The 57,527-nt window shown below is 68.7% G+C and carries 47 protein-coding genes and 2 pseudogenes (1 of these 49 running past the window's edge); 25 read left to right on the forward strand and 24 right to left on the reverse strand.

The features are described 5' to 3' along the window. Nucleotides 1-106 precede the first annotated feature (106 nt). The 8 genes and pseudogenes from ACFV4P_RS14150 to ACFV4P_RS14185 all read right to left on the reverse strand — a co-directional run bounded on the left by ACFV4P_RS14150 (nt 107) and on the right by ACFV4P_RS14185 (nt 8,598). Entirely contained in the window at nt 107-1,438 is a 1,332-nt protein-coding gene (locus ACFV4P_RS14150) for a tyrosine-type recombinase/integrase (protein WP_380470789.1), read from the reverse strand. Next, entirely contained in the window at nt 1,438-1,638 is a 201-nt protein-coding gene (locus ACFV4P_RS14155) for a helix-turn-helix domain-containing protein (RefSeq protein ID WP_380470791.1), read from the reverse strand. Before ACFV4P_RS14155 ends, ACFV4P_RS14150 begins: the two co-directional genes overlap by 1 nt. Continuing rightward, the gene (locus tag ACFV4P_RS14160; protein WP_380470793.1) at nt 1,638-3,083 is read right to left on the reverse strand and encodes a replication initiator; all 1,446 of its coding nucleotides are present in this window, start codon (nt 3,081-3,083) and stop codon (nt 1,638-1,640) included. The genes ACFV4P_RS14155 and ACFV4P_RS14160 overlap by 1 nt, the downstream gene beginning before the upstream one ends. 140 nt (nt 3,084-3,223) lie before the next feature. After that, nucleotides 3,224-3,970: a DUF2637 domain-containing protein gene (locus ACFV4P_RS14165; protein WP_380470795.1), complete on the reverse strand. Its 747-nt coding sequence runs from the start codon at nt 3,968-3,970 to the stop codon at nt 3,224-3,226. A 29-nt stretch (nt 3,971-3,999) separates the two neighbouring features. Beyond that, the gene (locus ACFV4P_RS14170; protein WP_380470797.1) at nt 4,000-4,347 is read right to left on the reverse strand and encodes a hypothetical protein; all 348 of its coding nucleotides are present in this window, start codon (nt 4,345-4,347) and stop codon (nt 4,000-4,002) included. Nucleotides 4,348-5,546: 1,199 nt separating this feature from the next. After that, nucleotides 5,547-6,797 (reverse strand): tyrosine recombinase XerC, encoded by a 1,251-nt coding sequence (gene xerC, locus ACFV4P_RS14175; RefSeq protein ID WP_380470799.1) that lies wholly within the window; start codon nt 6,795-6,797, stop codon nt 5,547-5,549. A gap of 540 nt (nt 6,798-7,337) precedes the next feature. Beyond that, a pseudogene (locus ACFV4P_RS14180) lies at nt 7,338-7,874 on the reverse strand (hypothetical protein); the annotation flags it as partial. Nucleotides 7,875-8,301: 427 nt separating this feature from the next. After that, nucleotides 8,302-8,598: an N-terminal phage integrase SAM-like domain-containing protein gene (locus ACFV4P_RS14185; RefSeq protein ID WP_380471422.1), complete on the reverse strand. Its 297-nt coding sequence runs from the start codon at nt 8,596-8,598 to the stop codon at nt 8,302-8,304. A 386-nt stretch (nt 8,599-8,984) separates the two neighbouring features. Between ACFV4P_RS14185 and ACFV4P_RS14190 the strand changes: the two genes are divergently transcribed. Beyond that, nucleotides 8,985-10,172 carry an erythromycin esterase family protein gene (locus tag ACFV4P_RS14190; protein WP_380470801.1) on the forward strand — a complete coding sequence of 396 codons (1,188 nt, stop codon included), beginning with the start codon at nt 8,985-8,987 and terminating at the stop codon, nt 10,170-10,172. A gap of 908 nt (nt 10,173-11,080) precedes the next feature. Here the strand turns inward: ACFV4P_RS14190 and ACFV4P_RS14195 are convergent. The 4 genes from ACFV4P_RS14195 to ACFV4P_RS14210 all read right to left on the reverse strand — a co-directional run bounded on the left by ACFV4P_RS14195 (nt 11,081) and on the right by ACFV4P_RS14210 (nt 16,359). Continuing rightward, complete coding sequence (locus tag ACFV4P_RS14195) at nt 11,081-12,091, reverse strand: hypothetical protein (protein WP_380470803.1); 1,011 nt, start codon at nt 12,089-12,091, stop codon at nt 11,081-11,083. Between the two features lie 43 nt (nt 12,092-12,134). Beyond that, nucleotides 12,135-13,262 (reverse strand): hypothetical protein, encoded by a 1,128-nt coding sequence (locus ACFV4P_RS14200; protein ID WP_380470805.1) that lies wholly within the window; start codon nt 13,260-13,262, stop codon nt 12,135-12,137. Nucleotides 13,263-13,422: 160 nt separating this feature from the next. Further along, nucleotides 13,423-13,743: a chaplin family protein gene (locus tag ACFV4P_RS14205; protein WP_380470807.1), complete on the reverse strand. Its 321-nt coding sequence runs from the start codon at nt 13,741-13,743 to the stop codon at nt 13,423-13,425. Between the two features lie 276 nt (nt 13,744-14,019). Further along, complete coding sequence (locus ACFV4P_RS14210) at nt 14,020-16,359, reverse strand: collagenase (RefSeq protein WP_380470809.1); 2,340 nt, start codon at nt 16,357-16,359, stop codon at nt 14,020-14,022. Nucleotides 16,360-17,264: 905 nt separating this feature from the next. On the opposite strand from ACFV4P_RS14210, the gene ACFV4P_RS14215 reads away from it, so the two are divergent. Then, the gene (locus ACFV4P_RS14215; protein WP_380470811.1) at nt 17,265-17,495 is read left to right on the forward strand and encodes a hypothetical protein; all 231 of its coding nucleotides are present in this window, start codon (nt 17,265-17,267) and stop codon (nt 17,493-17,495) included. Between the two features lie 257 nt (nt 17,496-17,752). After that, nucleotides 17,753-19,063: a hypothetical protein gene (locus tag ACFV4P_RS14220; protein WP_380470813.1), complete on the forward strand. Its 1,311-nt coding sequence runs from the start codon at nt 17,753-17,755 to the stop codon at nt 19,061-19,063. 70 nt (nt 19,064-19,133) lie between these two features. On the opposite strand, the gene ACFV4P_RS14225 is transcribed toward ACFV4P_RS14220, so the two are convergent. Then, a complete protein-coding gene (locus tag ACFV4P_RS14225; protein WP_380470815.1) occupies nt 19,134-19,961 on the reverse strand; it encodes a lipase family protein in 828 nt (275 codons plus the stop codon). Nucleotides 19,962-20,354: 393 nt separating this feature from the next. Continuing rightward, nucleotides 20,355-21,473 (reverse strand): hypothetical protein, encoded by a 1,119-nt coding sequence (locus tag ACFV4P_RS14230; RefSeq protein WP_380470817.1) that lies wholly within the window; start codon nt 21,471-21,473, stop codon nt 20,355-20,357. A gap of 234 nt (nt 21,474-21,707) precedes the next feature. Between ACFV4P_RS14230 and ACFV4P_RS14235 the strand changes: the two genes are divergently transcribed. Genes ACFV4P_RS14235 through ACFV4P_RS14245 form a run of 3 tightly spaced genes read left to right on the forward strand, consistent with a single transcriptional unit; the run spans nt 21,708 to nt 23,425 of the window. Beyond that, nucleotides 21,708-22,826: an RICIN domain-containing protein gene (locus ACFV4P_RS14235; protein ID WP_380470819.1), complete on the forward strand. Its 1,119-nt coding sequence runs from the start codon at nt 21,708-21,710 to the stop codon at nt 22,824-22,826. A 57-nt stretch (nt 22,827-22,883) separates the two neighbouring features. Next, nucleotides 22,884-23,162, forward strand: coding sequence for a hypothetical protein (locus tag ACFV4P_RS14240; RefSeq protein WP_380470821.1), 279 nt, complete (start codon nt 22,884-22,886; stop codon nt 23,160-23,162). Next, complete coding sequence (locus ACFV4P_RS14245; protein ID WP_380470823.1) at nt 23,114-23,425, forward strand: hypothetical protein; 312 nt, start codon at nt 23,114-23,116, stop codon at nt 23,423-23,425. Before ACFV4P_RS14240 ends, ACFV4P_RS14245 begins: the two co-directional genes overlap by 49 nt. A 92-nt stretch (nt 23,426-23,517) precedes the next feature. On the opposite strand, the gene ACFV4P_RS14250 is transcribed toward ACFV4P_RS14245, so the two are convergent. Both ACFV4P_RS14250 and ACFV4P_RS14255 read right to left on the reverse strand, forming a co-directional pair. After that, complete coding sequence (locus ACFV4P_RS14250) at nt 23,518-23,949, reverse strand: hypothetical protein (protein ID WP_380470825.1); 432 nt, start codon at nt 23,947-23,949, stop codon at nt 23,518-23,520. Further along, on the reverse strand, nt 23,939-24,433 hold the full coding sequence (locus tag ACFV4P_RS14255) for a copper-binding protein (RefSeq protein ID WP_380470827.1): 495 nt from the start codon (nt 24,431-24,433) through the stop codon (nt 23,939-23,941). The genes ACFV4P_RS14250 and ACFV4P_RS14255 overlap by 11 nt, the downstream gene beginning before the upstream one ends. A gap of 248 nt (nt 24,434-24,681) precedes the next feature. On the opposite strand from ACFV4P_RS14255, the gene ACFV4P_RS14260 reads away from it, so the two are divergent. Next, on the forward strand, nt 24,682-25,449 hold the full coding sequence (locus ACFV4P_RS14260; protein WP_380470829.1) for a sirohydrochlorin chelatase: 768 nt from the start codon (nt 24,682-24,684) through the stop codon (nt 25,447-25,449). Between the two features lie 209 nt (nt 25,450-25,658). Continuing rightward, nucleotides 25,659-26,189 (forward strand): hypothetical protein, encoded by a 531-nt coding sequence (locus tag ACFV4P_RS14265; protein WP_380470830.1) that lies wholly within the window; start codon nt 25,659-25,661, stop codon nt 26,187-26,189. A gap of 160 nt (nt 26,190-26,349) precedes the next feature. On the opposite strand, the gene ACFV4P_RS14270 is transcribed toward ACFV4P_RS14265, so the two are convergent. Next, nucleotides 26,350-26,811 carry a cytochrome P450 gene (locus ACFV4P_RS14270; protein ID WP_380470832.1) on the reverse strand — a complete coding sequence of 154 codons (462 nt, stop codon included), beginning with the start codon at nt 26,809-26,811 and terminating at the stop codon, nt 26,350-26,352. A gap of 737 nt (nt 26,812-27,548) precedes the next feature. Between ACFV4P_RS14270 and ACFV4P_RS14275 the strand changes: the two genes are divergently transcribed. Further along, complete coding sequence (locus tag ACFV4P_RS14275) at nt 27,549-28,559, forward strand: IS630 family transposase (RefSeq protein WP_380471424.1); 1,011 nt, start codon at nt 27,549-27,551, stop codon at nt 28,557-28,559. Here the strand turns inward: ACFV4P_RS14275 and ACFV4P_RS14280 are convergent, their stop codons facing one another. After that, nucleotides 28,560-28,799 carry a hypothetical protein gene (locus ACFV4P_RS14280; RefSeq protein WP_380470834.1) on the reverse strand — a complete coding sequence of 80 codons (240 nt, stop codon included), beginning with the start codon at nt 28,797-28,799 and terminating at the stop codon, nt 28,560-28,562. A gap of 44 nt (nt 28,800-28,843) precedes the next feature. Further along, nucleotides 28,844-29,135, reverse strand: a pseudogene (locus ACFV4P_RS14285) (transposase); the annotation flags it as partial. A 651-nt stretch (nt 29,136-29,786) separates the two neighbouring features. Between ACFV4P_RS14285 and ACFV4P_RS14290 the strand changes: the two are divergent. The 3 genes from ACFV4P_RS14290 to ACFV4P_RS14300 all read left to right on the forward strand — a co-directional run bounded on the left by ACFV4P_RS14290 (nt 29,787) and on the right by ACFV4P_RS14300 (nt 33,539). After that, nucleotides 29,787-30,017 carry a hypothetical protein gene (locus tag ACFV4P_RS14290; RefSeq protein ID WP_380470836.1) on the forward strand — a complete coding sequence of 77 codons (231 nt, stop codon included), beginning with the start codon at nt 29,787-29,789 and terminating at the stop codon, nt 30,015-30,017. 320 nt (nt 30,018-30,337) lie between these two features. Then, complete coding sequence (locus ACFV4P_RS14295; RefSeq protein ID WP_380470838.1) at nt 30,338-32,053, forward strand: DUF262 domain-containing protein; 1,716 nt, start codon at nt 30,338-30,340, stop codon at nt 32,051-32,053. A gap of 22 nt (nt 32,054-32,075) precedes the next feature. Next, a complete protein-coding gene (locus tag ACFV4P_RS14300; protein ID WP_380470840.1) occupies nt 32,076-33,539 on the forward strand; it encodes a DNA phosphorothioation-associated putative methyltransferase in 1,464 nt (487 codons plus the stop codon). Between the two features lie 18 nt (nt 33,540-33,557). Here the strand turns inward: ACFV4P_RS14300 and dndA are convergent, their stop codons facing one another. Continuing rightward, nucleotides 33,558-34,712, reverse strand: coding sequence for a cysteine desulfurase DndA (dndA, locus tag ACFV4P_RS14305; protein WP_380470841.1), 1,155 nt, complete (start codon nt 34,710-34,712; stop codon nt 33,558-33,560). A gap of 271 nt (nt 34,713-34,983) precedes the next feature. Here dndA and dndB point away from each other — a divergent pair, with 271 nt between their 5' ends. The 9 genes from dndB (at nt 34,984) to ACFV4P_RS14350 (ending at nt 46,947) form a co-directional block, all read left to right on the forward strand. Further along, on the forward strand, nt 34,984-36,123 hold the full coding sequence (gene dndB, locus ACFV4P_RS14310) for a DNA sulfur modification protein DndB (protein ID WP_380470843.1): 1,140 nt from the start codon (nt 34,984-34,986) through the stop codon (nt 36,121-36,123). Continuing rightward, a complete protein-coding gene (gene dndC / locus ACFV4P_RS14315; RefSeq protein WP_380470845.1) occupies nt 36,120-37,682 on the forward strand; it encodes a DNA phosphorothioation system sulfurtransferase DndC in 1,563 nt (520 codons plus the stop codon). The genes dndB and dndC overlap by 4 nt, the downstream gene beginning before the upstream one ends. A gap of 4 nt (nt 37,683-37,686) precedes the next feature. Continuing rightward, entirely contained in the window at nt 37,687-39,714 is a 2,028-nt protein-coding gene (gene dndD, locus ACFV4P_RS14320) for a DNA sulfur modification protein DndD (protein WP_380470847.1), read from the forward strand. Then, nucleotides 39,704-40,084 carry a DNA sulfur modification protein DndE gene (dndE, locus tag ACFV4P_RS14325; RefSeq protein WP_380470849.1) on the forward strand — a complete coding sequence of 127 codons (381 nt, stop codon included), beginning with the start codon at nt 39,704-39,706 and terminating at the stop codon, nt 40,082-40,084. Before dndD ends, dndE begins: the two co-directional genes overlap by 11 nt. Before the next feature lie 334 nt (nt 40,085-40,418). Continuing rightward, nucleotides 40,419-42,059, forward strand: a complete 1,641-nt coding sequence (locus ACFV4P_RS14330; RefSeq protein WP_380470851.1) for a hypothetical protein — start codon at nt 40,419-40,421, stop codon at nt 42,057-42,059. Next, entirely contained in the window at nt 42,059-44,206 is a 2,148-nt protein-coding gene (locus tag ACFV4P_RS14335; protein ID WP_380470853.1) for a DEAD/DEAH box helicase family protein, read from the forward strand. Before ACFV4P_RS14330 ends, ACFV4P_RS14335 begins: the two co-directional genes overlap by 1 nt. Nucleotides 44,207-44,252: 46 nt before the next feature. Next, on the forward strand, nt 44,253-44,429 hold the full coding sequence (locus ACFV4P_RS14340) for a hypothetical protein (RefSeq protein WP_380470855.1): 177 nt from the start codon (nt 44,253-44,255) through the stop codon (nt 44,427-44,429). Beyond that, nucleotides 44,426-46,483, forward strand: a complete 2,058-nt coding sequence (locus tag ACFV4P_RS14345; protein ID WP_380470857.1) for an AAA family ATPase — start codon at nt 44,426-44,428, stop codon at nt 46,481-46,483. The genes ACFV4P_RS14340 and ACFV4P_RS14345 overlap by 4 nt, the downstream gene beginning before the upstream one ends. Further along, entirely contained in the window at nt 46,483-46,947 is a 465-nt protein-coding gene (locus ACFV4P_RS14350; protein WP_380470858.1) for a DNA phosphorothioation-associated protein 4, read from the forward strand. The genes ACFV4P_RS14345 and ACFV4P_RS14350 overlap by 1 nt, the downstream gene beginning before the upstream one ends. Before the next feature lie 781 nt (nt 46,948-47,728). On the opposite strand, the gene ACFV4P_RS14355 is transcribed toward ACFV4P_RS14350, so the two are convergent. Beyond that, nucleotides 47,729-49,243 (reverse strand): tyrosinase family protein, encoded by a 1,515-nt coding sequence (locus ACFV4P_RS14355; RefSeq protein ID WP_380470860.1) that lies wholly within the window; start codon nt 49,241-49,243, stop codon nt 47,729-47,731. A gap of 419 nt (nt 49,244-49,662) precedes the next feature. Between ACFV4P_RS14355 and ACFV4P_RS14360 the strand changes: the two genes are divergently transcribed. Further along, nucleotides 49,663-50,865, forward strand: a complete 1,203-nt coding sequence (locus tag ACFV4P_RS14360; RefSeq protein ID WP_380470862.1) for a sensor histidine kinase — start codon at nt 49,663-49,665, stop codon at nt 50,863-50,865. Continuing rightward, nucleotides 50,862-51,641 carry a response regulator gene (locus tag ACFV4P_RS14365; protein WP_380470864.1) on the forward strand — a complete coding sequence of 260 codons (780 nt, stop codon included), beginning with the start codon at nt 50,862-50,864 and terminating at the stop codon, nt 51,639-51,641. The genes ACFV4P_RS14360 and ACFV4P_RS14365 overlap by 4 nt, the downstream gene beginning before the upstream one ends. Before the next feature lie 31 nt (nt 51,642-51,672). Here ACFV4P_RS14365 and ACFV4P_RS14370 read toward each other — a convergent pair whose 3' ends face one another. Beyond that, nucleotides 51,673-52,845: an alpha/beta hydrolase family protein gene (locus ACFV4P_RS14370; protein ID WP_380470865.1), complete on the reverse strand. Its 1,173-nt coding sequence runs from the start codon at nt 52,843-52,845 to the stop codon at nt 51,673-51,675. A 304-nt stretch (nt 52,846-53,149) separates the two neighbouring features. Between ACFV4P_RS14370 and ACFV4P_RS14375 the strand changes: the two genes are divergently transcribed. Beyond that, nucleotides 53,150-54,280 carry a hypothetical protein gene (locus ACFV4P_RS14375; protein WP_380470867.1) on the forward strand — a complete coding sequence of 377 codons (1,131 nt, stop codon included), beginning with the start codon at nt 53,150-53,152 and terminating at the stop codon, nt 54,278-54,280. Nucleotides 54,281-54,352: 72 nt separating this feature from the next. After that, the gene (locus ACFV4P_RS14380; RefSeq protein WP_380470869.1) at nt 54,353-55,357 is read left to right on the forward strand and encodes a TauD/TfdA family dioxygenase; all 1,005 of its coding nucleotides are present in this window, start codon (nt 54,353-54,355) and stop codon (nt 55,355-55,357) included. A gap of 39 nt (nt 55,358-55,396) precedes the next feature. Here ACFV4P_RS14380 and ACFV4P_RS14385 read toward each other — a convergent pair whose 3' ends face one another. Next, entirely contained in the window at nt 55,397-57,205 is a 1,809-nt protein-coding gene (locus tag ACFV4P_RS14385; protein ID WP_380470871.1) for an amidohydrolase, read from the reverse strand. Between the two features lie 72 nt (nt 57,206-57,277). After that, nucleotides 57,278-57,527, reverse strand: partial view of an APC family permease gene (locus ACFV4P_RS14390; RefSeq protein WP_380471426.1) — the final stretch only. 1,601 nt of this gene lie beyond the right edge of the window; only the last 250 of its 1,851 coding nucleotides appear in the window; the start codon falls outside the window, past its right edge; its stop codon occupies nt 57,278-57,280.

Raw genomic sequence — 57,527 nt, forward strand, 5'->3', positions numbered from 1 at the left:
CGCCGCCCTGCGCGTATCTCACAGTTCAGGGCTACCGGAACGGACCGCCCACCATCAGGCGAACGGTCCGACATCACCCAATCAAGTTCAGTAGCTGACGGCAACGTCAACGGACGGGTGCTGCACAAAGCGGTGGGTCGTCGCCGTCATCGGGCTGGCTGACGGACTCCGAGCGCTCGCCGAGAGTGCGGCCGAGGAGGTCGATGGCGTCGCGCTGGAGGCGGAGGCGGACGTGGGCGTACACCGTCGCGGTGACGCCGATGTGGGCGTGACCCAACAGCTCCTTGATGACGACGAGTTCGACGCCCTGTTCCAGGAGCAGGGTCGCGGTCGAGTGCCTCAGGTCGTGGAACCGGATCGCCCGCAGGCGGGAGCGGCGGAGGAGTGCCTTGAAGTGCCGCGTGAGGGTGGCGGGTTCGATGGGGTGGCCGTCCGGGCGAGAGAAGACGAGGCCGTTGTCCACCCACTGTGCGCCGGCCTGCTGCTTCTCGCGGGCCTGCCGGGCGCGGTGCTCTCGCAGCGAGGTGACGCAGGCAGCCGGGAGGGCGATGCGGCGTTCCGAGCTGATGGTCTTGGTCGGCAAGGTAGTGAGGCCGCCGGTGCGGGTGCGTTGGAGAGTGCGGCGGATGCTGGCGGTGCTGGCATCGAGGTCGAGGTCTTCCCAGCGCAGGCCGAGGAGTTCTCCCTTGCGGAGCCCGGTGCGAAGGGCGAGCTCAAACAGGGCGTGCAGGCGGTGGCCCTTGGCGGCGGTGAGGAAGGTGCGGGCCTCGTCGGCGGTGAGCGGTTCGAAGCGGCGGGGGCGGGGTGTGCCGGTGCGGACGTTGCGGGCGACGTTGCGCGGGATCTCCTCCTCACGGACGGCATGCTCCAGGGCCGACTTGAGCACGGAGTGGATGTAGGCGAGCGTCAGCGGCGAGAGGAGCTTGCGGCAGCACTTGCCGATGGCACAGCAGCGCGGTTGGCGGCCGGCCTGGGCGTCAGGCTTGCGGCGGGCGTCGAGGCCGCGTGCGCAGCACTGGCAGACGGTCCGCAGCCCGTTCAGCCAGCTCCGGATGTCCTTGGCGGCGAGCTTGGCGAGCTTCCTCTTGCCCAGGCCGGGGATGAGGTACTGGGTCACGCAGGTGGTGTAGCGGGTGTGAGTGGTCTCGCGGAGCTGGTGGACGGCAACGTTCTCCAGCCAGTACGTCAGGAACGCCCCGAGGCTGCCCTGGGCGGAGACCACGGGGACGCCGCGGTTGCTGGCGGCGATCTTCTCGGTGAGCTTCGCGAGGGCTTCCTTGCGGGTGATGCCGTAGACGCGGACGCGCTTGCGCGTGTCGCCGGGGGCGAGGACGTAGCCGGCGGCTTCCCAGCGGCCGTCCTTGCGCTGGTAGACGGTGCCGTCGCCGTTGGCGCGGCTACGGCGTGAGGGAGCGGGGGTGTCGTGGGATGCGGTCATCAGGCGGCGTCCTGTTCGAGTCGGGTGCGGATGAAGTCGGTGAGCGCGTGGGTGGGGATGCGGCGGGCGCGGCCGAGGGTGATGGAGGCGAGCTGCTGGGTGCGGAGCAGGTCGTAGACGGCGGAGCGGCCGAGTTGGAGGCGGGCCATGACCTGGGGGACCGTCAACAGATCCCCGCCCGGCCCCGGGAGTGGGGCCATCAGCAGCCGCCCTCGGCGGTGAACTGCCGTTCCACTTCTCTGCGGTGCCAGACGGCGGCGGCGAGGAGTTCCGCGCCGGGGCTGTAGCCCGAGCCGTGGTAGGCCCAGTGGCCGATGACGAGGGTCGTGCTCGGGTCGAGGTCGGGCAGGCCGGTGTGTGCGCGGGCCTGTTCGGTGCGCCAGGCTCGGCGGTTGTCGCGCAGCGCGCCGAGGGTGACCGAGTAGCAGCGGGACTTGGTGGAGAAGTGGCCCCGGAAGCCGAGCATGTGCGCCCACTTCCAGAGCTTGAGCTCGGCGAACTCCGGGCGCGTGCCCAGCTCCCAGCAGGTGCGGATCATCTGCCGCACGTGGCGTTCGACGGCGAGGCGGGCCAGCGGTCGGGCCTGTCCGGTGCCGGTGCAGGCGGTGCACTGGAGTGGGGTTCCGTGGCGGGTCAGGGTCATGCCGCGTCCCTGGCAGGGGCGGCAGAACAGGGCGCGGTCGAGGGCGCCGGATGAGTCGGCGGACTTGGTGGCGTACTTGGCTACGTAGGCGGCGACCGCGTGATCGGTCAGTTCGGCTTCGGTGCCGAAGGCGGCGATCTCGCGAACGTCGAGCTGTTGGCCCCAGAGGAGTTCGCGTTCCCCGATCGCGTCCGAGACGACGGTGACCGAGACGCGGGCGGCGGCGGCCCGGATGGCGTCGGCGAGCATGGTCACGGTGGCGGACGGTGGTGGGAGCTGGGTGCTGCCGTCCGGGCCGTCAAGGCGGATCACGGCGTGGAAGTGGACCAGGCCGCGCTTCTGGTACTCGGCGACCTTGGCGAAGGAGACGCGCAGCACCGCGCGGGCCGCTTTCTGGGTCAGGCCGAGCCGGGCGGCGATCTCGCGGCGCAGGTAGATGGTGAAGCGTGCCCACAGGGCTCCGGCGTGGGCGTTGAACAGCACCGCGCCCGGGTAGTCGTAGGTCTTCGGGTCCAGCGGCGTGCCGAGCAGCGCATCTGCGGCTTCGTGGCGCTTGCCGCAGCGGCAGGGCCGGAGAACACCGCTCGCGTCGGTGGGGCGGTTGTGGACGGGGCCGAAGGACGGCGCGGTGAGCGTGGCGAACACGCGGGGGTGGGTGCGGACGGTGTTCGGCACGCTCTTGCCGCCGGTCAGGCCAGCCCGGATCAGTTGGAACGTGTCGGCGGCGTAGACGCGGGAGCAGGCCGGGCAGCGCGAGGCGCGGCGGTTGCCGCAGGACGTCAGCAGGCTGCCCGTCGGCTCGTCGGCGGTGTTGTAGGAGCGCAGTACCTCACCGGTTGCCGTGTCGATGGTGGTGGTCTGGCCGAGCAGGCGCACGGGTTCGGTGCAGCCGCCGAGGTGGTCGATTTGCTGGTGTGCGCGGTCGAAGTCGGGCAGGTTGACCAGGTGGATCAGGTCCCGCACGGCGGGGCTTGCCACGTGGCGCAGGTTCAGGGTGTCCATCCGGGGCGTGTCCCTTCTGTCGGGTGGGGTGGCCCCGAGCAGCAACCAGCCAGGCAGGAAGGCATGCTGGTGCTGCTCGGGGCATGGCGAACCGAGCCGGTCGGGCGGGGCCGGTCAGGTTGGGATGGGGCCGGCGGGGCTCAGGCGAGGAGCTGAGCGTGTGCGGCGGTGGCCAGCGGCAGTGTGATGCGCAGGCGGGCCTTGAGCTGACCGGGCGTGATGTGCTCGCCCTGTTCGGCGTGATGCGTTTCGGCGATGCGCCGGGCAGCGGTCAGCGGGGCCTCGGGGACGGCCGGGAGAGCTGCGGACGCGGTCCTCTTGGCCGGCGCGGGAGCAGGCTCAGCGGTGACGACCACAGCCGGGGCAGGCGCCGGCTCGGAGGGCGGTGTGAGGGCCGGTTCCGGTGCGGCGCCGAGGGACACGATCGGGTCCGGCAGGTGCTCCGCAGCCGGAGCCGGGGCGGGAGCCTCCGCCAGCTTCGAGGCGCTCAGGATGTGGAAGTGGCGGAGGAACTGCGGGTCGACCTGGCCCCAGCCGAGCAGCAGCAGCGGCGCGACCGCATCGACGGCGGCACGGCCGTAGTGTCCGGCCGCCAGAGGTTCGGCGACGTTCAGAGCCAGGGTCAGCAGGCCGCACAGGTGCATCAACCGGGTGGCCACCGTCAGCTCCTTGTGCGTGACACCGCGCAGAGACAGCAAGCGCAGGCCGATGAGAAGCCCGACCACGGACAGGTCAACCATGGGGGCGATCAGTGGCGCGACCGGGTGGGGCACCCCCAGGCGCAGGGCCAGGGCCCAGACGTTGCCGAAGGAGAAGACGAACGCCAGCAGGGCGATGACCGCCATGACCACGGTCACGGTGCGCTGTGTGAGGCGATCCTCGGCCATCAGGCCAACTATCCTTTCTTGATAGCGAGTTACATAGGTGGTCGAGCAGCTTCGGTCATCAGGGTGTCGGCGTCGTCGTCCATGAAGGCGGGTTTCCAGTCGACGGGGCCCGGGTAGACGTCGAGATACGCGGTCGGGTCTTCGGTCAGATGGGCGGTGTCGTCGGCGACCCGGGTGGCGTCGGCGTCGGACACGTACGGGGTGCGCACGCGGGTGAAGCCCGGACGGCCCTGCACTCCCATGGAGGCCACCCCGACGTAGGCGGGGTCCTGGAGGTTGACTGGGTTCGCGTCCGGCCAGTTGCGGATGTCGTCCCCGAGCGCGGCCACGGCGGCTTCCGCCGTCTTCTGCGCGAAGGACAGTTCCAGCGGGCACACGTCCCGTGTCCGGTCGGGGTCCAGATGACGGTGTCACTCGTTCAAAGGATCTTCCGTCAACGGATGCCTCGCGGCGCTGGCAACGTCAAATCCCTTACGTATAAGCCGACTTTCGCTGTCGGCGTCGACGAGTTCCGGGGTGGGAGCCGGCCGGGTCGGGGTTGCAGGGCTGGGTCGGGGCCGTGAAGGGTGCCCGTCAGGACCCAAGGTTGTCCCGCGACATGCTGCCCGGTGTGTCCGCACCGGGGCCCTCGTGCTGCCGGTTGGTGAGTTCGGCCGCGCCCCAGGGGACCGGGGGTGGCGGCGAATATCCAGGACGGGCCGGTGAGCCGCCGGCAGGCGGTGGGCGGCGGCCGCGGTCGGTGCCCCGGCGCTTCCCGACGGCTGGGGCGGCTTCACCCTGAGCGGCGCGCAACTGGAGCGGGATGGTACGTCCTGGTTCGTCTGGGCCAGTCTCACGCGCACCGCCCAGGAGGCGGACGCCACCACGACGTTCTTCGCGGCCGGGGCCCCGCTGTCGAGCGGCGCCCCCGAGGGCGCAGCGGACATGCTGTACGTGATCGGGGTGGCGCTGGGCGGCCTCGACATCGGGCTGAAGGACGTGCTCGTGCTCGGGGAGGTCGCACCGTCGACGGGCGTGAAGCTGGTCCACAGGCCTGCGTACCCACCCGCTGATCGTGTTCCACGCCCGGTTCCGCCGTCGGCGGCCCGCAGCATCGCCGAATGGTGCCGACACCGGGAAAGCGGCGTTGAGGAGTGGCACTTTAAGATCGACGAGTGCCTGTGGACAGATGGGCCGCCTCGATGTGGACGGCCGCGCGGTCGGCGTGGGTGCAGGCGGGGCGTGCTCCCCACGGCGCCCGTCATCGGCATCGGCGGGGCGCGCAGCGCCGCGTTCTACCGCCCCGTGCGGTGCTGTCGTGCCCACGACCTCACCCCGCCCGTACCCACCGCATCGTCAAGATCTGCATCCGGCTCCGCAGTCGGGATCCCTCCTGCGCGAAGCCAGGATGCCCCCACCGTCGATGACCCTCCCGGACTGAGCAGTCCACGACCTTCTCGACATCCTCCGCCCTGATCTTGAGGAGGACGAGACCTCTGCTGCCGACGCGAGGCTCGGGCATCTCTGGCCGGCGCTCCGGCCAGAGATGCCCCACTCCCGATGCCACGCCGTAGTACCGAAGTCGTTCGACGCGTGGCTACGCCGCCAACGGCAGGTCGTCGTCGCCACGGGGGACGGCGCGGAGCCGGCTTTCCTGGGCGCGGTCGAGCGCGGAGGCGAGCGCCGTGACGGCTTGGTCGGCGGAGTCTTTGAAGAGGTGGCCGTAGAGGTTGATGGTGGTGGCGAGGGTGGAGTGGCGCAGTGTCTTGGAGACGATGGCGAGGGGGATGCCTTCGGCGATCATGATGCTGGCTGCGGTGTGGCGCAGGTCGTGCAGGCCGATCCGGGGCACGCCGGCTTCGGTCGTGCGCCTGCGTAGCTGAGTGAGGACCCACTGGGGCCGCAGGGGAGCGCCGGTTGGCTTCGAGAAGACGAGTCCTTCGAGCGTGCCGTCGGGGTGGGCGTTCATCTGGAGGGCGGCTTGGCGGTGGAGGGCGGCGGTGACTCTGGGGGAGAGGCTGATCCAGGCGCGGCTGGCCTCGGTCTTGGGCTCACCGAACGTCAACTCGCCGTTGTTGACGGCGGCGAGGGTCCAGCGGACGTAGAGCTTTCGGTCCATGAGGTGGACGTCGGACCAGTGGAGGGCGAGTGCTTCGCCGCGGCGCATGCCGGTGCCGAGCATGACCTCGAACAGATCGGTGAGCTGGTCGGCGTACTGCTCGGTTCCATGGTGCAGGAAGGTGGCTGCTTGTTCGGGGGTCCAGCAGGTGCGTTCGGCGGCGCGGGGCTTCGGCGGGACGGAATGCTTGGCGGGGTTGTAGCGCAGGCGCCAGGACCGTACGGCGGCGTTCAGCGCGTTGCGCAGGGTGGAGGCGGCCCGGTAGACCGTGGCTTTGCCCCGCCCGGCGGCGAGTTGGGTGGTGATCCATTCGTCGATGTGCTTGGGCCGCAAATCGAGGAGCCGGTGGTGGCCGAAGGCCGGGATCAGGTCGCGCTCCAGGCACGCCCGGTAGCCCGCGTATGTGTTCGGCGCCAGCCGCACTTTCTGCAGGACCAGCCACTCCCTCAGGAAGCTCGCGACCGTGGTACGGCGATTCTCGTAGACCCCGCGCAGCTCACCGTCGAGGACCGCGGCCATCTCCCGTGCGGCCTCGGCTCGGGTGGCGAATCCGCCCCGTCGGCGGGTGCGGCGCTGTCCCTCGTCAGGGGCGAGGTCGACCCAGTACGTCCACTTCCCGTGCTTCATGTCCGCGGCCAGCTGCGGACACCACGGACCCAGCTGCTTGCCGTTGCCGTCCGAGCAGCCGCACCGCCGGTACACCCTGCCCCGCTGTGGACGTTGCCCCACGAACCCCTCCTCGCAGTCGATGCTCTCTGGCAACCAAGGTTCGCCACCTCGTTCGGAGTGTCGGTAGAGCGTGCGAAGCAGGGCGCGAAGCGAGCCCTGGTCGGCCGACGGCGACACGCGCAGGACGACACGCCGAACGGAAGGTCACGGCACGTAGTCGGCGGGTAGGCGGCTCTGATCCGCCACGGATGCCCTGCAGCAAGCGACCCTGCAGGCTGCTGTTTCGAGCTGCGTCATCGGTATGCGGCGAGTAGTGGTTGGAGCGCTGTTACTCGGCGTGTCGACGGCCATTGCTGGGCCCTGGGACCACTTTGGGACCAGCCACATTGGACGCTGATGGACACATATGGACGGAGTTGGACATCTCTGGCCGAGGTAACGCCTGGGCCTCCGTCAGGTCACGCGAGTCGCGCGAGCACCCCTCTGGGATCAACTCCTATGCACAGGATGCGAGTTGGCCGCCTGATCGGGACCCGTCGAGCAGGCGGCCAACCAGCAATGTAGTAGGCGCAGTTGACTGGGGGTCAAGGGGTCGCAGGTTCAAATCCTGTCGTCCCGACTGTGAAGTCGGTTGTGAGAGCCGGTACTTGGGAAACCAGGTGCCGGCTCTTTCTGTTGCCGGGGCAGCTGGTGGTCGCATGGTGGTCGCCCGGCCACATGGGCCAGTCCTCGGTGGGGTCGTCGGTGCGCGGGGTTCGGTTGGCGGGTTGCGGCCGGTGGGGGCGCGGGTGCTGGCGTGCGTAGCGGCTGGCGCGGCAGGCAGGTGTGCCGGATTCTGCGTGGTCGGCGTTGTCGAGTATCCGGGGGATGCCGTTGACGCCTGCGCGGGCGGCGGGGGGGGGTGAGTTCGGCGTAGATGTTGGCGCTGGTGGACAGGGTCCGGTGGCGCAGGGTCTTGGACATGATCGGCAGTGGGACGTTGGCGGCGAGGCCGAAGCTCATGGCCAGGTGGCGCAGGTCGTGGAGGGCGATGCGGGGGACGCCGGCTTTGTCGCAGAGCAGGTGGAAGCGGTCGAGGACGGCCTTGGGGTGCAGGGGGCGGCCGTGGCGGTGGAAGACGTAGCCGGTGGGGTCGGTGGTGCCGAAGGGGCCGGTGTCGGCGAGGTCGTCGAGGGCGGTGGCCGCGCGGTGGGAGAGGGCGAATCAGGTCCTGCTGTGCAGGGTCTTCGGGGTGAGGAGGAGTTGGTTGTTGTCGACGGCGGAGAGGGGGTGTGGCGGACGAAGAGGACGCCCTCGCTGTGGTGTACGTCGTCCCAGTGGAGGGCGAGTGCTTCGCCTTTGCGCAGGCCGGTGCAGATGATCAGTTCGATCAGGTCGGCGAAGTCGGGATCGGCCGTCCGGCAGTGGTGGAGGAAGCAGACGGTCTGGGTGGTGGTCCAGATGGGCGTTCGTCGGCGGCGGGGCGGGGGATGACGGCGGGGTGGGCGACGTTCGCGGGGAGTCGGTGGGTGCGGACGCCGTCGTCCAGTGTGGAGAGGGTGGGGTGGCCGCGGTGGTTGGCGAGTTAGGTCTGGACGAAGGCGAGGATGTGTTCGTGGGCGAGGTCGTCGAGGCGGATGGCGCCGAGGTGGGGGATGAGGTCGTGGTGGACGTAGTCGCGGTAGCGGACCCAGGTGGTGGGCTTGAGCCGGAGCTTCTTGGCCGCGAGCCACGAGGCGAGGTATTCGGCGACGGTCTGGTTGGGACAGGTGTTGATGCCGAAGGTGCGGCCGGTGAGGTAGCGGTGCAGGGCGGTGCGGGCTTCGTCCTTGGTGGGGAAGCCGGGAGTGATCTCCTTCGGTTTGTTCGCGTGGAGCGGCAGCTGCGCAGGCTATGCGCCATGCGATCCATCAAGGTCACGCACTCGTGCCTACGCCTGGAGCACAATCGCAGCGGGGCTCTTGTCGTTGATCCCGGAACCTGGAGCGAGTCACGGGGCTTGGCCGGATTCTGTGGCGTCATGGCTGCGTACGTGCCCTGGTCGAGGAGCGTGGAGGCGATCGACTTCGCCCAGGTGGCGGCTCCGGAGGGCGCATTCTGTCTCCAAGGCGCGCAGACCAGTGCGCACGGTTCGGTCGGCGATGACGGGCGGTCCGGGGAGGAGTCGGGAGACACGGGTCACCGACCGGCGCCCGGTGCCGAAGGCTGATGGGTCGGGACGCCGCGTCGGCCGAGCTGACAGGCTGGCTGGCCCGAAATGCTCTGCCCTTGAACGGCCTTGTCGCGGGAGCACCAGCGGATGATCTTCAGCCGCTGAAGGAGATCCTTGCTGAAGTGCGGATCGTGGGGTTGGGGGAGGCCACGCACGGCACGCGTGAGTTCTTCCAGCTCAAACACCGCCTGCTGGAGTTTCTGGTGACAGAGCTGGGCTTTCGAACTCTGGCCATGGAGGCGAGCGCGTCGGCGGGTCCGGCAGTTGACGCCTATGTGCGCCATGGCGTCGGGGAGGCCGGCAAGGTGCTTGCCGGGTTGGGGTTCTGGATCTGGCGGACCCGTGAGGCGCTCACGGTGATCGAGTGGATGCGCGCCTACAACCGTGGCCGACCCGACGACGAGAAGGTGCGCTTCGCAGGCATCGATCCGCAGCGGTGCGGGGGCTCGCTCACCGCACTGGACTCATTCCTTCGCGACGTGGCACCGGAGCGCCTGACCGCCCTCCACTCCGCCCTGGGTGTGCTCTCCACAGCGGATCCGGGATCGCTCCCGGGCGCTCGGCAACTGGTGCGTGATGCGCACGAACTCCTCCAGGCCCTGGACGAGTTCGGCCCTGAGGCGGCCGATGCGATCGAGCATGCCCGAATTCTGGTGCGGGCCGCAGACGTGGCGACACACCCTCGTCGGCACACGGATCCGTTGCAGACCGCCTTTGCCGTACGCGATCGCCACATGGCCGATGCCATGGGGGAACTGCTTGAGGACCCGTCCGCCAAGGTGGTGCTGTGGGCCCACAACGGCCATGTCATGAAGGGTCACTGGGGTGGTGCGGTGCCGGTGCTGGGGTGGCACCTGAACGCACGGTTCGGCGCGGCCTACTACGCGCTCGGCCTGCTGTTCGGCAGTGGCGCCTTTCGCGCGCGGCGGGTGTGGCCCGGACGCCGGCGATGGACGGGCGTCCCGCCCGCCGTTGGCAACCGGATCGGCCCACCCCGCCCTGCCGCGGTGGAGTCACGACTCGCGGCCGCCTGCCCCGGTGACCATCTGGTGGATCTACGGGCCGGCGTCGACGCCCCGGCGGGTGTACGGCACTGGCTGCATGAGAGCCAGGTCGCGCGAAGCTTTGGTGCGCTGGTGCCGCGTTGGACCTACAGGTTGAGCTTGACGCCGACCGTGCCGGCCGAGGAGTACGACGGACTGGCCTATGTCGCGGTGTCGTCCAGCTCCCGCCTTCTGCCGTGAATCGCCCCCTGAGGCACGATCGGCGGGGGGCAGGACGGTGCGGACAGCCGATCCGTCCTGCCCCCATCCCCCTGTCCATGCGCGGGATCCTTCAGGACATCCCGTTCGGGTGAGGGATGCTCATGAACTCCTGATCCAGCTGCTGTTGATTCATCCTCAGCCGCCTGTGGGCCAGCCGGTGCACCACATCGTGCGGGAGTCCGAGGTTGGGAGTGGCCACCGAAGGTTTCGCGGCAGCCTGAAGTGCCCAGGCGAATCCGACGAGCGGGTTGATCCGGTTCCACCGGTCGGCATCGATCCCCGTCTCGTGTCAGGCGGCTCGGATTCCAGCCATGTTCGTGTGCGCCCTGGTAAGCGCCCCATCGGCGCGGCCTACGGTGCGGCATCTGCTCGGTGGAACTGGAGAGTTGGGGGGATGCACGTGGAGGAAGACATCTCGAAGAACGTGACCGAGGTCCTTCGGCAGTTGGCGTAGCCGTCGAACGTCGCGGTCCACTCCGGTCCAAGGTTGCTCAGAGACGTGGAAGCGTGTGCGGCCAAGGACGACCAGAAGCGGAAGGAGAAGGAACTCGAGCCCCTTCCGTATGAGGAACACGGTGACGGCATCCAGCTGACGCCGTGGAACGTACTGCACACCCTCGGACGTGCGACCGCGCTCGCCCGGCGCGGTGCCGGGCGGGGCCTGGCGGAGCACTGGGGCTGCCTCAGGTACAGCCAGGCGCTGGAGGGCACACTGGGCACCTTCATGGCGCTGTCGGCTGAGGGCCGTGACACCGCCAACTACTACAAGGCACTCCTGGCCGACCGACCCCTGGGACGACGAGGAATGGGGCGGCCCGGTTTCCATCCACGGGCGCAGGCCACAGCGGCGCGGTCGGGTGCCCGCCGGTCGCAGGCAGGGCGCGGGTTCACCGGGATGCGGGGCGTGAGTTCGTCGGGGCGTCGGTGCGTCGGGAGTTGATGGTGTGAGCGGCTTCGTCGGGGTGGGGAGGCAGGAGGTCGCTGTGGTGCTGGTGGAGGAGGCGTTCGTGCTCCGGGCTGAAGTGCGTGCGCCAGACGCCGGGCGGGAGTTGGTCGCTCTTGGGGTTGGGCAGGGCGGCGAGAGCCGCGGCCGGGTCGGGGTGGCCGGTGATGGCCAGGAGCCGGTGCAGGGCGCGGTCGCGGGTTTCGGCGGTGCCGCCGTCGGCGGGGTCGGCGAGTTCTTCGTGGGTGAGCACGCAGACGGCGGGGTGGCGCAGCAGCCACTGGCAGCGGCGGGCTTCGCGCATGCCGGGGAAGCCGGGGTCGGTCAGGGCGAGGGTGATCTTGGCGTCCATGGTGGGCAGGGCGCTGACGATGTCGCGGTAGACCAGGTGTTCGGGCATCGAGCCGACGTGGCCGGCGGGCTGGGAGAGCAGGTGGATCTGTTCGATGATGCGGTCGCGTACGTCGCGGTGGTGGTAGACGATCGGCGGTCGTGCGGTGCTGTGCCAGGCGCGCAGGAAGCCGGCGTCGGCTCGTTCCAGGTCCAGGCTGTTGACGTACCAGCAGCCGCGGCCCGGCAGGAGTCGGGGCAGGTCGGTGTCGGGGACGCGGGTCAGACGGTCTTCGAGGACGGGGTCGACGGGTGAGGCGGCGGTGACGGGCTGGCCCAGGCGTGTCCACCACACCCGCCACAGGGCAGTGACTGCCTGCTGGAAGGCGGCTTCCAGCTCTTCCCGGTTGTCGCGCTGCCCGCGCAGCAGGCGTGCGGCTTCGTCCTGCCCGTAGGCGGCCCGGAGCAGGGGGGCGACCTCGCCGGGGCCGGGCTGCTCACCGTGTTCGCGTTGGGTGCCGCTCATCGTGCCGTACGGGGTGTAGCCGAGTGCGGTGGTGATGCGGGCCAGCAGTGGTGTGCCGCTGCCGCGCAGCGAGACGACGATCAGCTGGGGCACGGGCATGGGAGGTCTCCCGGAGAAGAGGAGGCGACGGGGTGGTGGAGGGTCAGCGGGCCGGTGTCGCGTGCGGGGTGAGGACGAGGTCCTCGTAGGTGTGGTGGCGGCGGGCGGTGACGCGCTCGTGCAGGAGGGCGGCCGCGCGCGTGTGTTCGCCGATGTCGACGAGGGCGCGGGCCAGCGTGTCCTGGACGATCTCGCGTTCCACCCGTACGCCGCCGATGCGGTCGATCTGCCCGCGCAGGCGGGTCAGGAGATCGACGGCGGCCCGGGGGCGGCCCGCGGTCACGTGGGCGAGGGCCCGGACCACGGGGGCGAGGACTTCGCTGTAGTCGGGGCGCGTGTCACCGGCCGCCCGGCGGGCCAGGGCCTCAAGGTCGCCGGTGGCCGACTCGACGGCCAGGGCCAGGGCCAGGTTGAAGGTGTGGAAGACCTCCGCCATCCCGCCCGGCCCGGCCAGCAGGCCGCGCACGTGGTCGAGGTCGCAGCGGCCGGCGGGTTCCTGCCCGGCCAGCAGCAGACGCCAGTTCGTCGCCGACCGCATCCCCACGTCCGCGCGGCCCAGGACCTCGTCGGCCCGGCGGCGCGCGTCTGCGAAGTCCCCGCAGGCCAGCGACTGCAGGGCGGCATGCCAGTTCAGGTGCTTGAACTGCGCCGCCTGCGGATCCTCGGCCAGCCACCGGTCGAGGAACCCGGTGGAGGCGGGGCCGGCTCCCCGTTCGTGCTCGGCGTGCGCGCGAGCGTGCGCGGCGAGTCCGGCGCGCGGAAACCGGGCCAGGGTGTGCCCGGCCAGTTCGAGGGCCTCCTCGGCGCGGCCCTGCTCCGCCCGCGTCCAGGCCAGCCTGCCCGTCCACGGCCAGCTGTCCGCACCGGCCAGGGCGTACTGCCGCTCGACCAGCGCATCACCGTCCGCGCGGTAGCCGGCGTCCCCGCAGGCGTGGAAGGCGTCCAGCATCAGCGAGGCCACTTCGTCCCCGGGCCAGCGCTCGAAGTGCGTCACCAGGTGATCGGCCGTGAGCCGGAACTGTCGGTGGGTGTAGAGGAAGATCCCGTACACCAGGCTCGCCGACCGCGCATCGGCCTCCTGCGCGTCCCGGTGGGCGACCACCAACTCCTCCCGCAGCACCTCATCGCTCAGGCCCCCGCCGGTCGCCAGCATCAGGAGGGCCCGCGCCACGCCCAGCCGTGGACACTCGCCGACCCATTCCCGCAACAACGGCACCGCTCGCCCACTCAGGGCAGCCAACTCCCGTACAGCGGCGTCCTCCAGCGACACACCCGTCACCCCGACACCGGCCACGAGCCCACCCGTCCCGCACAACGTCGGTCCCACCGGATCAGACGCTGGACATGAAGATGGCCGTGCAGACGATCCCGCTGCTCCCGCAGTGGTTGCGGGGCAGGTCCAGGGGCAGGCCGAGGTGGTTGCCGCTTGCCGTCCCGCTGTCGGAGACGGTGGTCCCGGTGGCCTGCGCGGCACCGTGGTTCGTGCAGGAGTTGCCGAACACGGCGTTGCCCACTCCCACGATGTTGGCCTGGGCCGCGCCGGCCGGGACCACTGCCGCCCCCATGGCCGTACCCAGCACCGCCATCCGCTTGCCCACGGTGCGTGCACTGCTGCCCGCGGCCTGGCGCCCCGCACCCGTCAGCATGTTCATCGTGTTCCTTCCTCGTACGGGCCCCGCCGAAAGCCGGTGCCTGCGCAGACCGTGCCCCGGGCAACTGCTCGGAGCCACGGCCTGGTCAACGACGGAAGCGCGCTCCGGATACGCACCGTCGAGGCGGCGCAAACGGCTCAGGCAGAATCGGCTGGGGGAAGCGATTGCACACCGGTTTGCGCATGACGGCCGAAGGCACCCGGTGACCCCGTCGCGAGGGTCACCGGGCGCCTTCGGCAGCGGCGGACGGGGCTCGGCCGTCGCCGTGGTGCGGTGTCAGCGGCGGAGCGGGCCCTCGCAGGAGTAGTCCGCGGTGCCGGCCTGGCCGGAGGGCCAGACGTCGACCTTGCCGAACCAGCAGTTCATGTCGGCCATGTTGTTGTTGGCGGCGCCGCCCCGGTCGAGGAGGAAGTGGTCGACGGTGGTGGCCATGTCCTTGCGGTTCTGGCCGGGGTTGTTGGAGTTGGTGAGGTTGGCGGTGATGCGTCCGGTGCAGGTGAAGCGCATCTTGTTGTTCCAGTCGCCGTTGTCCTTGCAGTCGGGGGTGTTCTGCGTGGCGGAGGCGAAGGCGTTGCGGATCTCGGATGCCCAGGCGTAGTTCAGTTGGCCGTTGGGCGTGTAGTCGGTGGAGGGGACGTAGAGGTCGTCCGCGTGCGGGATCTCGGCGTCCAGGTAGGCGGTGTACTCCTGCTGGAGGCCGGCGTCGCGGCCCAGGCGGTCGCGCCAGGCGTCGTAGCCGGCGCGGTCGTCGGCGCGCAGCAGGCGGTACATCTCGGAGAGCTGTTCGGGGTGCTTCTCGCCGAGCAGGTTGAAGAAGGTCGCGGAGTAGGGGTAGGCGCGGAAGCCCAGTCCGTTCCAGGTGGCGTGCAGGATCTGGTCGACGGTCAGACGGGGGGTGCGGGCCTCGTCGTCCCAACCGATCTGGCGGACCATGTACTTGCGGGCCTTGACCCCGCTGTCACGGGTGGCGCCGGCGAAGTACTCGGCGGTGCCCTCGTTCATGGCGAAGGTGGCGTCGCTGGGCCAGCGGGTGGTGTAGCCCTCGCCGGGGATCGCCCAGCGGGCGTTGAGGTAGTGGGTGTACTCGTGCCGGAACAGCTCCTCCAGGCTGAAGTACGACTCCTGGGAGGTGCGTTGGTAGGTGTAGAAGGTGGAGTTCTCCTCGATGAACATCCCGCCGTTCTGGACGTCCCCGATGCCGAACAGCACACGCTGGAGGGCCTGGTAGTTGCTCTTGGTGTCGTACAGCTGGACGGTCAGCGCCGGGTGGTTGTCGTCGGCCAGCGGCTGGTCGGTGCCCAGGGTCCGGAAGAACTGGGCCTTGACCTGCTTGGTGGCGTAGTAGAGCTGGTCGGCGGTGGCCTTGTCGAGCGCGGTGCGCACGATCAGGGTGTCGTTGTCGTAGCTGTAGGTGTGGGGGAAGATCTGGCGTTCCAGGTCGGTGCGGCAGACCCCGTACTGGCCGCAGAGCCCGAGGTCGTTGACCGGGCCGACCAGGTTGGCCCAGGGCACGCTCATCCGGCCGAAGGTCGCGGCGGCGAGCTCCAGTTGCGAGCCGATCCGCTGCTTCACCTCGGACTTGAGGGCGTCGATCCGGGCGAAGCGTCCGTACTCCAGCATGGCGTCGCCGGCGGCCCACTCGCTGTTCGTGCCCTTGAGGTGGGTGTAGCCGGCGTAGGCGCGGAACGTCTCGCGGTAGTCGGCGTCGGCGGCGACGGCGGCCCGGAACAGGCCCTCGGGGTCCTCGCCGACGTTCTCGATGCCCTGGAAGTTGATCTGGAGAGCGCCCTGGACGGCCCAGTTCCAGCCGCGGTCGCCGATCACGGGCGAGCCGGGGGCGAACGTCCGCATGACCTGCTTCACCAGGGGCAGCCGGGCCAGCCGGAGCTTGGGGGCGCTGCTGGTCTGCAGCAACTCGCCCATGGTGTCGCCGTTGGTGGTGGTGGGGTCGAACACCCGGGGGTTGGCGGCGTAGTCGCGGATGGCGCGGTCGAGGGCGGCGACGGTGGTGTCGTCGCCGAGGTCGATTTCGTCGTGGTAGAAGTCGAAGAAGACGGCGATGTGCAGGTAGTACCAGAGTTCCTGCTGGTTCAGGTTGTTGGCGCTGTCGAAGGACGGCGCGAGGGAGCTCACCTTGGCGGCGACGGCCCGTACGTGATCGGGCGTCATCACCTTCGCGGTCCGCGGGTCCCAGTTGACCAGCAGCGGGCGCAGACAGTCCTGGTAGGTGTGGCCGCGGTCGGTGAGGAAGTCGACCAGCGCGGCGGGGGAGAGCGAGGTGAACGCCTCCGGGGTACAGGCGGCGCTCTTCGCGACGCCGGCCGCCGGGAGCGACTCGGCGGTGTCGGCCGGATCGCCGGACTGCAGGCCGCTGGTCGGCTGGCGCGCGGCGGTGCCGGGCCAGCCCTGCGGGACGGCCGAGGTGCCGCCACCCGGGGCGCCCTGGTGGGCGACGTGGTCGCCGGCCTGCTGCGGGGCGGGCGCAGGGCGGTCCGCCGCCGAGACGGCAGGCGCGGGCGAGGCGGCGGCCTGGACGCTGTGCAGCAGCGGGACCGCGAGGGCGGCGGCGAGCGCGGCCGAGAGCAGGGTGTTGCGCACGGTGACTGATGAACGCACCGGGGTCTCCTCGTTGGTGTGGGGGTGGTCAGGTGGTGCTGTGCGGGGCGCACCGGGGGAGGAGCGAGGCGGCGAATGCCGCCGGAACCGGTGCGGGAGCGTGAGGGAACGGGCAGCCCGGGAACGGGTGACCGCGCCGGCGGTACGGAGCTCGACGCCCGTACGGAGGTGCGGCGGAAGCGGTGGAGCGGCGCCTTCGTACGGGCGTCGGGGCTCCGGCCAGGCCCTCTCTTCCGGACCCTGTCGGATCGGTGCGCGGCTCCCCGGCCCTTGGGGTCGGAAGCAGCCCGGATGCCGCGCCCGGCTCGGAGTGTCGGCGAACTGTCCTCGTACTGGGGGTACTTGGACGGTTTGCTGGTTGCTTCCGTGGGGGCGCCTCCCGGCCCGTCGGGGCGGGGGGAATGGCGATCCGGAATTGCGCGGTCGGCAGGACCCGAAAGACAGGGCCTAGGTGCTCGGCGGGCGCGTGCGGGTGTGGTCCGTCGTCGGGACGGGCGTGACTCGGCGCGTGGCGCGAGGAATTGACACCGATTCTCCTGTGGGGGGAGGTGGGGCGGAGTCGATGGCCCAAAGGGGCCGCGGCCTCCAGGTGGGGGGAGGCCGGTTGGCGCAGGGCATGAAATGTAACATGGCAATGTGAAATTGCACTAGTGTTTACCTGCCCATGGGGGAGGTTTCGACGGCCGGGCAGAACGGCCGACCCACCGGCGCCCCACCGGCCCGGGGCCGGCAGCCGCACGGCGTCGACCGGAACGGTGGGAAGTGGGGGGGCGGGCCCGATCGGGCAGGGGGTGCGGACCGGGCGCTCGACGGGACTGCCCGACCAAGGGTGTCGTCACTCGCCCCGAAATCCCCTTTCGCAGTGGGTCGTCATCGTCAACTCCCTGCGCACGGCGGCCGACCTGGTGCGCCTGCTGGAACGCGCCAACCTCGCCCGCGAACCCCAGCTCTACAACTCGCAGGCCGCGTCCGGCCGCTATCGTGATCTCGACCTCGGCTGCCCCGGCGTCGTCATCGTCCACCGCGCCGGCGCCAAGGGCCTCGGCTTCGACACCGTCGTCGTTGCCGACGCGCGGAATCCGACTCCGCCACCGATCCGACGGCGGCGACCCTTCGCATGGCCTACTACGTCATGATTACCCGTGCCCGGGAGCGGCTGGTGCTGGGCCGGCAGGGGAGTCGGATGCCACAACATCCGGAGGAGCTGGACGGGTTGGTGGAGTCGCGGTGACGGGATCGCCCGGTCTGCGGACATACGACGGAGCCGACCCGGTTCCGGAGCGGTCCGATGTGCGGCGGGCGACGCAGGGGCGCGGTGATCCGCGGAGGACGACCACGAGCCGTTCGCGTTCGAGGTCGGACGTAGGTTGCTTTTGGGGAACAAGGGGAGACGATGAGTGACGACCGCAGAACAACGGTACCCGTGTGGACGCTTGCGACCGGTGACGTCCGAGTGCCCGGGTTGGCCGCGGGCGAGTCGATGACGGCTGGGCGCCTGGCGGAACTGCGCGGAGTGCTGGCCGTCCTGGCCGACGAGCCGATCGTCACGCTTGAGGTTCATCCGCTGCCCGACACGGTCGACCGCGGCCGCGGCATCCCGCTCGATGCCGCGAGTCCCCTGGCGCAGCAGCTGTCACAGTTCATCACGCAATCGGCGCGGAGTTCTCTGACAGCGGCCAGGGCGACCGCTTCCGGCGAGAACCTCTACCGCATGGTGGTCCCGGCGAAGGTTGCCGCCCAGCTCGGGCAGGGCATCGTTCGCCCGATGGCGTCGAAGGGGGCGGCCGGTGGAATCTACGGTGAACTCGTGAACTCGACGGGCAGGATCGCTTCCAAAGCGACGTTCGTGCCGGTCGGAGGAGCGGCAGCGGCGGGCACGGTCGGCGGGGCCGGTGCGACTGCTGGTGCCGTGGCCGCCGGCGGCACGGCGCTCACCGTGGCCGCTCCACTCGTGCTCATGGCCGTGGCGGTGGGTGTGAGCGCGCACGCCGACCACAAGCGCCGGCAGGCCATCGAGCACATCACGGAACTGCTGGAGCAACTTCAGGAGGAGAAGCTCGACGACGAGCACAGCGAACTCGACGGCTGCCGCGACGCCATCGACAAAGCCACAGCCGTTCTGCTCGACCAGGGCAAGATCGGTGTCTCGCTGGGACTCGACTCGGCGGTGCATGCCATCAACACGGCGTTGGGCAAAGCCGACCGCCGCCTTGCCCGGTGGCAGAGCGCGCTCGACAGACTGCCTGCGGGCAAGGCCGTCGAACTCGGCACGTTGACCAAGGCGTTCCCCGGCGTCGACGACCATGGCGGCACGTTCCGCACCCACCTCGAACTCGCCTCCCTGGCCATCGCGCTGAAGCGGCGGCTGGTCGTCCTCCAGGCCGTCGAGCAGGCCCAGAGCGACCCCGGTAATCCGTTCGAGAACTTCACCCGCGCACTCAAGCGCGATCAGCAGCGCCTCGACGAACTGGAGTCGAGCATCGCCGGTGTCCTCGTACGCCTGTCGGTGGTGGAGCTGGCCCGCCCGAACGGTCTGCGGCCCGTCTTCACGGCCGGTGAAGTCGATCGGCTCATGAGCGCGGCACACCGGATCCACAAGCTGGGCGACGGCGTCACGGTAAACAGCCGTACGACAGACGTGGCGATCGAGATTGCCCGCGACAAGGACGGCTCGGTGGTCGTGTTCCCTGCGCTGCCCGCGTAGGCGCAGGCGCGCTCGGATGTCCGCATGCTGCGGTTCCCCCAACCGTCAACTCGCCGAGGCCCGGGCCTGGTCAGCCGGTCCTGGCGAGGTTCTTCTCGAACGCGGCGAGGTAGTGGGGCAGGTGGTGGTCCCTGATGCCGTCGGTCTCGGGGGCGAACATGTCCTGGCGGAAGCCCTTGCCCCGGTCCTTCAGTCCGGCGATGAGCGGCATGGCCTCGTGGAGCTTTCCGTCCGCGTCGAAGTAGCGGAGCGCGTCGACGTGGGTGAAGATCGGCTCGGGCGGGAGCTGGGGGACGATGTCGTTGTTGTTGACGAAGCGGTAGCAGCGGTTCCTGAAGGCCGCGTTGTGGGCGTCGGCGAGGAGGCGTTCGCAGGTGCGGGGCTGGCCGAAGGTGTAGACGCCGTCGGGGAGTTGGTGGGGCTCCTCGAAGTACCAGCTGGCGCCGGCCAGCATGGCGAGGGCGCCGCCGAGGCTGTGCCCGGTGAACCAGACGCTCTGCCCGTCGGTGCGCAGTTCCTGGACGGTGTCGCGGATTTGGGGGTAGACGGACAGCAGGGCCTGCCGGAAGCCGTAGTGGACGAAGCCCTTGTTGGCCGGTCCGGGGACGGGCGGGGTGTTGACGTCGGTGAGCCAGTCGTAGATCTTCAGGACCTCGGTGCCGCGGAAGCCGGTGACGATCATGCGGTCGCTGGCCATGATGTAGGCCTGGGTGTCCTCGATCGGGAACGGCATTTGGTGCGTCGACTCGAAGTGGCGTACCTCGTCGAAGCCCCAGGCGTGGGCCTTCTCCTCGATGCCGGCCGGGTCCAGTACGGCCAGTCCGGCGGCCTGCGCCATCCAGTAGGCGTGGGGGAGGGAGTAGCTGGTCGTCGAGTGGTCCAGGGCGGGGATGGTCATCGGTGTCCTCCGGGGAGCGGGCCAGTGGGTCGCTCAGCAACCCATTCCCGTATGCGAACGAGGAGGAGTCGGCGGCGCTGGAGGCCATCCGGACGGACGCAACCAGCGCGGGGTCGCGGTCCACGCCGACTGCGAAGGAGCCGTCTCGGCACCCGGAAACCCTGGCTCGCGACACCGACCCCGGGCTCGGCCGCCCGTCCTCTGCTGCCTGTCGCCTTGCGGAGAGGTTCCAGGCAGCGGTTCGGGTCGCTGCCGTGGCAGCGAGGGCCGGGAGGCGCGCGGTGAGGTCGAGTGCCTTCGGGACTGCGTGTTGGCATCCACAGGACTGGTTCGCTCCGGCGCAACCACGGTGCGGCTGCCGGCACGTCGGTGTCGCGGCGTGGGGCGCTCGTGTCAGACCGCGACGGCCTCGTCCTCCTGCAACTGGTCCTCGGTGAGCTCGTCGGGCCCGGCCTCCGCCGTCGGGCCGGTCGTGGCAGCCGCTGCGGCCGTCCGCTGCCGTCGCTCGTGGACGCCGGCGGCGACCAGCAGCGCCAGTCCGGCCACGAGCCACAGGACGAGCGAGAGCACCCGCCCGCCGAGGCCCGCGCCGCCGTCGAAGTACAGGATGCTGCGCGCGCCTTCGACGAATCCGGCGCCGTTCCAGAATCCGTGCAGCGCGCCGAAGAAGCCGTTCTGCAGCTCGGGACGGTAAATGCCGCCGGAGGTGGTGAAGTTGAGCATCACGAACAGCGCCATCATGGTCAGCGTGGTCCACCGCTTGAGGAAGGCGTGCAGGCCGGTGCCGATGGCGATGATGCCCGCCGAGTAGAGCCAGGCGAGCGCCCAGACGGCGACCTGGTGGTGGTCGACGACGTGGAACACGGGTCCTGCGGTGGCGATCCCGATCGCGCTGACGACGAGCGAGGTCGCCAGCCCGGCCAGTGCCCGCACGCGCATGCCGAGGGCCGCGCCTGCCGTGCCGAGCACCGCCACGCTGGCGTAGGAGCCGATGCTGATGGTGACCAGCAGGAAGAAGATCCCCTGCCCCGTTGGGTCGCCGGCCGCGAGCGGGGCCACGTCGGTGACGGTCAGCGGCACGCCCTGGTGCCCGGCGACGGTCTGGAACACCGCCTCCGCGGCCATCGCGGAGGTGTCGGAGTTGGCCTTGGCGATGAGCAGTTCCGGATGTTCGGCGTCGGGGACGTACGCGCCGACGAGGTCCCGGCTGTGCAGTTGCTGCTCGGCGCTCTGCCTGTCGGGCAAGGTGGTGACGTCGAGCGCGTCGCCCGCCCGGTCCTTGAGGGTCTGCGCCAGTACCTGGTCCGGTGTCGTGGTGCCCACCACGGCGACTTTCAGGTGGTGGGGCTCCGGCTGGTGGAAGGCGCCCTGGTAGGCGAGCGCCATGCCCAGGCACATCAGCAGTGGCGTGAGCAGGTGTACGGCGAGGTGTCCGACCCCGTGCCAGCGGCTGGGCGGGGTGTGGTGGGTGGCGGTGGGCCGGGCCGGTTCGGCCCGGTGCGATGTCTTCATGCCCGTGTGCGGTTCTTCCTGTGGTGGCTGTGGAGCAGGTCTGGCGCCCAAATATGCAAGGTTGATGAATACAACTATTAAGATGCACTATACAACCATTGGCCGGATGGCCCGTGGCTCAGAGCTGCGGCAGGCATGGCTCGGCGGCGCCGGCGGGCCTGGTGCGATCGCGCCCGTATGGGTGATCATGATGTGACGCAACGTCATATTCCTTTTGTCGAGAGGGTGTTCACCATGCTGGTCGACTGGCCCGCCGAGGCGTTCGTGCTGCGTCTGCACCGCATTCCCGGCCTGGTGGCGGGTGTCGCGGTGGGGAGCCCGGAGGGCGCTGCGGTGGTGCTCGCGCCGGAGACCGGTGGCGAGGGCGAGCGGTGGGTGGCCGAGCGGTTCCGGGTGGTCAACCACCGGATCCGGCACGCCGCCACCGGCCTCTACCTGACCGCCGAGGAGACGACCCGGGGCGCCGCGGTCACTCTGCGGCCCAAGTTCTCCGACACCGGCAGTGATTCCTCGTACTGGCGGCAGGCGTGGCGGGCTTTCGTCCAGCGCGACACCGGTCGGCTGATGGCGATCAACGACTCCTCCAACTGCCTGCTCGGCCTGGCCGACCCGGCTGCCGAGCGGCCGGGCGGGCCGCTGATCCTGGAGAAGGGCGCCGGGGCCGAGGACCGGTCCTGCACCGCCTGGGCGCCCGCGCCCGTCCCGCCGCCGGAGCCCGCACCCGCTCCGGTGCCGAAGGCCACCGACCTCCCGGTGGGGACGGGCCGGGTCCGGGTGGCGGCCCGCCGCTACGAGAAGCGCGTGCGGACCATCGAGCAGATCTTCGACGAGACCAGCTTCCGGGAGGTCCCCGGCGAACTCCTCGCCCCGGGCACCCGCATCGAGACCTTCGACTTCGACCAGTACTCCCAGGGCGACTGGTACAAGGAGGGACGGGAGGGAAGTCTCCTGACCTTCACGGACAGCTACGACACGCCGGGCGCCGTGCGCAGGGCCTTCCACCGGCTGCCGGGGGAGCCCGCCCGCTACGTGGACTCCAAGGAGGTCGACGTCCACTACGTCCCGCCGAAGCTCGTCGCCCGCACCAATTTCCCCGCGGCGCTCTTCGACGACTACAGCGGCGCCCTCGTCCGCACGCCGTACCGGCTGGCCAACGGCCACGGTTTCTACAACCGGCCGGAGCGCCGCGAGGGCCTCTACTTCCCCAAGCGCGACGGCGCCGGCACCGTCGTGCAGTGGAACAAGACCTGGATCGCGGACAACGACACCAGCTCCAAGGTGTTCCTCTGCTTCGACGGCCGCTACTTCATCGACCAGATGGACATCACCTGGGCCGAGGACGAGAAGAGCTGAGTCGGCACCCCGCCGGCCGTCCCCGGCGGGCATGCGGGGACAGCTGCGGAAGCGTCCGTGCCCGCCCCGGAGCGGGGCGACCAGGGCGCGGCCTTCACCATTACGGTGCCGAGCAACGAGGCGATCAGCTGCCTGGTGCACAACCGCCCCGTCCGGCCGGCCGACGTCACCGTCACCAAGACCTGGCAGGTCGACGGCCTGCTCCTGCCCGAGGGGCAGCAGCCCGCCGGCCTCACCGCGGCACTCCGGCTCACCGGCCCGGGGGGAGGCGGCGCCACCCCGCAACCGTGGGACACCGCCCGCACCGACCTCCCCTCCCCGACACCGAGGAGCTGACCGGCGAGCACCTGACGGCGGAGGTCACCAACGTGGTCGACTGCGCGCCCGAGCCCACACCGCCGCCCACCGCACCGCCGCCCACCGCACCGCCGCCCACCGCACCGGCGCCCTCGCCCACCCGTCCGCCGGGCACCGCCGCCGGCGCGCTGCCCGCCGCCGGAACTCCCGCCCTGCCCTCCCTCCTTGGAGGGGCTGCCGCCACCGCCCTCGGCGGCACGATCCTGGTCCTGATCGCCGTCCGTCGCCGGAGCCGGCGGTAAGCGCTTGCGACGTACCGGACGACGGGGCCCGCCACGCGGGCCGTCCGCGCTCCGGGCGGCGACGGGGCGTGGGGGTTCTGCCGGAGCACCGTTCAGTGCGGACGGCGGGCGGTCAGGAATCCTGCGGTCGCGGTGACGGTGCCGACGGCCTCGGCGATCGCGGTCGTGGTCTTCTCGGTGAACCAGGCGGGTTCGTACATGTTCGGCAGCGGGCCGATGGTGCCCACGTCCACGTAGCGGTACAGGAGCAGGGCGCCGAGGGTGGAGGCGGACACCAGCGCGGCGAACACCCAGACGGACCTGCGGTGGCCGGCGGCCAGTACGAGGAGCGCGGCGAGGGCGGCGACGGCGGCTTCGAGGCGGAACAGCGTGCCCTGGGTGATGTGCGCGCCGACCGCGTCGTAGCCGGGGGCGAGGTCGGCGTGGATCGCGGCGCTCACCGCCAGCGCCGCGGCCGTGACCAACTGGAGCGTCCGGAGCAGCAGGGGGTGCCCGGTGGGGGAGCGGCGGACGTCAGTAGCCATTGCCGGGCGGCGGTGTGGCGGCGCTGGCCGCGGCGGTCGGCGAGGACGATCCCGCCGTGCCCGCGCCGACCTGGACGTGGGCGTCCATGCCGAGCGCCTTGTGGTCGTCGATCGGACACCACAGCTCGTAACTGCCCTGCTGGAGCGTGACGGTGAACTGTGCCTCGCCGCCCGGCGGGATGGGCGAGGTCTGCGTGGTCGACACACCGGGGCCCGAGATGGCCAGCGCGTGGTCCGTCGTCCCGGCGTTGTGGGCGACGAACGTGTGGCTGCCGGGCGTGAGCTGCATCTCGGAGAACGTGAGCGTGTACTCCTTCTCCGTCACGGTGACGGTCCCCGCCTGCCCGCTGCTCGCGGCACCGGTGGGGCTGCTCCCTGTGGCGGGGGACTTGCCGCTGCTGCTGCACCCCGTGCTGGCGGCCAGTGCGAGGGCCGCCAGCACAGTGGCGCGGGTGAGAAGCCGGGTTCGGCGTACGGGGGTCATGGTCATCGCCTCCTTGTGGGGACGAGACTGGGGCACCCGGTCCGACAGACCGGCCGCGACACTCCCGCCCGCGCGGGCCGTCCACCCGATAGGCCGCCCGTACGACGCACGCGCTTCCGCGACAGCTCCCGGGGCGCCGGTCGGCGGGCGACGGTGCTCCGCGCGCCGACGGCGGGGAGGGTCGTCGCTGACGGTAACTTGATCGTCGCTTCCTGGCATTCGCGCCGCATGACGAGGGTGGTACGACAGTGACCGACGCGATCGAGACGCCCCGACCAGTCGCCCGGCCGGCAGCTCCGAGTGCGCTGCTGCTGCTGGCGCACGGCAGCCGCGTCCCGGAGGCGAAGGAGTACACCCGCGCGCTCGCCCGCGCGGTCGGGTCCTCCTGGGCGGGCCGGGTCGAAGTCGCGTACCTTCGGCACACCCGCCCCAGGGCCCGTCAAGCGCTGAGCATGCTCGCCGAAGCCGGGCACGAGCAGGTGGCCGTGGTGCCGCTGCTGCTGCTGAGCTCGGCCTTTCACTCCCGGGTGGACCTGCCCAAGGCGCTGTCCGACCCGCTGGGCCGGGCGCCGCTCGTGACGCCGGTGCTGGGCGGTACGACCGGCGAGCCCGACAAGCGGCTGGTCGCGGCGTTGCGCCGCCGCCTCGCCGAGCTGGACGTCGAGTTCGACGCGGTGGTGCTGGTGGCGACGGGCAGCACCGACGTCGGCGCGTATGCCGAGGTGGCGGCCATGGCGTCCGCGCTGGGTACGGACCTCGGCCTGCCGTGCCGGGCCGCTTTCGCTGCGACCTCCACGCCGACCCCCGGCGAGGCGGCGGAGGAGCTGCGCCGTGCCGGGGCCCGCCGGATCGCGGTCGCGTCCTACTGCCTCGCATCCGGCGTGCTGTACCGCGAGACCGTCGAGGCCTCGACCGCGGCCGGCGTGGTCGGTGTCTCCCAGCCGCTGGGCGACGCGCCCGAACTGGTCGCACTGGTCCTGGAACGCCTCCGCCAGGCAGGTGCCGGGCCGACCTGAGCATCGGCGTGTCCGTTCCGCCGGAAGGGGAGGCGGTCGAGCCGAGCCCGGGCGGGGCGAGGGAGGCGGCGGGGACGGGGGCCCCGTTCGTGGAGGTCCGATCGGCCGTTCGGTGCTGGGTGGTTGCGGGTTCTCGTGGCGGCTGGGCAGGTTGGTTCCGCCGGTGATTCGCCGGCGAACTGATCGATCGAGCAAGGGAATTCGGACACATGAAGCACATAGGGGCCCGTAGGCGGACGGCCGCCGTGGTGGTACTGCTCACCGCGGCGGGGACGCTCGCGCAGACCGGTACGGCGCAGGCGGCGACACGAGCGGCGGGGCAGTGCGGCGGGAACGTCGCGGACTACACGTATCCGGCGCGGGCGTTCCAGTTCGACGACGTGATCAGCAAGTGGCTCGGGGTGTCGGCGGTCCAGTTCAACGACGACATGTCGCTGACCGTGACGTCGAACACCTCGGACTCGACGGTCTCCGGTGCGTGGGAGCTGCACGATTCGAACGGGCCCAACCAGGCGAAGGTCGGGGTGGTGACCTTCTACACCACGGTCTCGCCGCCCGTGCAGGGCGACGGGGTGGCCAGCATCTACTGGTACGTCGGGTACCCGAACTGCAACCCGACCGCCGCGGACCCGGCGAAGAAGCTGTTCCAGATCATCGGCGACGTCCAGACCCAGCCGGTCTACCAGGACGGCAGCTACGGCCAGTTGAGCAAGATCAACGGCTTCCAGGCCGACCGCTGAGCCGGGCCTTCGGCGAAGTCGTGGGCCGGTTCCGGGAGTTCGCCGTCATGGCGTGGTTCCCGGGGCCGGCCCGTGGGGTCATCTCGGCAGGGCAGGCGGGTGGTGCCACCACTGGGCGATGCCGTGGCCGGCACTGCCTCGGCCCGATGCGCCGGTCCCGTCAATGAGCCGGCCGTGGTGTCGTGCCGGACGAGCCGGTCGGCGCACGTTCGGCGTTGCGGGGCCGGACGGCCACAGGGGTGGGAGGAGGTGTGAGTTCGGCGTGCGGACGGATTCGGCGGTCCCGCCCGATGCCGCGGTGGTGCAGGTCCCACCGGCTGGTCAACATGGCGACGGTGATGGTGGCTCCGCTCATTCCGAGCACGTCGCCGATGCACTTGCGGCGGCTGGCACCGAAGACGAAGAAGCTTTCCCGCTGCAGGGAAGTTACCCGCTCTGGCAGCCAGCGGAATGGGGCGAAGGCGTCGGGGGTAGGGAACACGTGGGATCGCGCTGGAGGGCGTACGGGCTGAAGAGCACATCGGCTCCGGCCGGGGCGCGCCGCGGGCCAGCCGACGTTCCGGACGGCCCTTCGGCTCAGCAGCCACGTGGGTGGGTAGAGCCGCAGTGTCTCGGTGATCACGTTCCGGGGTCAGGGGCAGTCCGGGCAGATCCCGATCGGTCGGGATCTGCTGTCCGAGGGCATCGTCCAGCTCGTCGCGCACTGCGGCCGCGACATCCAGAATACCGGCGCAGCAGGCGCAGTGCTCACACGCTCGTGGCCGTGGTGGTCTCGATTCCTTCGGCCAGGAAGGGCAGGGTCTGATCCCGGAGGAACCGCTCCTCGACTCCGTTCCCGGCGGCGGCGATACCCGGGAGAGGACGTCGTCGTACCTCTCTCCGGAGTCGCGGTAGTACGCGATGACCTGATCCATCGCCTGGCGCATCTGGGCAATCTGCTCCTCGAAGCGGCGAGGGGAGACGCGCCACCCACCCGGGCAGCGCATCCGCCAGCACAGGTGCGCATGAGGCCAGGCATCGCCTCCGCGACCCGTGCGGACGCTTCCTGGGCCGCGGGAGCGGACGCGAACGTGCGGGGAAACGGCCAGGCACATCACCCGCCGCACCTCCTGGTCCAGCCGGACCGCCCGACCCGACTGCCAGGCACCGGTCACTTCGTCTACCGCATCGGCCATGACGTTGAGGTAGTGCGGCATCAGCTGCGGGTGGAAGGCCGGCTGGACGATCGGCCGCTGCCGCGCGTGGTCGGCGGCATCGCGGGTCGCCAGACCGTTGCCGGCGAAGGCGCGGGCCTGGTCGAAGTAGATACAGCGGATCGTGCGACGGGGCAGCACGAACACCGTGCGCTACCGGCAGGCGATGATGCTGCCGGCCTCGGCCGGGGGCAACCGGGTGCCGGTCATCGCCCAGCTGGTCCAGGCGGATGAGGACACGGTGAGGGATGTCATCCACCGGTTCAACGAGATCGGCCTGGCCTGCTTGGACCCTCGGTGGGCGGGAGGCCGTCCCCGCCTGCTCAGCTCTGACGACGAGGACTTCGTCGTCCAGACGGCCACCACCCGACCCTCCAAACTCGGCCAGCCCTTCACCCGTTGGTCCATCCGCAAGCTGCTGTCCTACCTGCGTAAGGTGCACGGCCGGGTGATCCGCATCGGCCGCGAGGCCCTGCGCTGCCTGCTCGCCCGACGCGGCGTCACCTTCCAGCGCACCAAGACGTGGAAGGAGTCCACCGACCCCGAGTACGACGCCAAGCTCGACCGGATCGAGCGCGTTCTGGACCGCTTCCCCGACCGGACGTTCGCGTTCGACGAGTTCGGGCCTCTCGGCATCCGCCCCACCGCGGGCAGCTGCTGGGCTGGGCAGGGCAAGCCGGACCGACTGCCGGCGACCTACAAGCGTACCCACGGCGTTACGCACTTCCATGGCTGCTACTCGATCGGTGACGACACCTTGTGGGGCGTGAACAGGCGCCGCAAGGGCACCGCGAACACGCTGGCTGCGCTCAGGTCGATCCGGGCCGCCCGCCCGGACGGCGCTCCGGTCTACGTGATCCTGGACAACCTCTCCGCCCACAACGGCAAGAAGATCCTACGCTGGGCCCGCAACAACAACGTCCACCTCTGCTTCACCCCAACCAACGCCTCCTGGGCCAACCCGATCGAGGCGCACTTCGGACCGCTGCGGCAGTTCACGCTCGCCAACTCCAACCACCCGAACCACACGGTCCAGACCCGCGCGTTGCACGCCTACCTGCGCTGGCGCAACACCAACGCCCGCCACCCCGACGTCCTCGCGGCCCAGCGCAAGGAACGCGCCCGCATCCGCCGCGAGAAGGGCCTGCGCTGGGGCGGTCGACCGGTGGCCGCCTGATCAATCGCTGACGTTGAGCGTCGCGTGTTCCTCGACTCCGAGACCAATCAGCACGCCCCGGAGCCGAGCCAGCGCAGTGTCCGGGTCCAAGCTCTCTTCGATCTCCAGGTCGAGATGGCAACGTCCCATCCCGCCGCCGGCGCCTGTGATCTCGCCGTCGGAGCCGAACGCGGCTTCCAACGCCTCCTCGACCTCATCACGGTCGATCGGCAGACCCACGAAGACGATCTCAACGAACACGACTGTCCTCCGCTCCAACCCGGCGAACCATATCGGTCAGAGCACTTCGTGGTCACTGAGCCGGCCGCGCACAGCGACAAGTCCAGCTCGCCCCGCGCGCCGAGTTCGTCCAGGACGGCCCGGTGGAGCTTGGCCCACGCCCAGGCTTTGCTCCACTCGGTAAAGCGGCGATGGGCCGTCAGTCCGGGACAGGCCGAAGCAGGGCGGCAACTGAGCCCAGGTGCACCCGGAGGTTGCGACGAACACGATCGCCGCCAGCACCTCTCGGTCTCCGTAGCGGTGCCGACCACCGCCCTGCGGGCGTACTGGAGCGTCCGGCACCACCGACTGGAACAGTTCCCACTACTCATCCGATACCAGACGCTCAACGATCAGCACGCCCGGAGTCTACTCAACCGCCCAAATGAGACGACTTCACCCTTCGCGCCAATCATCTAGCGGAAGGCGGCGCCCGTGTGGTGCCGTGCGCGCCAATGGACTTAGTCGCTCGGCTTGCCGGTCGACGCCGCCTCCCGCAAGGGGAGTTCTGCTGCAACAGAGACTTCCCGGTTCCAAGTCGAACGTCCGGAGCAAGGAACCTGTACATTCCGCGCGCACGCGCGCGAGCACGGTTCAGGATGCTACCGCACTTGTTGGCGGATGGTCTCGGCAGGCGCATTTTTCGCGGTAGGAAGCCACCCCCAAGCCCTTCTTTGTCGCTTTTGCGTCCCAATGCTCCAATGTTGCCAAGCGGCGCGCCCCTTAGAATTTGTGACTGCTGGCCAGGTGGGCGGTCAGTCAATTTTTCTAAGTGGAAGCTTGCTTGACATTTAGGGATTGCGAGTCTGTCGGTTGATCGGTGTTGAATGGGATCGAAGTTCGGTACTGTGATTCCTGTTGTCGATCGGCTGCAACCGGCGACAGCTGGCCCCGCCCTGCCGTCAGGGCTTGAGAGTTCCGTCCGGAGCATCTCCGAATTCTGTATGCACACGAGAAAGAAGCGCAGGCATGTCTCAGATGATCCCCTACCCTGTACCGGCTGGTTTCGGGGGACCTGTTGCCCCTCCGGCGCGAGCCATGACGTGGCAGGCGTCCCTCGTCTCGGTGCTCCTGCTGGTTGCCCTTCTGGCTGCGCTGATTGCGCTGGTCCTCAAAGGGCTGAAGCTGGAGGAGGCGATTGCCGTGCTGGCCGCCGGCGGGCTGATGGCGTCCGAGCTCCGGCGGCGCCTGCTCGAGTAGTCGGTGGGCGGCCGGTTGCCTCTCGGCTGATGGGTTGCGGTGAAGACCTGCTCCAGGTCGCTGCGCTTGCCCTGAGGTCCCCGAAGCGGGATGGGGCTCGACGCATCGGTGGTGGTGATCCGGCTGCGGGGCGCCTCAACGCCTGCTGCTTGCTGGGAAAGTAGCCGGGTGCGATCTGGTCGACGACTTGTCCGTGGTTGGCCAGATCACACCCGTCCGACCACCTGTGAGCGGGCGGAGGCGGCATCCCCGGCGTGCGAGTGCGGGCATTCTCGCGATCGCCTCCCGGCCGCACGTTTGCGGACGTTAGACTGCGCGGCATGGCATCAGGTCACGGGAGTACGACGCTTCAGCTGAACCTCGTTGGAATCGGCGAGATACTCCGCAGCGAGCGGCTGATCGTTCCTCAGTTCCAGCGAGCGTACTGCTGGAAGGTGGACCAGGAGGTTCAGGACTACTGGACTGATCTGAGTCGTGCAGTTCGTGACGGCGCTGAGGAGGAGTACTTCTTCGGTACGATCGTCCTTACACAGGACGGGGCGGAACGCCGCAAGAAGATCATCGATGGTCAACAGCGCTTGGTCACGTCCTCGCTCCTGATCGCAGCCATTCGGGATGAGCTGCACCGCCTGAGCCACCCTCGCGCGCAGTTGATCGGGGATGAGTTCCTGGCGAGCCAGGCCTGGGACGCCGATGGTACCGAGCCTCATCTCAAACTCAATGAGGATGACAATCCGCCTTTCCATGGCATTGTCACCCGAGCGTCCCTACCAGCCCTGCCGGCGAAGCGTGGCGAATCGGACATCGTCAAGGCCTACGGTTTCTTCCGTAGCGAGCTGGCGGATCTGAGCGCTCGGTACGGTGAGGAAGCGGCCAGGGAGCTGCTGAAGTGGGTCCGGTACATCCAGCAGAAAGCTCAACTCGCGGTGGTGGAAACGCCGTCGGAAGCCGATGCGTACGTCATTTTCGAAACACTCAACAACCGCGGTGCGGACCTCACCACGGCGGACCTCCTGAAGAACCATCTCTTCGGTGCGGCCAAGAACCACCTTGATTCAGTGCGCAACAACTGGCACAAGGCGATCGGCGCGCTCTCCCTGACCGCGGCGAACGAGAAGTTCACCAAGTTCCTGCGGCATTACTGGAGTTCACGGGTGGGGAAGGTGACCGAACGTGATCTCTATGCCCAGATGCGGAAGCAGGTAATGCGCAGCCAGGACGCGCTGACCTTCTCGGAAGAGCTGTTGACGGCAGCACGGATCTACGCGGCACTGTCCGACCCCAGCCACGAGATCTGGGCGGAGAAGTGCTCCACGCACAAACCGGCCCTCTCCAGCCTTGCACTGTTCAACCTCGTCCCGAACAAGATCCTCCTGCTTGCCGCTGTCGACCACTTGCCACCAGCCCAGATCGACAAGCTCCTGCGGGCGATGATCGGGTGGTCGGTGCGCGGCATGATCACTGGTGGGATCAACCGTGGTCGCTACGAGGACCTCTACTCCCAGATCGCGATGGACATCCGCCAGCAGAAGGTCACCCGGGTCTCCGAGGTTCGAGACCGGGTGAATGACCTCATTCCTTCGGACAGCGACTTCAAGGCACAGTTCACCCTTGCCACCCTCGGTCGTGGTGATGGCAGCAAGATCGCGCGCTACTATCTGACCGCCCTGGAACGGACCGCGCGGAAGGACGGGCAGCCGGAGTTCGTCCCCAACGACAACCCCAACGAGGTCAACCTCGAGCACGTCTATCCCCAGAACGCGTCGGCCGAGGAATGGTCCGACTTCATCACCGCGAGTGGGAAGCGGGAGGACGCGGACAGCTGGATCCACCGGCTCGGCAACATGGTGCTGCTGCCGGCCGGGTCCAACTCGCGGCTGGGGAACAAACCTTTCAAGGACAAGGCTGAGGTCTTCCAGTCTTCACAGCTCGCCTTGACCCGTGAGGTCGGCGACCGTGACATGTGGACGCCGGAAGCGGTTCAGGAGCGGCAGGAGCGGTTGGCGGGGCTTGCGGTGCGTACGTGGCCGCGGTGACCCGTCTGGTGAGTGCGCGCGGATGAACCAGGAGTGGGCCAGTGCGCGGGGGCGAACGGCGATAGGCCGGGTAGCCTTGTCGGTTCCCGCGCGCCAGGCGCTCGCGGACGGCCAGCTGCGGCCGGAGCGGACGGTACTGGATTACGGCTGCGGCCGAGGTGATGACGTCAGAGCGTTGCGGGGCCTCGACTGCCGGGTGGAGGGATGGGACCCCTATTACCGGCCGCACGTTCGGCCCACCGACTCCCATGTCGTCTTGCTGACCTACGTGTTGAACGTCATCGAGGATCCGGAGGAGCGCCGACGGACTCTGCAGCGCGCATGGCAATTGGCCTCGACGCTCTTGGTGGTCTCGGCCCGGCTGACCTGGGAGAAGTCCAAGGTTCAGGGAGCGGAGTTCGGGGACGGCCTGCTCACGAGTCGCCGGACCTTCCAACACCTCTACACCGCGGCCGAGTTGCGCCACTATGTAGAGGAGGTAACCGGGGCGCGGGTGGTCGCTGCGGCACCCGGCATCGTGTATGTGTTCAAGGACGAAGCAGCCCGCTTGGGCTACATCGCCCGTCGGGTGGTTCCGGACGCGGAGTGGCTGAGGTCCGGGGACACGGCTTCCGCGCTGAATGCCTTGGTGGACTATGTGGAACAGCGTGGTCGGCCTCCTCGTATCGAGGAGATGCCCCGCAACATCGCGGAACTGCTGGCACACCTGACGCCCGCGGAGCTGCGGCGGCTGGTCCAACAGGGGGCCGATCCAGGTCTGATCGTGGCGGCTGCCAAGCGCACCACTCTGAACACGCTCCTCTACCTGGCAGTCGAGCTATTCAATGGTCGTGGTCCCTTCGGCGACCTTCCTGTAGGCGTACGGCAGGACATCCGCAGTTTCTTTGCCTCTTACAAGGAGGCGTGTCGGCGTTCCGACCGGCTCCTGCTGAAACTGCGCGATGACCAGTACGTCCGCAGTGCGATGCAGGTGTCCGTCGCCGGAAAGCTGACACCCACGGCCCTGTATGTTCACCGCCGTGCTATCGAGCAGATCCCGACCGTTCTGCGGTTGTATGAGCACTGCGCATCTATCGCCGCAGGCCGTCCGGCGGAGTGGACGGTGACAAAGCTTGGACATCGGGGGCGAGCGGTCTCCTGGCTGGACTGTCCGAAGTTCGACCAGGACCCGCATCCTCGGATCTCCTCCTCCTACGGGGTCGACCTTCAGACCTTGGAGGCGGTGCACACCTCTTTTCCACCGGAGGGGAGCCGCCCGTTGTTACACAAGAAGCATGAGTTCCTCGCTCCGGACGATCCAGACGTGCCGCGCTATCAGCGCCTTACGGAGGCTGAGGTGCGTGCGGGCCTGTACCTGAACCCCCAGTTGATTGGCACGGAGGACGGCTGGGAGGAAGAGCTGGCCAGATGTGGACGCCAGCTGCGCGGGCATCGCTTGGTCCGGCGCGTGGACGATGCGTCGGGGGAAGGGAAGCGGATCAGCTAAACGCGGTGCGACCGCGTTTCAGAGCCGATCGGGTTGCATCGAAGCGATGGTCGCCGCGACCCCGCTCGCGTCGAAGTCCGCGCTTTGAGGAGGGAACCAGGAGAGGCGCAGCCCGTTGGCGGCCACATCGTCGTCCAGGCCCATGGCTTGCAGGACATGGCTGGGGGTGTAGGAGGCGCTGGTGCACGCCGAGCCGGTGGCGATGGCCACGTCGTCCTTGAGCCGGACGATCAGAGCTTCGGCATTGAGCTGGTCGAAGCTGACGTTCAGGATGTGCGGAACCGAGTGCGCGGGATCCCCGTTGATCTGGAACCTCGTCGATCCCAGTGCGTCGAGAATCTGTTTCCGCATCGCCCGCGCATCGCGCTCCCAGGCCGGGTGGCTCTCCTTGAAGATTTTCGCCGCCTCGTAGAGGCCCATGATCAGAGGGACGGCGAGTGTACCGGGCCGCAGCTTCCGCTCCTGACCGCCGCCGAACATGATGGGTTCCAGGGGTACCTTGTTCCACCCTCGGCGTCGAGTCACGAGGGCTCCGATGCCCTTGGGAGCTCCGATCTTGTGGCCGCTGATGCTGATCAGGTCGATCGGGGCGGTCAGATCTTCGGGGACCTTGCCGTAACCCTGCGCGGCGTCGACGTGCAGGAAGGTCGGTGTCTCCCGCAGCTTCCGGGCCAGTTCAGCGACGGGCTGGATGACGCCGGTCTCGTTGTTGACGTGCATCAGCGACACCGCGAGCGTGTCGGGGCGCAGTCGCTCCAGAACGGCCTCGGTCTCGACGCGCCCAGAAGGGCCGGGGTGGATGAACTCGACCTCGAAGCCGCGGGTGTCACGAAGGTGGAGCAGCGGTTCGAGGACGGCTTTGTGCTCGATGGCCGAGGTGATCATGTGCTTGCGACCGGTCTGCTCGCCGTGGGGTGCCAGACCCAGCAAAGCGATGTTGTTGGACTCGGTGGCACCGCTGGTGAAGATGACCTCTTCCGTCTTGGCACCGAGAGTTCGTGCGATGAAGGCGCGAGCCTGCTGCACTGCCCTCTTGGCCCGCGCACCGTATTCGTGTGTACGGCTGCCGGCGTTGCCGAAGTCCTCCGTCATCCAGTGCAGCACCACTTCGGCGACCCGGGGGTCGACTCGCGTCGTTGCCGCTACATCCAGATACGCCACCACAGTGCTCACCCGTCTAAGAGCCGATCCGACATCCACCGCGTACGTCAAGTGCTTAACGTACAGGCTGAGACCGCGTGGCATGAAGTTGAACCGGCGCGCGTCACACCCCGCTGTGGTGTGAACCGCCATGACGGCACCGTTTGTTCCGGTGTCCGGTGCGACGCCGATACCGATGTGACGGGTGTGCCGTTTCGTGCCCGGCGTCCCATGTGTCCGTTGGTACGTCGACCGGCTGGCGGTGTACGTCTTTGAGAAGACGTACGTGCGCTACAGTTCATTGGTGCAGAGTGAAGCGGCGAGCAGGGCTGCGGGGCGGGTCGCTTCGCAGGCTTCAACGGGGTTCGAGTACACCTTCCCCGCCATCCGTGGCGTGCAGGCAGGTAGGGAGTTCTACGCCTCGATGTGTCCACTGAGACTCATCCCGAAGATCTTCCTGTTCGACGAGGAGGACCTTCCGGCGGAGTTGAGGGCGCAGCGGGTCCTCAACAAGGGGCGACTGCCCGCGCTCACGCGGTACATCGTGGACAATCCGGATGATTACGTCTTCAGTGCTCTGACAGCCTCGGTCGACGGGGACATGGTCTTCGAGAGCCAGGGCGGCGAAGGGGTGGCGCACCGTACCGGTCACCTGCGCATTCCCATGGACTCGCGCTTCCTGATCAACGACGGGCAGCATCGCCGTGCCGCCATCGAGGTCGCATTGAAGGAGAATCCCGACCTCGGCGATGAAAGCATCGCGGTCGTCTTCTTCTGCGACGCGGGGCTCGCCCGTTCCCAGCAGATGTTCGCCGATCTCAATCGCAATGCGATTCGACCTGCCCGATCCATCGGCGTCCTCTACGACCACCGTGATGGGAACGCGCAGATCACCCGTTCCCTGACCGAGCACTCGGCGGTTTTCAAGGGTTTTGTGGAGATGGAGAAGAGTACGCTCTCTGCCCGCTCGCGCAAGATGTTCACGCTCAGCGCATTGTACTTCGGGAACCAGTCGCTGCTGCGGAGTCTGGAGCTGTCCCCCGAGGAATCGACCGTACTGGCCCGGGATTTCTGGGAGTTCATGGACGGCATGCTTCCCGAGTGGAGGCAGGTGCGCTCGCGCGATCTGTCTGCCCAGGAGATGCGGCGGGACTTCATCCACAGCCATGGGATCGCCCTCCACGCCCTGGGCAGGGTCGGCAATTCTGTTCTGCGGGAATCGACCAAGCCCGTGAAGTGGAAGAAAGAGCTCGCCCGACTCAAGGGCGTGGATTGGACCCGGGCGAACAGCGATTGGGAGGGGCGGGCCATTGTCGGCGGCCGCGTCTCCAAGAGCCACCAGAACGTAACGCTCACTGTTAATTACTTGCGTCGGCACCTCGGGCTGGAATTGAGCTCCGAGGAGCAGCGCGTGGAAGATGCATACCTGCGAGGCGATTCATGACCACCATTCCGATCGATCTCGGGCTCACTCCAGTGCGGCGCAAGCCGTTCAACGGGCAGACCCTGGACGAGGTGATCGAACGGCTCACGGGCGAGATCCGTGAGTTGTACGTGGCCGACCAGGTGCCGTGGGTCATCGGGTACAGCGGCGGCAAGGACTCCACTGCAGTCCTGCAGTTGGTGTGGATGGCGCTTCGTGACCTTCCAGCCGATCAACGCACCAAGCCCGTTCACGTCATCAGCACTGACACCCTGGTTGAGAATCCCGTGGTGGCAGCTTGGGTCTCCGCATCGCTCGACACGATGAAGGGTGCCGCGCTCGAACAGGGGCTACCGGTCGAACCGCACCGTCTGACACCGGAGATCAAGGACACCTTCTGGGTCAACCTGATCGGGCGCGGATACCCGGCTCCCCGGCCGAAGTTCCGCTGGTGCACCGAGCGGCTCAAGATCAAGCCTTCGAACGCCTTCATTCGCAGTGTCGTTGCCGCCCATGGTGAAGCGATCATGGTGCTTGGAATCCGCAAGGCAGAGAGTCATGCCCGGGCCCGTGCCATGGAGAAGCACGAGAAGCGCCGCGTGCGCGACCGTCTGTCACCCAATGCCAATCTCCCCAATTCTCTCGTCTACAGCCCGGTCGAGGACTGGACCAACGATGATGTATGGGAGTTCCTGATGCAGGTCTCCAACCCCTGGGGTTACAACAATCAGGACCTACTCACGATGTACCAGGGTGCCTCCAGCGACGGAGAATGCCCCCTCGTCGTCGACTCCACGACTCCGTCCTGTGGTTCGAGCCGGTTCGGCTGCTGGACCTGCACTCTCGTGGAACAGGACAAGTCCATGTCCGCGATGATCCAGAACGACGAGGAGAAGGAGTGGATGCTCCCGCTGCTGGAACTGCGTGACAAGCTCGACGCGCCGTTCGGCTACTACAGTGAGGGTGACCCCGATCTTCCGGCCGGCCGTAAGGCGCCCTTCCCCCGGCCCGACAAGCCGGCTCGGGACTTCCGGCGGATGAACGGCTCTGTGATGCTGTTCAACGACGGCGCAATCCACGGGCCCTATCTGCAGTCGTACCGTGAGCAGTGGCTGCGGGAGCTCCTCCAGGCCCAGACCTGGATTCGGGAGCAGGCGCCGGCGCACGTCAAGAACATCGAACTGATCACGCTGGACGAGCTGCACGAGATTCGACGCATCTGGGTCTTCGACAAGCATGAGGTCGAGGACAGTGTGCCGCAGATTTACCAGGAGGCCACGGGCCAGCCCTTCCCCGGAGGGCCGCTGGACGAGCAACTTGTCATGGGATCCGACGAGATGGAGGTGCTCAAGGAGGTCTGCGACGGCGACGAGTTGCACTACCGCATGGTCCGGGAGCTGCTCCAGGTGGAACGGAAGTACCGGACCATGGCCCGCCGGTCCGGCCTGTTCCAGGCTTTGGAGAAGGCTGTCCAAAAGGGCTACTACGAGAACCACGAGGATGCCGTCGAATTCGCTTCCCGAAAGAAGAAGTGGCGCGACGACGTCTCCGAGAACCTGACCTTCGACGACGAAAACTAACTCGATGCTCCTGCGCAAGATCACCCTCGAAGAATTCGGGGCCTACCGCGGAAAGCAGTCGCTCAACCTCACCCCGAAGAAGGGCAAGCCGGTCATCCTGATCGGCGGCCTCAACGGGTGCGGCAAGACGACGCTGCTCGACGCGATCCAGCTGGTGCTTTACGGAAACCGCGCGCGCTGCAGCGGCCGTGGGACTGGGACGTACGAGACCTACCTCCGCGAGAGCATCAACCGCATGGCCGACCCGGCACGCGGTTCCGCCGTCACACTTGAGTTCACCACCATGACCGGCGGGCAGGAGCACTACTACCGAGTGGTTCGCAGCTGGCACATCAGTGGCAAGACGCTGAAGGAGTTCCTCAACGTCTACGTCGACGAGGCGTACGGGGAGCGTACCCGGGCCGTCCGCACCGCTCAGCCAGAGCCCCAGTTCAACCGGCTCCTCAGCGAGAGCTGGGCGGACCACATCGAATCGCTGTTGCCGCTGGAGATCGCCTCCCTGGCTTTCTTTGACGGGGAGAAGATCGAGTCCCTCGCGGACCCGGACCGTGCTGCCTCCGTGATTGAGTCGGCTGTCCATTCCCTGCTCGGCGTCAGTACGGTCCAGCAGCTGCGCAACGACCTCCTGGCCCTCCAACGGCGACAGAAGCTCTCCGACGAGGAACAGCACCTCCTGGACAAGATCCATGCCCAGGAACGCGAGCATGATGAGGTGCTGGCCGCGTACGACGTCGCTCACCAGGAGTTGGGCAAGAGCCGTAATGACCTGCGCAAGGCCCAGCGCACTCTGGAGAGCCTCGAAGCCGCCTTCGAGAAAGAGGGCGGTGGTCTGTTCAACCGGCGGGTGGAGCTGGAGAACGAGCGGAAGAGCATCACTGACCAGCTGGCCCAAGTGCGTTCGGATCTCGTCCAGTTGGCCGCCGGGCCCCTGCCGCTGCTGATGGCCACCGGGCTGATCGCGGATCTGCGCGAGCAGGCTGTGCTGGAGAAGCAGGCCCGGAGGTCGGCGCAGGTCCTGGAGGTACTGCAGGAACGCGACAGTTGGCTTCTGGACATGCTGCCCGCTGCCACACGTGCCGAGGTCGTCGCGAAGCTGGAGGCTGACCGCGCCGACCGTGCGGAGTCCACCGAACTCGACGTCGATCTTCAGTTGCCGCACGACGCCTTGGAACAGTTCGGTGTCCTGGAGGAGCTCCTGCAGCGGGATTCCGACCGGGGCCGGCTTCTGCTGACCGCGGCGGCTGACCTCTCGGACGAACTCGACCAGCTCGACCGGCAGTTGGCTGGTGTGCCGGAGCAGCACAAGGTGGAAGCCCTCCAGCAGGCCCGTGAGGAACAGCTGGTCGTGGTCGCGCATTGCCGTGCGGCGGGCGAGCGGGCCGATGCCCGCCTGGGCGAGCTCAAGCGGCGCCGCGAGCACGTCCGGACGCTGTTGGAACGTGCGCACACTGAGTTCGTCCGCACCAAGGTCAAGGCGGAGGAGGTCGAGCGCATCCTCAAGTACTCCGAGAAGGCGCGCGCCACTCTCGAACGCTTCGGCTCTGCCCTGTTGCAACGTCACATCGGCAAGCTCGAATGGGCGGTGCTGGACAGCTTCAAGGCCCTCATGCGAAAGCAGGGCCTGGTCAAGAGTCTCCGCATCGACACGGAGAAATTCGCGCTCACGCTCGGTGACTCCACTGGAAATCCGATCGACCCCGCCCGCTTGAGTGCGGGGGAGCGCCAGCTGCTGGCAGTGTCGCTGCTCTGGGGCTTGATGAGGGTCGCCGGCAACCGCCTGCCCAGTGTCATCGACACACCTCTCGGCCGGCTCGACAGTCGTCACCGCGAGCACCTTGTCACCCGCTACTTCCCGCAGGCCAGTGAGCAGGTCCTACTGCTGTCGACCGACGAAGAGATCGACGAGTACCTGCTGGGCCGGTTGCGGAAGTCCGTCGCCCGCACTTACACCCTCGTGCACGACGACGAGGAGCTCACCACCCAGGTGGTTGAGGGCTACTGGTGGAACGAGGGAGTGCAGCATGTCGGTTGACAACGTCCGGCTTTCGCAGCCGGCCAAGGACCGGTTGGTCTACCTCAAGCGGACAACCGGTATCACGCAATGGAACGTGCTGTGCCGTTGGGCGCTCATGATGTCGTTGAAGGACCCTTCGACCCCCCTGGTGAAGGACATCGTCACCGATTCCAACGTTGAGATGACCTGGAGGACCTTCGCCGGCCAGCACGGCGACGTCTACCTGGCGCTGCTGAAGCAGCGCTGCGCGGCTATTGGTGAGGAACCTTCGGAGGAGAACGTCGCACAGATGCTCACGGTCCACCTGCACCGTGGCATCGGCTACCTGGGCGCGGACAAGGAGATGGCCTCGATCGAAGGCATGGTGCGGGCCGTCCAGCCCGTTTGACGCCGAGCCGGGTGCGGTCCGTCATGCCGCACCCGAGCGTCATGGCCATCGAGGGCGTTGGGGTTCGAATGAAGGCACTCCTCATCTCAGTTGAGGAGATTCGCCGGCTTTCGGTACAACTTCAACGAGCGCCGGGTGTCTTATAGGTATGGGGACGTTCGATGGAGGTTCGAGGCCTCGTGGCGGGTGCGCGTCACGAGGCGGTCGGTCGTGTGACGCCGGAGATGTCCGCCTACCGCTCACGGCGGTCCAGCCGATGCCATTTTGAAGCAAGGACCAGGAAACGCCCCCGATGTCAGCACACCGCCACCGAAGTGCCAGCAACCACCCTGCCGTGGCGGCGCTCAAGGACTGGTTCGACAGCCTTACGCCCCTTGAGCAGGACTTCGTCCTGAGACAGCTCTGCGTGCCGAACCCAGTGCCGATGCTCCACCTGGCACGTGACCACTCCGTGACAGTTGCCGTCGTTCGGGATGTCCGCAACCAGCTCCACCGTGGGCTGCACGACGCGATCCTCCACGACAGGGCGGCGCTGAGCTCAGTGACCGCTGTGGACGAGGAGCTCCTCGACCCCATCGATTGCGAGGAGTTGATCGACCGCCACGACTGGCTCGGGGCGCCCGTCAGCGACTACTACGACCTTACTGTGCTGCACGTCCTGCTCGGTCTGAGGTGGCACGACGCCCGGAACGGGCGGTGGCTGTTCGACGGTGACATCAAGAGCTGCATCTCCGACACTCTCGACGCACTCGACCTCGATCCTTTCCAGATCATGAGCTTCGAGGCGGCCCGCCGCTGTCTTTCCCAGGTGACTGCTACCTTGCCCCAACACGACCTGCAGTTGGAACACTGGCTCGTACGTTGCGGGTTCGAGGTCCAGCAGACGCCCGGCGGCCGGATTGTCCGAACCGGTGCCCCCGACACCGACCCGGCGGAAGCCTGCGGCGAAACCGTTGGGGAAGGGACCCACGAAAGACTGCTGTACTACGTCCCGTCGGTTCAGGACCTCCTCTCTCGCCTTGCAAGCCATTTGCACTCCGAGTACGAGGAAGCCGAACAGATCACTCTGGGGGAGCTCCTGGCGGACGCGGACGATACGGAGGGAGAGCTCGGCCTGTTGGCCCGGAGCATCCGTGACGCCGTGGCAGTTGTGCCTGCCTCCTGGACCCTCGGTACCGGCACCCGTCGTTCCGCCGAGTCCTCCTGTACTCCTGAGTCGGCGGATGCTCCCGGAGTCACTTCGACGGCAATTGCGACGGCACCCGCGGAGCCGGACCCTGGCAGGGTCCGGTGGCTGAATTCCCTTCGGGAGGATGTTCTGGACGTTCTGCTGGAGGCACGCGTCCCCCTGACCACCCCGGAGATCGCCGGGCGGCTCGAACGACGCATCCGGTACCGGACACTTCGCGACCTTCTGGCCAAGGACGACGAAGTCATAGCAGTCGAGAACGACAAATGGACCCCGGTGCTCCTGCCGCCGGAGCAGTCCAGGCCGAAGCAGGAGAAGCAGACGCAGCTGAACACCGTAGCAGCCGTCCTCGCAGCCGAAGGGCGGCCGTTGTCGACGGCGGAGCTCAAGGAGCGCACCGAGATGGTCATCCAGCTCCCCTATCTCAAGCAGAAACTGGATGCTGACCCACGGTTTCAGCGCGCGGCCAAGGACCAGTGGGCACTCAGCGAGTGGGGGATGCCCGTCTACAAGCCGATGAAGGAACTCGTCGCTGACTTGGTCGACCAGCACGACGGTGCCGTCGAGGCTGATGAGGTGGTCCGCCTACTGGTGCGGGACTTCGGTGTCAAGGAGTCCAGCCTCCGCCAGGTCATGTCCACCCCGCCTTTCAGCGTCCGCGACGGCCAGGTGCGCCGGCTGGCGGACATCCGCAAGGAACAGGTCGGCGGCCCTGGCCCCGACGACCACGACTACCAGGACGTCCCCACCGTGGATGACCTGATCGAGGACATGGGGCTGATCTGATGGATCCCCATGCCGGACTGCGGGCCACTGACCCCAAGCCTGACTACCGCAGCGACCGGGGCCACATCGTCAGGGACTTCTACCTACCGGCGCTACATGTGGCAACCCGTTACGACCGCGCGGTCGGGTACTTCACCTCCTCCAGCCTCGCGTTGCTGGGACAGGGACTGGACGACTTCACCGAGCGCGGGGGAATGATGCGCATCATTGCGTCCCCTTACCTTGAGCAGCAGGACGTCGAGGACATTGAAGCGGGCTATGCGCTGCGGGAAGTCATGGAGCGTGCGGCGCTCCGGGACCTGAACGAAGCGATCGAGGAACCGCGGGCGGCGCGAGGGCTGGGAAAGCTTGGACGGCTCGTCGCGGAGAGGCGAGTGGAGTTCAAGCTGGCCTACGTGTCCAACGAGGACCGAGTCGGGATGTATCACGAGAAGATAGGTGTCTTCCGCGATGGCCAGGACCTGGTTGCGTTCAAGGGAAGCGCCAACGAGACGCGTTCCGGCCTCGTGGGGAACTTTGAATCCATCGAGGTCTTCCGGAGCTGGGACCACCGAGACGCGGACCGCGCCCTGCGAATCAGCCAGGACTTCGAGGACCTCTGGCAGGACCGGACGCAATTGCTGCGCGTCCTGCCGTTCACCGAAGTAGCCAAGCACGTCGTCGAACGGGCGGCCCGTACCACTGCGAACCGCCCAGAGCTCGACGACCTCCCGTCCGACGGCGCGCCGATGACCGTCGAGAAGCCGGTCGACGTACGAGGGATCCTTACCATCCCGCGGGACCTCCAGATCCGCGACTACCAGAAGCAGGCCGTGCACAACTGGTTCGCCCGGGAAGGGCGGGGCATCTTCCGTATGGCCACGGGGACGGGCAAGACCGTGACGGCGCTGGCCGCCGCAGCTCAACTCAGCACCGTGCTTCAGAAGAGCGGCAGATCCCTGCTGACCGTGATCGTCGTCCCCTACCAGCACCTCGTGGACCAGTGGGCCGATGACGTTGCGCGGTTCGGGATTACGGCTGTCCGAGCCTACGAATCCACCAACGCCTGGAGCCGGAGGGCTGCCGATCTCCTGTATGGACTCGCCCTGGGCATTGCTTCGGCAGGAGTCGTCATCACGACCAACAAGACCTTCGGTGAGGAGCCCTTCCAGCGCCTGCTGAGCGGTTACCACGGTCGGCTCCTGTTCATCGCTGACGAAGCCCATAATCTGGGGGCCGCTCGCTTGCGGACGAAGCTCCCGTCGAACGCGCAGCACCGGCTCGGACTGTCCGCAACGCCCGAACGCTGGTTCGACGATGCCGGTACCGAAGCCCTCACCGACTACTTCGGGGACATCGCCTTCGAGATGGGCATCGGCGAAGCGATCCGGCAGGGTGCGCTCTGCCGTTACAACTACTGGCCCGTCCTGATCGAACTGGACGAGGAGGAAGCCGAGCTCTACGTCGTCGTCACCAGCAAGATCGCCAAGCTGATGGCCGCTCGGCTGGGCAACGATCCGCTGGACGAGGACAGCCCGCTCGGTGCGCTGCTGCGCAAGCGCGCCAATATCCTCGGGCATGCACGGGGGAAACTGCCCGCCCTCAAACGGGAACTCGATCGTCGAAACGCTCAGTCCTACCAGCTCGTCTACTGCGCTGAAGGCCGTCACCCGATCTCCTACGAGAACGGCGTCGAGGAACCGACCCAGCTCGACCAGGTGGTCTCCATGGCCGGCGTCGAACTTCGCATGCCGGTGGCTCGCTATACCTCTGAAACCAGTCGGGCCGACCGCCAGGACGTCCTTCGTCGCTTCAGTGACGGAAGGAGTATTCGAGCCGTCGTCTCGATGCGATGCCTGGACGAAGGGGTCGACGTGCCGGCTGCCCGGATTGCCTACCTGCTCGCCAGTTCGTCCAATCCCCGCCAGTTCATCCAGCGGCGCGGCCGGGTGTTGCGGAGGTCCGCGGGCAAGGGGAATGCCGAGATCATCGACTTCATCGTCGTCCCTCCAGCCGGGGCCAGTGCGTTGCAGCATGAGACCGAACGCCGAATGCTCCGGGGTGAACTCGCCCGTGTCGAAGAGTTCGCGCGGCTTGCTGAGAACGAAGCTCACACTCTCGATCTCCTGCGCCCGCTCCGTTCACGCTACGGCCTGTTCGATACGTGACCAGTCTCGACCAGCCAGACCTCCTGTCTCTTCCGTTGGAGCCGAATTGACCACAGAGCCAACCCCGCGCCGCACTGCCCGTGACGTGCTGAGCGCGCTCTCGCCCGAGGCACGCAAGCTCGCCCAGGCGGTCACGCAGCTGGAGCGGGAGTACCTGCACTACAACGATCCCTCTCAGGTCGTTCCCGGTATCGTCGAAGAGGTCAAGAGGCTGATCAAGTGAAGTTGCACCGGCTCATCCTCAAGAACTTCCGAGCCTTCTACGGGGAACAGACGCTGAACCTGGCCACCGTTGAAGGAAAGCCTGCGGTACTGATTTTCGGTAACAACGGTGCAGGCAAGACCACGCTCCTCAACGCCTTCACCTGGGCGCTGTACGGAACCTTCTCCGACGACGTGGAACAGCAGCACCGGATCATCCATGACAAGGCGTGGGCAGACACCGATTTCGGTGAGCCGATCAGCGCCTCTGTCCAGCTCGACTTCGAGCACGAGGGAACTATGTTCTCCGTTACTCGGGATGTCACGGTCACCAAGAAAATGGATGAGCAGAAGGTCGCCACTTCGCAGCTGGCGGTCACAGAGATCGCGGCGGATGGCGAGGTGAGTAATCTAACCAACGGTCAGGACCGCATTGAGAAGATTCTCCCCGAGGGCCTGCGCCGGTTCTTCTTCTTCAATGGCGAGCGCATGGAGAAGATGTTCGCCAGTGAAGAGAATAACGACGAGGTCAAGCGTGCCATCAAGACGCTGCTCAATCTTGAGACGATCGAACGTGCCATCTACCAGCACCTCCCCAAGGTATCCAAGCAGCTGGCCCGCGACATCGACAAGAAGAGCGACGCCAGGCTCGGTGAACTCTCAGACAGCATCGAAAGCCTGGAGCGGCAGATTGCTCAGGCGGACGCCCGGAGCCGACAGCTGTCGGCGGAAGCCAGCAGTTACCAGCGTGAAGTCGACGAAGCCGAGCGCGCGCTGCGTGCCAATACTCAGGCCCGCCCTTTGCAGGACCAGAGAGCCAGCCTGAATCGGAAGATCAAGGCGGAGCACGAGAAGATCGATGAACTTAAGGCCCGCAAGCGCGAACGGATTTCCCGGAGCGGCTTCATTTCCTTCACTCAAGGTACGGACGAGACTGTAATGAAGCTCGCGGAAGGCATGCGCCAGCGGCGTGAGCTTCCTGCTGGTATTCAGCGGAGCTTCATCGACGGTCTTCTGGAAGACGGTCAGTGCATGTGTGGGCGACCGCTCCATCAAGGAACACCGGAGTTCGAGGAGCTTGAGCGGCGGCGTTACAACGCCGGACTGGCGGACGTGGAGGCCCGATGGGTCTATGTCGACGGACAGATGCGGAATCTTCGGGACGAGCGCGCCAGCCTCCTTACGGACCTCCAGCAAAACCTGCAGGACGTCTTGCTCGTGACTGAGAATATCAACCAACTAAACGCCGAACGGAGCGAGGTAGAACGACAGCTCAAGGGCGTTGACATTCAAGATGTCCAGCGCCTTGAAGAGCGCCGCAAAATATATGCCGAAAAGAAGACGCAGGCGCTCGTCGAGCATCAGCGAAGTGAGGATCAAAAAGCTCGACTTGAGAAGGAATTGGATATTTCCAGGCGAAACTTCAAAACGCAGGAGGGGGTGAGTGAGAAGTCTCGGAAGGTCCAGCGGCAAATAAACCTCGTTGAAGAGGTGCGGCAGGCTTTTGTAGAAGTCCTCACCCTGAAGACGGAGGAGGTTCGGGAGCGGCTCGACCGGAAGATCAAGGAGGTGTTCTCCCGAATCTTCATCAAATCCTACACGCCTGAGATTGACGAATCCTTCGAGCTGCACTTGAAGTCGCCGGCGGGTGCGGCGATCCGTTCCACCGGAGAGAACCAGATCCTTGGCCTGTCTTTCGTAGGGGCGGTGTCGGAGGTTGCCAAGAGCTTCCACGAGCGCAGGAGTGGAGCCGATCAGGTGATCGCTGATGGGGGAGGCGTCTACCCGGTGGTCATGGATGCCCCCTTCGGGAGTCTCGACCTGACCTACCAGGAGGAGATCTCCCGGGCCTTGCCTGAGCTCACCTCGCAGATCGTCACACTCCTGTCGCAGTCCCAGGCCCGGGGCCGGGTCATGGAGAACCTCCAGGAATCGGCGACCAGCATGTATGTTCTGCATTCCATCACCCCTAACAGGCAGGCGAAGGAAGAGACCATCGAGATCAGGAATCGCGCGGTCCCCTACGTTTCCTACGGAGATTTCGAGCACACCGTCCTGGAAAAGGTGAACTTCTGATGCCTTCCGTTGACCGTTTTCGCCGGCCTCTCCAGCATGAGAAGCTCCTCAATGATCTACACGGGAAGAATACGCCGTTCCGTACGCTGGTGGAATGCATGATGTTTGCTGCCGCACTGGGTCAGCGCAAGGGGAGGCGGGAGCCGTTCGAAAAAGCGGGGGAGCCCATTCGGCTCGCCTTGATGGAAGGTCGGCAGTATGGGGACGTCCTCATCGACATGCTTGCTGCAGTGGAAATTCAGGACGACCCGAAAATCCTGGCCGATGACCGGCTCGACGAAAGGGTTCGAATTTTTGAGGATTATGCTAACGGTGGATTGAGCTACATCCAGGGCGAGATTAATACCAATCCAGGTGATCTCGACCAGATCATTGCGGACCTGGTGCTCGGATCCTTGGTTTCGACTTCGGAAGAAGTCGATGAGGTCGGCGACCTGATGTCTTCCGCAGGTCTGACCTGGTAGTAGACGGCGGTACGAATTCCGGCGTGGGTGTGTCGGACCAGCGCGGTCCGGCATACCCACGCCGGATCGCGCACTGCTGCGAAGACCGATGAAGATGTTGGGTTCTTACCTCGCCATGTGAGTGGTGGGGCCAGCCTCGTCCTGTGGCGATGGGGGAATGGGTCGGAGAGACGGTCGGGCCGGATGTGTGGGAGACCGGTCGGGAGTTGATTCCGGCGGGGAGTGTGTTCTCGTTCCTGGCCGAGTACTGGGGGCGGCGGTTCCCGGCGGTGATGTTCGTGGACATGCATCCGTCGGCGAAACGGCAGGCTGGGCATGCCGCCGCAGGGTCCTGGCCGCGGTGATCACGCTGCAAACCCTGCACGGTCTGTCGGACTTCGAGACCGTGCAGGAACTGCGTCCAGGCCGTGCCGCGGTATGGACGGCCTCCTGGATGCGGGTGCCGCGGGAGTGGTGATGCTTCGGCGCCACGGCCGGGGCGGCCATGGCGGACGCGCTGACGACGTGGTGGGGGTAGTGCGCCCAGGCGCCGGACGGTAACGGGCTGACCACAGGTCGTGCGGCAGCGGGTCGAACGCTGGTGCCATCATCGTGACCACCGCGAGTGTCATCACGATCTCGGCCGTCTCCAGTCGGCGAGCCGCGCATTGGCCGGCTGCGAGGCCGGACACGCCGTGCAGCACGCACCAACCGGTCAGGGCGAGATCGGCAGGGCGGTGGCGATCACGGGTTCTCGCACCGGAGCCTCCCTTCCGCAACTACGTACCGCCGCCGGTCCCGGTTACGCGTCCTGCACCAGGAGTCGCGCGTTGACGGTGGGGTTGCCGGCCTGGGCGAGGGGGAAGGCGGTGCCGATCTCGTCGGAGTGTCCGGGGACGTCGATGCGGACTGACAGTTGCCGGTCGAGGATCTGCTCCTGCGGCAGCCGGAAGTCGAGGTTGATGATGCCGTGCTTCACGCAGGTCGGGCACTTCCGAGGGGTCTTCGGCTGGAAGAAGAAGCGCTTCGCGACGGGCTCGTCGTTCGAGAGCAGCGTCACGACGAACGACCCCGGGATGTTCAGCCGGTCGATGCCCTTCACCCGCACCGAGACGGGGTCGGTGCTGCGGAACGCGAAGGGGCTGGCGGCGTCGGTGCTTCCGGACAGGTTCTCCATGACGTTCTCCATGGCGTGCACCGCGGGGGCGGGGACGTCCAGCCGGTCGTAGGTGACGGTCGTCTCGATCGTCTGGTCGGCTGTCGTGGTGAACGGCGGCAGGGCGTTGAACGGCGCGGTGAGCCAGTCGGTGTCGGTGCCCAGGGTGGACCGGAAGCCGGTCAGGGTGGTCGCTTGGGCGCGGGTCTGCCAGCTCAGCCAGAGGCGGTCGATGTTGCAGTGGAAGAACCAGAACACCGGGTCGAAGGACGAGACGTTCTGGTCGCCCATCGTCGGCCCGATCGAGCCGTGGCCGCCGTCGTGGGCCTGGATCGAGAAGTCCTGGTAGCCGTTCACGTTGTACGTGCCCCACAGCGACTGGGTCAGCGAGGTGGTGATGTCGGCCGGCACCCCGAAGTCCTGCACGTTCTGGGCGATGGTGGCGACGGGGAACCGCTGGGTCGTGTACGGGAAGTACCCGGTGACGGGCTGCGGCGTCGCCTTGGCGCCGGGGTCGGCCGGCAGGACGTACTGGTCGAGCGGCGGGTGCTGGAGCCGGTCCGGCAGGTTGGTCGTGATGTCCCAGTAGGGGAGCGTCACCGTCTCGCAGCCGGGGACGGAGCGCAGCGCGTCCTCGAACTGGATCAGGTACTGGCGGTGCCAGGGGTTGAAACGGTCCTCGTGGTGCAGACACCAGCTCTCCGGGAGGCCGTGCTGCCCGGCCAGGACGAAGTAGCTGTCCGCCGCTGCCGGGTCGCGGGCCATCAGGCCGCTGAACGCGGTCTTCAGCAGCGTGAACTCGGCGTCGGTCAGTGTGGTGACGTCCTTGCGGAGCCTGGTCGGGGCCGGTCCGCCCGCCGGGGGGCCGCCGCCCGTCGCCGTGCCGACGGGGTAGCCGTTGACGATCCAGTTCTTGAACGTCTGGGAGCGTTCGGTGCTCCACTTCCCGGCCTGGTCCGGGGGCATCTGCGCGTTCGGCGGGGAGGTCTGCGCGAGGATGGCGAGCGCGTTCTTCTTCACCCCGTCGTAGGTTCCGAGCTCGATCCCCTTGGCGCCCATGTGGGCCACGTCCTCGGGCCGGAAGAAGAAGCGGATGTCCGCCAAATAGGTGGGCGCTGCGACGACCTGATCGGCGGGCGGGTTTCCCGGGGTGCTGGCCATGCTTCCTCCGCTGGGCTCCGGAACGGGAGTGACGACGCCGGCAGCGGGGTGCGGCCGGCGGGGCGGTCGCACCAGTCGCTCCGGGTGACCGATCAGTCGAGGAGGTGGCTGCGCGATCGACGCACCAGGTCCATGCTCGGAGCAGTGGCGGCTGCCGGCCAGGCAGGCTGGGCCGCACAGGGCGCGGCCGGACGGAGGAACGTCCAGGCTTCCGGCCGGCCGCCGCAGCCGGGCTCGTGCCTCGGACGGCCGTCAGGGCGGGCAGCGCATGTTGGCCGACCGGCTTTGCGCGTTCAAGAGAGAGCCGTTCCGGGCGAGTTCGCCCCACGGGCCGCGCGGTGGGGAGGAACGCCCCTCCACCTGCGGGCGTATGCCCACGGGCGGATGTCGGCGGCGGGGCGGCTGGCTACCATCGCCGCATGGATCGGGACGTGCCGCGCGCGCCGTGGCTGAGGCGACTTCCGTCGGGGGTCTGGACGGCGCTGAGCTGGTGCGCCGCCGGGGAGTTCGCGCTGCTGCTCTTCATGTCGACGACGTTCGACATGGCCCCGCCGTTCGGGTTCCGGCACCCGGCGGTCGCGGTGGGATTCGGCGTGCGGGCGGCCCTCGCCGTGCTGCTGGCGCTGCCGCTGTGCTGGGCCCGGCGGTGGCCGGCGCAGGTGTTCGGGGTGCTGGTGGCCGAGTATGCGGTCGTGCTGCTGCTCGGTGGGCGGACGTGGCCGCTGTTCGTGGCGATGGACATCCTGCTCGGCTACCTCGCGGCGGTCCGCCCCGCCCGGGTCTCGGTGCTCGCCGGGCTCGTCGAGTTCGCCGTCTGGTTCGGCGGAGTGACGGCGCTCAGGGGCGGCGCGACCGATCCCGGCGACCTCGTGAGTCTCGTCGCGGCGTTCGCGGCAGGCATCGCGATCCCCTGGGCGATCGGCAACTCGGTACGCCAGCAACGCCGTTACAGCGCGGACCTGCGCACGTACGCCGCCCGGCAGGCGATCACGGACGAACGGCTGCGGATCGCCCGGGAGTTGCACGACGTGGTGGCGCACAGCATCGGCGTGATCGCGATCCAGGCCGGTGCGGCGAGCATGGTGCTGGACGTGGAACCGGCCGGGGCGCGCCGGGCCCTGGACGCCATCGAGGCCACCAGCCGGGAGACGCTGTCCGGCCTGCGCCGGATGCTCGTCTCGCTTCGGCACGCCGAGACCGGCGAGAACCCCTCGACCGCCGTACCGCTCGCGGGACTTGAGGCCGTCGACCGGCTGACGGAGACGATGGCGCAGGCCGGCGTCGAGGTGGACGTACGCTGGCAGGGACAGCCGCGCCCGCTGCCGCCCGAGATCGACCTGGCCGCCTTCCGAATCGTCCAGGAGTCGGTCACCAATGTGCTGCGGCACGCGGGCGCCGACCGCTGCGAGGTCCACATCGTCTACCAGGAGCAGGAGTTGACCATCGAGGTGTTGGACGACGGCCACGGCGGCACGCCCGACCGCACCACCGTTCGCCGCGCCGACGGAACCGGGTACGGGATCGCCGGGATGCGTGAGCGGGTCGCGCTGCTGAACGGCCGGTTCAGCGCCAACTCCCGCCCCGAGGGCGGCTTCCGGGTCGCCGCCAGGCTGCCCGCATGACGGCCGCCGATCCGAACGCCGCGACCGCCGCAGACTCCGTGACCGCCGCAGACTCCGCGGCCGCCCCCGCGATCCGGGTGCTGCTCGCCGACGACCAGGAACTGGTGCGCGCCGGGCTGGGCATGGCCATCGCCCACTCTCCCGGCCTGGAACTCGCGGGCGAGGCGGCCACCGGCGCCGAGGCCGTCCGGCGGGCGCAGGAGGTCCGTCCCGACGTCGTGGTGATGGACATCCGGATGCCCGGCATGGACGGCATCGAGGCCACCCGGCTGCTCACCGCAGGCGTGGGCGCGAGTGCGGGCGCGGGTACGGGCAGGGGCGCGGGCAGGGCCGACCCGCCGGTGCGGGTGCTGATGCTGACCACCTTCGACGACGACGAGAACGTCTACGGCGCGCTGCGGGCCGGCGCGAGCGGCTTCCTGGTCAAGGACATGGCGCTGACGGACATCCTCGCGGCGATCCGGGTGGTCGCCGCCGGCGACGCCCTGATCGCGCCGAGCGTCACCCGGCGCCTGATCGCCGACCTCACTGACCGGCCCGCGCCCACCCCGGCCGCGCCGAAGCGCAGCCTGCCGGGGATCACCGAGCGCGAGCACGAGGTCCTGATCCTGGTCGGTCGCGGCCTGTCCAATGCCGAGATCGCCGAGCAGCTGTTCATCGCCCCCGCCACCGCCAAGACCCATGTCGCCCGGCTGCTGGCCAAGTTGGACGCCCGCGACCGCATCCATCTGGTCATCGCCGCCTATGACGCGGGCCTGGTGTCCCCGTCCGGCTGAGCCTGCCGGGCGGGGACACCGGCCTTCGGTGCTAAGGGAGTTGGACGGCGACCTCCGGCATGTCCGGGGACGGCCCGTCCAGCAGCGGCTGCGGCTTCCCCTTCAGCTGGAGGTCGAAGAAGGCGGCGAGGTACGTCCGGGTGATCGCCAGTCCGCGCGTCGGGTCGATCGCCCCGGGGGCGGAGGGCCGGCCCGCGGCCTGCGCGAGCAGGCCCAGGTCGCTGAAGCTGCCGTGGTCGGCTCCGGCGACGGTGAGCCACCGCTTCCAGCCGTCCAGGCGGGACCAGGCCTCGTCCCAGCTGGTGTCCGTGCCCTGGGTGTCGTGCACCCCGGCGCCGAACAGCAGGAACGGCCGCCCGTCGAGTCCGCCGGCCGGGACGGGCGCGAAGAACGTGCCGTCCATGTTCACGCCCGCCCGCACCCGGTGGTCGGCGGCCATGGTGGTGGCGGCGGCGTCACCGCCGATGGAGTGCCCGGCCATGCCGATCCGGTGCCGGTCGATCAGCCGGGCCCGCTCCCACGGCGAACTGCCCGACGTCAGCCGGTCGATGACGAACGAGGCGTCCTTGGCCCGGCTCTCGGCGATGGCCGGCAGCCCGCCCTCCGGCGGCTGGTCGCAGATCGCGCAGGGGAGCGTCCGGCCGTCCGGGAAGGTGACGCCGGTGGACTCGTAGGTGTGGTCGATCAGCGCGACCACGTAGCCGCGGCTGGCCAGGTCCTCGGCGATGCTGCTGAACAGGGCCCGGGGGAAGGTGAAGCCGGGCGAGAGCAGCACCAGCGGGAAGCGGCCGTCCGCCGGGCGCGCGTCCGCCCGCGCCCACGTACCGACGCCGGCCACCGACTCGGGCGGAATGCTGGTGCCCGGGTCCTTCCTCGCCAGCAGCAGCCGGGCCTCCTCGGTGCTCATGTAGGGCGCGGGCGTTCCGCTGCCGGCCCGGGCCGGGTAGTACATCGACACCATCAACTCCCGTGCGCCCGCCGACGGCACCCACGGGTCCTGGCGGTTCCGGTCGACGAGGTGCAGCAGGTCGCGTCCGACCGCGTACGGTCCGGTCGGGCGGGGCAGCGAGGCCGTGAACCCGGCCGTCACGGGGGCGGCGGCGGACGTCGGCGAGGCGGCGAAGGCGGGGGCCGCGGCGACGACCGGCAGCGGCAGGACGAGGGCGAGCGCGGCGGTCACGGCCGCGCGGCGAAAACTGGTCATGCCCCGAACCTAGGTTCTGGGCAAGGTACTTGACGTCTACTCAGGGGTCGATCGCGAAGTCCGCTCCCGGGCGGATCCGGCCTCCGCCCACGGGCGGACCGTGCCTGCTCCGCATCAGGCTTAGGTGTCGGCGGGATGCTGCTTCGCGCTACGGGAATTGGGAGGCTTCCGTGCCGGTGCGGACGGCGTCGAGGTCGGCGATCCCTGCGCCGCCGCCGCAGAATCGGCCAACTCCGGTGCACGGCATGGCAGTTCTCGGGCTCCGAGGTTTCGCGCGGCGTGATTCTGGCGAACCATGTCCACCATGGGCTTACCTCCGATCGCCGATCACCCTGCCGTCGCTGTCTTCCGCGAACCCCGGGGCGGGCGGCCCGCTCCGGTGCTGGGGTCGGAGGTCGAGGCTGCGGCGCGGCGGACCGCGCGGGCGTTGGCCGGGGCGCCGACCCACGCGGGGCCCGTCGAGCGGAGTGCGGCGCTGCGGGAAGTCGCCGCGACGGCGGGGGAGTTGGTGGCCGCGCTGTCGGCGCTGGCTCCGGCCGTGGTCGGGGAGGACGTGCCGGCGGAGTCGACCAGTCAGTCGTACTTCCGGGTCCGCGAGGTGGAGCTGTCGGACCAACAGGCCGCCCTGCACGGCGCTCTGGTCGTCCACCGCGGCCTGGAGGACCTGTGCGAAGCGCCGCTGTCGGGCGCCGACCTGGCACTGGAGGCGGCCGGGATGCGGCAGGCGGTGTTCGACCTCACCGGCACGGCGCCCGGCGCCGACCCCGATCCCGCGCCGCCGACGGCCGTGCCCGAATCCGGCCCGGGCCTGGGCCCGGGCCCGTCGCCGGAGGGCGTGTGGAGCGCCCGTTGGCTCATCGGGCACCAGGTCCACGTCCTGTTCAACGTCTGCGCCGCGGACGCCGTGGCCGACGCCACCCGCCACCTGCGGCGCGGCGACGTGGAGGCCGCACTGGCCCGGATGGCGGACGCGACGGTGTACGTGCGCGGCTTTCCGGCGGCGATGCAGCACGCCGGCACGATCCCGGCCGACCACTACATGGCGGAGATCCGCCGGACCATGGCGCCCCCGTCCACGGACATCCCGCTCAGCGGACGCCAGCACCGGGGCTACAGGCTGTTCCGGGCCGCGATGAAGGACCTCCTGACGGCGCTTCCCGACACCTACGACCAACTGGCGTCCCGATCACAGGAGTTGGCCGACGCCCGCGGCACCCTGCTGGAAGCCGACATCGTGGACGCGGAACGGCACGTCACCCTCGCCTACTCGATGGTCCACCTGCGCCGCTCCATCGCCCAACGGCCCGAAGGCCCCGACAACGCCGTCGCCGAACTGCGGCTCATGCGCCACCGCCGCGCCGCCCAGTACGCCCCACTGATCCGCTTCGGCGACCACTACATCGCCGACGCCGTGGCCGGCCTGCGCCACTCCTGAAACCCACGCCACTCCTAAAACCCGCGCCCCGCCTGAGACCCACGCCCCGCCGCCCCCTTCGGCAGGAGACCGATGACCGAGACGAAGCCCGGCACCACCCGGAACGCCGGCACCGCCGCCGACCGGCAACTCGACCCCGCCGACGCCCGGTTGTGCGAGCAACTGGCCCGCACCCTGTGCACCGGCGGACCCGATCAGGTCGACGACCCCGCGTGGGTGGACCGGGCCAGGGACGCCTGGGACGAACTCCCGCTGCCGCTGCGCCGCGCGCTGCGCCGGTTCCGCCGGCACTCCGGCCCGCACGGCGCCCTGGTGATCGGCGGCCTGCCCGTCGACCGCGCGACGCTGCCCCCGACACCGGCCGTGGCCGGCTCGGTGCAGCGCCGGGCCGCCGTCCCGGCCGCGCTGCTCACCATGGTGGCCTGCGGGCTCGGCGAGCCGCTCGCCTACCGGGCCGAGAAGTCCGGCGCCCTCGTGCAGGACGTCGTCCCGGTGCCCGGGCAGGAGTCCTTCCACGGCAACGCCGGGTCGGTGCCGCTGTCCTTCCACAGCGAGAACGGCTTCCATCCCCACCCGCCCGACTACGTGGTCTTCCTGTGCCTGCGCGCCGACCACGACGGGACGGCCGGCATGCGCGTCGCCGGCATCCGCCGAGCGCTGCCGCTGCTCACCCCGGCCGGCCGCGAGGCCCTGTTCGCACCGGAGTTCATCACCGCACCACCGCCCTCCTTCGCCCCCGACGCGAGCGGGGCCGAACCCGAGCCCGGGCCGGTGCTGTTCGGCGCCGCCGACGACCCGGACATCCGGATGGCCCAACTCGTCACCACGCCGCTCACCCCTCGGGCCGCCGCCGCACTCGCGGAGTTCGGCCGGGCCTGCGAGACGACCGCCCGCACCCTGCGTCTGACCCCCGGCGACCTGGTCGTCCTCGACAACCGCGTCACCGTCCACGGCCGCACCGCCTTCCGGCCCCGGTACGACGGCGCGGACCGCTGGCTGCAGCGCACCTACGTCACCACCGACCTGCGCCGCTCCCGCGACCACCGCCCCGACGACGGCCACGTCCTCGCACGCTGAGACCGGCGGCCCCGGGGAGCGGCCGCCGGTCTCGTGCCGTCAGCAGCAGCCGTGCCACTGGTAGTCGATGGGGGCTTCGAGTCCGGGCTCGGGGTCGTCGGCCTTCGTGCCGGCGGCGGAGTGGACGGTGGTTCCCCGCTTGATGGTCTCGGCGACCCGGATGTCCTTGATCTGCTCCGGAGGGACCGTCAGCGGGTTCGCGGAGAGGATCACCAGGTCGGCGAGCTTGCCGACCTCGATGCTGCCCTTGCGGTCCTGCTCGAAGTACTGGTGGGCGGCGTGGACGGTGATGGACTTGACCGCGTCCAGGGCCGACACGCACTGCTCGGGGCCGAGGACGACCTGGTCGGTGCGGGTGCGGCGGGTGACCTGGCTGGACAGGATGGCGATCGAGTTGGGCAGGGCCACCGGGGCGTCGTGGTGCGAGGTGTAGATCATCTGCCGGTCGACGGCCCAGCGGGCGGGGGAGATGGTGGCGGCCCGCTCCGGCCCGAGGACGGTCTTCCGGTACCAGTCGCCCCAGTAGTAGGTGTGCATGGAGAAGAAGGACGGGATGATGCCGAGGCGGGAGAAGGCCGCGATCTGGTCCTCGCGGGCGGTCTGGGCGTGGATCGCCACCGTTCGTCGGTCGGCGTCAGCAGGCTCGGCCTCGGCGGCGGCGGTCTTGACCGCCTCGACGAACTGGTCGATCGCGGCGTCCCCGTTGACGTGCGCCAGGACCTGCCAGGCCTTGGCGTACGCGGCGCGCACCTGGTCGAGGACGATCTTGGGATCCTCGACGGTGGGATAGCCGCGGTAGCCCTCGGGCGTGCCCTCCGGCCGCTCCAGGTAGGGCTCGGTGAGCCAGGCGGTGCGGCCCTGCGGCGATCCGTCCAGGTACATCTTCACGCCGGCCGCCCGCACGCCCCGCTCGTAATCCTGGCTCGCGCGGACCGGGTCCGGCTCCGGTGAGGCCGTCGCCTCGTCGGCCCGGGCGTAGGCGACGACGTCGATCTTGAACGGTACGAGCGCGGCGGCGTCGCGCAGGGCCTTCAGGTTCTTCAGCGTGGCGCCGCCCTCCTGGACGGTCGTGAAGCCGAAGCTCGCGGCGGAGGCGACGCCCTTGCCGAAGAGGGCGGCCAGCGCGGTCAACGGCAGCCCGGCGGTGGCCTTTTCGGACGCCGGGTTGAAGGCGGTCTCCTCCAGCACGCCGTTGGGCTCGCCGAACGGCCTGGCGACGGGGCCGGACTGACGGCGGATGACGCCGCCGTCCGGGTCCGCGGTGGCCCTGGTGTACCCCAGCTCCCGCAGGCCGCGGCTGTTCACCGCCCCGAGGTGGAACGATTGGTGGATGGCCAGCACCGGCTTGGTGGTGGACACCGCGTCGAGGTCCTCGCGGGTGGGGTGGCGGCCCTCGGCGAGCATCGCGTCGTCGTAGCCGAACCCGATGATCCACTGGGAGAAGGCGCCCACCGGCGTCTTCGCCCAGGCGCGCAGCTTGTCCTGGAGCGAGGCGATGTCGGTGACGTCGCCGTCGGGATCGGCCAGCAGGTTGGCGAGGGTGGCCTGCAGCCCGATGCCGCCCAGGTGGCCGTGGGCGTCGATGAACCCGGGCAGCAGGGCGCGGCCGGCGAGGTCGCGCACCTGCGTGCGCGGCCCCTGCCAGCGGTCGACGGCCTCCCGGTGGTCGCCGACGTGGACGATGACGCCGTCCTTGACGGCCACCGCCTCGGGGCGCGGGTCGGACTCCCGGGAGTCGGCGGCGGCCGTCACGATCTCCCCGCCGTGGAAGAGGACATCGGCCTCCTCGTACGGCGCCGAAGGCCGGGCACCGCTGTCGTCCGTCGTCCCGGCCGGCTGGTCGTTCATTCCGAGGCCCTCCTGCTGCACCTGGCTACGCATAGTGCTCACCTGCCTACCCGCGGCCACCGGTCCGTGAACCTACACGTGGAACGGGACGGTGGTGACGACGACCTTCGGCAGCGGGCGAAGCGCCCTCCGCAGCCGAGCCGCGAGTCGGTTGTGCAGGAGACGGTGGTACCAGTGCCGTACGACGATCTCCGGGAGGACGACGGTCAGGGTGAGGTCCGGCCGCTGGTGGTGCAGCGACTCGATGTAGTCGACCAGCGGCGCGACGATCGCGCGGTAGGGGGAGAGGACGATCTTCAGGGGCAGGTGGTCGCCCCACAGG

It is taken from the genome of Kitasatospora sp. NPDC059795 (genome assembly GCF_042732175.1).
Classification (GTDB): Bacteria; Actinomycetota; Actinomycetes; order Streptomycetales; family Streptomycetaceae; genus Kitasatospora.

What these genes read in the sequence shown, in the direction of transcription:
- ACFV4P_RS14365 (WP_380470864.1), top strand. Translation starts at nt 50,862, where the DNA reads ATGACGGCCGCCGATCCGAACGCCGCGACCGCCGCAGACTCCGTGACC.
- ACFV4P_RS14250 (WP_380470825.1), bottom strand. Translation starts at nt 23,949, where the DNA reads ATGGCTACTGACGTCCGCCGCTCCCCCACCGGGCACCCCCTGCTGCTC.
- dndC (WP_380470845.1), top strand. Translation starts at nt 36,120, where the DNA reads ATGACCACCATTCCGATCGATCTCGGGCTCACTCCAGTGCGGCGCAAG.
- ACFV4P_RS14155 (WP_380470791.1), bottom strand. Translation starts at nt 1,638, where the DNA reads ATGGCCCCACTCCCGGGGCCGGGCGGGGATCTGTTGACGGTCCCCCAG.
- ACFV4P_RS14205 (WP_380470807.1), bottom strand. Translation starts at nt 13,743, where the DNA reads ATGAACATGCTGACGGGTGCGGGGCGCCAGGCCGCGGGCAGCAGTGCA.
- ACFV4P_RS14225 (WP_380470815.1), bottom strand. Translation starts at nt 19,961, where the DNA reads ATGACCATCCCCGCCCTGGACCACTCGACGACCAGCTACTCCCTCCCC.
- ACFV4P_RS14230 (WP_380470817.1), bottom strand. Translation starts at nt 21,473, where the DNA reads ATGAAGACATCGCACCGGGCCGAACCGGCCCGGCCCACCGCCACCCAC.
- ACFV4P_RS14165 (WP_380470795.1), bottom strand. Translation starts at nt 3,970, where the DNA reads ATGGCCGAGGATCGCCTCACACAGCGCACCGTGACCGTGGTCATGGCG.
- ACFV4P_RS14300 (WP_380470840.1), top strand. Translation starts at nt 32,076, where the DNA reads ATGAACCAGGAGTGGGCCAGTGCGCGGGGGCGAACGGCGATAGGCCGG.
- ACFV4P_RS14290 (WP_380470836.1), top strand. Translation starts at nt 29,787, where the DNA reads ATGTCTCAGATGATCCCCTACCCTGTACCGGCTGGTTTCGGGGGACCT.
- ACFV4P_RS14195 (WP_380470803.1), bottom strand. Translation starts at nt 12,091, where the DNA reads ATGCCCGTGCCCCAGCTGATCGTCGTCTCGCTGCGCGGCAGCGGCACA.
- ACFV4P_RS14235 (WP_380470819.1), top strand. Translation starts at nt 21,708, where the DNA reads ATGCTGGTCGACTGGCCCGCCGAGGCGTTCGTGCTGCGTCTGCACCGC.
- dndD (WP_380470847.1), top strand. Translation starts at nt 37,687, where the DNA reads ATGCTCCTGCGCAAGATCACCCTCGAAGAATTCGGGGCCTACCGCGGA.
- ACFV4P_RS14295 (WP_380470838.1), top strand. Translation starts at nt 30,338, where the DNA reads ATGGCATCAGGTCACGGGAGTACGACGCTTCAGCTGAACCTCGTTGGA.
- ACFV4P_RS14255 (WP_380470827.1), bottom strand. Translation starts at nt 24,433, where the DNA reads ATGACCCCCGTACGCCGAACCCGGCTTCTCACCCGCGCCACTGTGCTG.
- ACFV4P_RS14350 (WP_380470858.1), top strand. Translation starts at nt 46,483, where the DNA reads ATGCCTTCCGTTGACCGTTTTCGCCGGCCTCTCCAGCATGAGAAGCTC.
- ACFV4P_RS14150 (WP_380470789.1), bottom strand. Translation starts at nt 1,438, where the DNA reads ATGACCGCATCCCACGACACCCCCGCTCCCTCACGCCGTAGCCGCGCC.
- dndE (WP_380470849.1), top strand. Translation starts at nt 39,704, where the DNA reads ATGTCGGTTGACAACGTCCGGCTTTCGCAGCCGGCCAAGGACCGGTTG.
- ACFV4P_RS14275 (WP_380471424.1), top strand. Translation starts at nt 27,549, where the DNA reads ATGATGCTGCCGGCCTCGGCCGGGGGCAACCGGGTGCCGGTCATCGCC.
- ACFV4P_RS14375 (WP_380470867.1), top strand. Translation starts at nt 53,150, where the DNA reads ATGGGCTTACCTCCGATCGCCGATCACCCTGCCGTCGCTGTCTTCCGC.
- ACFV4P_RS14385 (WP_380470871.1), bottom strand. Translation starts at nt 57,205, where the DNA reads ATGAACGACCAGCCGGCCGGGACGACGGACGACAGCGGTGCCCGGCCT.
- ACFV4P_RS14335 (WP_380470853.1), top strand. Translation starts at nt 42,059, where the DNA reads ATGGATCCCCATGCCGGACTGCGGGCCACTGACCCCAAGCCTGACTAC.
- ACFV4P_RS14370 (WP_380470865.1), bottom strand. Translation starts at nt 52,845, where the DNA reads ATGACCAGTTTTCGCCGCGCGGCCGTGACCGCCGCGCTCGCCCTCGTC.
- ACFV4P_RS14265 (WP_380470830.1), top strand. Translation starts at nt 25,659, where the DNA reads ATGAAGCACATAGGGGCCCGTAGGCGGACGGCCGCCGTGGTGGTACTG.
- ACFV4P_RS14355 (WP_380470860.1), bottom strand. Translation starts at nt 49,243, where the DNA reads ATGGCCAGCACCCCGGGAAACCCGCCCGCCGATCAGGTCGTCGCAGCG.
- ACFV4P_RS14380 (WP_380470869.1), top strand. Translation starts at nt 54,353, where the DNA reads ATGACCGAGACGAAGCCCGGCACCACCCGGAACGCCGGCACCGCCGCC.
- ACFV4P_RS14220 (WP_380470813.1), top strand. Translation starts at nt 17,753, where the DNA reads ATGAGTGACGACCGCAGAACAACGGTACCCGTGTGGACGCTTGCGACC.
- ACFV4P_RS14360 (WP_380470862.1), top strand. Translation starts at nt 49,663, where the DNA reads ATGGATCGGGACGTGCCGCGCGCGCCGTGGCTGAGGCGACTTCCGTCG.
- ACFV4P_RS14160 (WP_380470793.1), bottom strand. Translation starts at nt 3,083, where the DNA reads ATGGACACCCTGAACCTGCGCCACGTGGCAAGCCCCGCCGTGCGGGAC.